The sequence below is a fragment of the Hyphomicrobium sp. genome, from assembly GCF_019753045.1.
Lineage (GTDB): Bacteria > Pseudomonadota > Alphaproteobacteria > Rhizobiales > Hyphomicrobiaceae > Hyphomicrobium_B.
On sequence record NZ_JAIELN010000012.1, the window covers coordinates 114,981 to 172,073 of the forward strand.

The 57,093-nt window shown below is 60.3% G+C and carries 52 protein-coding genes and 1 pseudogene (1 of these 53 cut by a window edge); 26 read left to right on the top strand and 27 right to left on the bottom strand.

From position 1 onward, the window contains the following. Together K2Q04_RS22240 and K2Q04_RS14630 are read right to left on the bottom strand one after the other, a co-directional pair. Positions 1-54, bottom strand: the 5' portion of a protein-coding gene (locus K2Q04_RS22240; protein WP_366935757.1) for a DUF971 domain-containing protein. 297 nt of this gene lie to the left of the window's left edge; the window shows 54 of its 351 coding nt (coding positions 1-54); its start codon is at positions 52-54; its stop codon lies beyond the left edge, outside the window. Between the two features lie 3 nt (positions 55-57). Then, positions 58-1,266: pseudogene (locus K2Q04_RS14630) on the bottom strand (Mrp/NBP35 family ATP-binding protein); the annotation flags it as partial. Between the two features lie 156 nt (positions 1,267-1,422). On the opposite strand from K2Q04_RS14630, the gene mobA reads away from it, so the two are divergent. Next, positions 1,423-2,055 carry a molybdenum cofactor guanylyltransferase MobA gene (gene mobA / locus K2Q04_RS14635; protein ID WP_291165215.1) on the top strand — a complete coding sequence of 211 codons (633 nt, stop codon included), beginning with the start codon at positions 1,423-1,425 and terminating at the stop codon, positions 2,053-2,055. Between the two features lie 6 nt (positions 2,056-2,061). After that, positions 2,062-2,613 carry a molybdopterin-guanine dinucleotide biosynthesis protein B gene (gene mobB, locus K2Q04_RS14640; RefSeq protein WP_291165218.1) on the top strand — a complete coding sequence of 184 codons (552 nt, stop codon included), beginning with the start codon at positions 2,062-2,064 and terminating at the stop codon, positions 2,611-2,613. A gap of 10 nt (positions 2,614-2,623) precedes the next feature. On the opposite strand, the gene K2Q04_RS14645 is transcribed toward mobB, so the two are convergent. Next, positions 2,624-2,749: a hypothetical protein gene (locus K2Q04_RS14645; protein ID WP_291165221.1), complete on the bottom strand. Its 126-nt coding sequence runs from the start codon at positions 2,747-2,749 to the stop codon at positions 2,624-2,626. A 121-nt stretch (positions 2,750-2,870) separates the two neighbouring features. Between K2Q04_RS14645 and moaA the strand changes: the two genes are divergently transcribed. Next, positions 2,871-3,896, top strand: coding sequence for a GTP 3',8-cyclase MoaA (gene moaA / locus K2Q04_RS14650; protein ID WP_291165223.1), 1,026 nt, complete (start codon positions 2,871-2,873; stop codon positions 3,894-3,896). A 16-nt stretch (positions 3,897-3,912) separates the two neighbouring features. Here the strand turns inward: moaA and K2Q04_RS14655 are convergent, their stop codons facing one another. After that, on the bottom strand, positions 3,913-4,275 hold the full coding sequence (locus K2Q04_RS14655; RefSeq protein WP_092868316.1) for a response regulator: 363 nt from the start codon (positions 4,273-4,275) through the stop codon (positions 3,913-3,915). Positions 4,276-4,480: 205 nt separating this feature from the next. Continuing rightward, positions 4,481-5,023 (bottom strand): hypoxanthine phosphoribosyltransferase, encoded by a 543-nt coding sequence (gene hpt / locus K2Q04_RS14660; protein ID WP_291165227.1) that lies wholly within the window; start codon positions 5,021-5,023, stop codon positions 4,481-4,483. Between the two features lie 168 nt (positions 5,024-5,191). Between hpt and ftsE the strand changes: the two genes are divergently transcribed. The 7 genes from ftsE (at position 5,192) to K2Q04_RS14695 (ending at position 12,331) form a co-directional block, all read left to right on the top strand. Beyond that, a complete protein-coding gene (gene ftsE / locus K2Q04_RS14665; RefSeq protein WP_045835142.1) occupies positions 5,192-5,848 on the top strand; it encodes a cell division ATP-binding protein FtsE in 657 nt (218 codons plus the stop codon). Further along, entirely contained in the window at positions 5,832-6,944 is a 1,113-nt protein-coding gene (locus K2Q04_RS14670; RefSeq protein WP_291165230.1) for an ABC transporter permease, read from the top strand. The genes ftsE and K2Q04_RS14670 overlap by 17 nt, the downstream gene beginning before the upstream one ends. A 184-nt stretch (positions 6,945-7,128) precedes the next feature. Beyond that, positions 7,129-7,773, top strand: a complete 645-nt coding sequence (locus K2Q04_RS14675; protein ID WP_291165232.1) for a YdcF family protein — start codon at positions 7,129-7,131, stop codon at positions 7,771-7,773. Beyond that, a complete protein-coding gene (locus K2Q04_RS14680; RefSeq protein WP_291165234.1) occupies positions 7,766-8,566 on the top strand; it encodes a lysophospholipid acyltransferase family protein in 801 nt (266 codons plus the stop codon). Before K2Q04_RS14675 ends, K2Q04_RS14680 begins: the two co-directional genes overlap by 8 nt. Positions 8,567-8,732: 166 nt before the next feature. Next, positions 8,733-9,035, top strand: coding sequence for a hypothetical protein (locus tag K2Q04_RS14685; RefSeq protein ID WP_291165236.1), 303 nt, complete (start codon positions 8,733-8,735; stop codon positions 9,033-9,035). A 168-nt stretch (positions 9,036-9,203) separates the two neighbouring features. After that, positions 9,204-11,618 (top strand): adenosylcobalamin-dependent ribonucleoside-diphosphate reductase, encoded by a 2,415-nt coding sequence (locus K2Q04_RS14690; protein WP_291165238.1) that lies wholly within the window; start codon positions 9,204-9,206, stop codon positions 11,616-11,618. A 290-nt stretch (positions 11,619-11,908) separates the two neighbouring features. After that, complete coding sequence (locus K2Q04_RS14695) at positions 11,909-12,331, top strand: hypothetical protein (RefSeq protein WP_291165239.1); 423 nt, start codon at positions 11,909-11,911, stop codon at positions 12,329-12,331. Positions 12,332-12,352: 21 nt separating this feature from the next. Here K2Q04_RS14695 and K2Q04_RS14700 read toward each other — a convergent pair whose 3' ends face one another. Together K2Q04_RS14700 and hisC are read right to left on the bottom strand one after the other, a co-directional pair. Next, entirely contained in the window at positions 12,353-13,333 is a 981-nt protein-coding gene (locus K2Q04_RS14700; RefSeq protein WP_291165242.1) for a prephenate/arogenate dehydrogenase family protein, read from the bottom strand. After that, entirely contained in the window at positions 13,333-14,436 is a 1,104-nt protein-coding gene (gene hisC / locus K2Q04_RS14705; RefSeq protein WP_291165245.1) for a histidinol-phosphate transaminase, read from the bottom strand. The genes K2Q04_RS14700 and hisC overlap by 1 nt, the downstream gene beginning before the upstream one ends. A 152-nt stretch (positions 14,437-14,588) precedes the next feature. On the opposite strand from hisC, the gene K2Q04_RS14710 reads away from it, so the two are divergent. Both K2Q04_RS14710 and metW read left to right on the top strand, forming a co-directional pair. Then, the gene (locus K2Q04_RS14710) at positions 14,589-15,791 is read left to right on the top strand and encodes a homoserine O-acetyltransferase (RefSeq protein ID WP_291165248.1); all 1,203 of its coding nucleotides are present in this window, start codon (positions 14,589-14,591) and stop codon (positions 15,789-15,791) included. Next, entirely contained in the window at positions 15,788-16,453 is a 666-nt protein-coding gene (metW, locus tag K2Q04_RS14715; protein ID WP_291165251.1) for a methionine biosynthesis protein MetW, read from the top strand. The genes K2Q04_RS14710 and metW overlap by 4 nt, the downstream gene beginning before the upstream one ends. Here the strand turns inward: metW and K2Q04_RS14720 are convergent. Further along, the gene (locus K2Q04_RS14720; protein WP_291165254.1) at positions 16,450-17,190 is read right to left on the bottom strand and encodes a class I SAM-dependent methyltransferase; all 741 of its coding nucleotides are present in this window, start codon (positions 17,188-17,190) and stop codon (positions 16,450-16,452) included. The genes metW and K2Q04_RS14720 overlap by 4 nt on opposite strands. A 157-nt stretch (positions 17,191-17,347) precedes the next feature. Here K2Q04_RS14720 and gloB point away from each other — a divergent pair, with 157 nt between their 5' ends. From gloB to K2Q04_RS14735, 3 genes are all read left to right on the top strand, one after another. Further along, positions 17,348-18,118: a hydroxyacylglutathione hydrolase gene (gene gloB / locus K2Q04_RS14725; protein WP_291165257.1), complete on the top strand. Its 771-nt coding sequence runs from the start codon at positions 17,348-17,350 to the stop codon at positions 18,116-18,118. 20 nt (positions 18,119-18,138) lie between these two features. Beyond that, positions 18,139-18,588, top strand: coding sequence for a cupin domain-containing protein (locus K2Q04_RS14730; protein WP_291165260.1), 450 nt, complete (start codon positions 18,139-18,141; stop codon positions 18,586-18,588). Between the two features lie 208 nt (positions 18,589-18,796). Beyond that, positions 18,797-20,830: an NYN domain-containing protein gene (locus K2Q04_RS14735; RefSeq protein ID WP_291165263.1), complete on the top strand. Its 2,034-nt coding sequence runs from the start codon at positions 18,797-18,799 to the stop codon at positions 20,828-20,830. Between the two features lie 103 nt (positions 20,831-20,933). Here the strand turns inward: K2Q04_RS14735 and phbB are convergent, their stop codons facing one another. Together phbB and K2Q04_RS14745 are read right to left on the bottom strand one after the other, a co-directional pair. Beyond that, positions 20,934-21,659, bottom strand: coding sequence for an acetoacetyl-CoA reductase (phbB, locus tag K2Q04_RS14740; RefSeq protein ID WP_291165266.1), 726 nt, complete (start codon positions 21,657-21,659; stop codon positions 20,934-20,936). 95 nt (positions 21,660-21,754) lie between these two features. Further along, positions 21,755-22,945: an acetyl-CoA C-acetyltransferase gene (locus K2Q04_RS14745; RefSeq protein ID WP_291165269.1), complete on the bottom strand. Its 1,191-nt coding sequence runs from the start codon at positions 22,943-22,945 to the stop codon at positions 21,755-21,757. Positions 22,946-23,222: 277 nt separating this feature from the next. Here K2Q04_RS14745 and phaR point away from each other — a divergent pair, with 277 nt between their 5' ends. Beyond that, the gene (phaR, locus tag K2Q04_RS14750) at positions 23,223-23,876 is read left to right on the top strand and encodes a polyhydroxyalkanoate synthesis repressor PhaR (RefSeq protein WP_291165272.1); all 654 of its coding nucleotides are present in this window, start codon (positions 23,223-23,225) and stop codon (positions 23,874-23,876) included. Between the two features lie 67 nt (positions 23,877-23,943). Here the strand turns inward: phaR and K2Q04_RS14755 are convergent, their stop codons facing one another. The 4 genes from K2Q04_RS14755 to mtgA form a co-directional block, all read right to left on the bottom strand. Then, complete coding sequence (locus K2Q04_RS14755) at positions 23,944-25,716, bottom strand: bifunctional diguanylate cyclase/phosphodiesterase (protein WP_291165275.1); 1,773 nt, start codon at positions 25,714-25,716, stop codon at positions 23,944-23,946. A gap of 175 nt (positions 25,717-25,891) precedes the next feature. Next, the gene (locus tag K2Q04_RS14760; protein ID WP_291165278.1) at positions 25,892-26,296 is read right to left on the bottom strand and encodes a hypothetical protein; all 405 of its coding nucleotides are present in this window, start codon (positions 26,294-26,296) and stop codon (positions 25,892-25,894) included. Positions 26,297-26,463: 167 nt separating this feature from the next. Then, positions 26,464-26,649, bottom strand: coding sequence for a 50S ribosomal protein L32 (rpmF, locus tag K2Q04_RS14765; RefSeq protein ID WP_092868335.1), 186 nt, complete (start codon positions 26,647-26,649; stop codon positions 26,464-26,466). A 182-nt stretch (positions 26,650-26,831) separates the two neighbouring features. Beyond that, positions 26,832-28,217 carry a monofunctional biosynthetic peptidoglycan transglycosylase gene (gene mtgA / locus K2Q04_RS14770; protein WP_291165282.1) on the bottom strand — a complete coding sequence of 462 codons (1,386 nt, stop codon included), beginning with the start codon at positions 28,215-28,217 and terminating at the stop codon, positions 26,832-26,834. A 100-nt stretch (positions 28,218-28,317) separates the two neighbouring features. On the opposite strand from mtgA, the gene K2Q04_RS14775 reads away from it, so the two are divergent. Beyond that, on the top strand, positions 28,318-29,223 hold the full coding sequence (locus K2Q04_RS14775; RefSeq protein WP_291165285.1) for a farnesyl diphosphate synthase: 906 nt from the start codon (positions 28,318-28,320) through the stop codon (positions 29,221-29,223). A gap of 25 nt (positions 29,224-29,248) precedes the next feature. Here the strand turns inward: K2Q04_RS14775 and K2Q04_RS14780 are convergent, their stop codons facing one another. From K2Q04_RS14780 to K2Q04_RS14805, 6 genes are all read right to left on the bottom strand, one after another. Beyond that, complete coding sequence (locus K2Q04_RS14780) at positions 29,249-29,896, bottom strand: porin family protein (RefSeq protein ID WP_291165288.1); 648 nt, start codon at positions 29,894-29,896, stop codon at positions 29,249-29,251. 118 nt (positions 29,897-30,014) lie between these two features. Then, positions 30,015-31,379: an NAD(P)-binding domain-containing protein gene (locus K2Q04_RS14785; RefSeq protein ID WP_291165291.1), complete on the bottom strand. Its 1,365-nt coding sequence runs from the start codon at positions 31,377-31,379 to the stop codon at positions 30,015-30,017. Positions 31,380-31,612: 233 nt separating this feature from the next. Then, positions 31,613-32,878 carry a flavodoxin-dependent (E)-4-hydroxy-3-methylbut-2-enyl-diphosphate synthase gene (gene ispG / locus K2Q04_RS14790; RefSeq protein WP_291165294.1) on the bottom strand — a complete coding sequence of 422 codons (1,266 nt, stop codon included), beginning with the start codon at positions 32,876-32,878 and terminating at the stop codon, positions 31,613-31,615. Between the two features lie 36 nt (positions 32,879-32,914). Further along, complete coding sequence (locus K2Q04_RS14795; protein WP_291165297.1) at positions 32,915-33,718, bottom strand: metal ABC transporter permease; 804 nt, start codon at positions 33,716-33,718, stop codon at positions 32,915-32,917. Continuing rightward, positions 33,719-34,621 carry a metal ABC transporter ATP-binding protein gene (locus tag K2Q04_RS14800; RefSeq protein WP_291165300.1) on the bottom strand — a complete coding sequence of 301 codons (903 nt, stop codon included), beginning with the start codon at positions 34,619-34,621 and terminating at the stop codon, positions 33,719-33,721. A gap of 60 nt (positions 34,622-34,681) precedes the next feature. Further along, complete coding sequence (locus tag K2Q04_RS14805) at positions 34,682-35,173, bottom strand: Fur family transcriptional regulator (protein ID WP_291165303.1); 492 nt, start codon at positions 35,171-35,173, stop codon at positions 34,682-34,684. Positions 35,174-35,469: 296 nt separating this feature from the next. Between K2Q04_RS14805 and K2Q04_RS14810 the strand changes: the two genes are divergently transcribed. Beyond that, entirely contained in the window at positions 35,470-38,817 is a 3,348-nt protein-coding gene (locus K2Q04_RS14810; RefSeq protein ID WP_291165305.1) for a hypothetical protein, read from the top strand. A 2-nt stretch (positions 38,818-38,819) separates the two neighbouring features. On the opposite strand, the gene K2Q04_RS14815 is transcribed toward K2Q04_RS14810, so the two are convergent. Then, positions 38,820-39,668, bottom strand: a complete 849-nt coding sequence (locus tag K2Q04_RS14815; RefSeq protein ID WP_291165308.1) for a fumarylacetoacetate hydrolase family protein — start codon at positions 39,666-39,668, stop codon at positions 38,820-38,822. Positions 39,669-39,915: 247 nt separating this feature from the next. On the opposite strand from K2Q04_RS14815, the gene K2Q04_RS14820 reads away from it, so the two are divergent. Further along, positions 39,916-40,458: a PRC-barrel domain-containing protein gene (locus K2Q04_RS14820; protein WP_291165310.1), complete on the top strand. Its 543-nt coding sequence runs from the start codon at positions 39,916-39,918 to the stop codon at positions 40,456-40,458. A gap of 53 nt (positions 40,459-40,511) precedes the next feature. Continuing rightward, positions 40,512-41,762, top strand: a complete 1,251-nt coding sequence (locus K2Q04_RS14825; RefSeq protein WP_291165314.1) for an MFS transporter — start codon at positions 40,512-40,514, stop codon at positions 41,760-41,762. Here K2Q04_RS14825 and K2Q04_RS14830 read toward each other — a convergent pair. The 5 genes from K2Q04_RS14830 to K2Q04_RS14850 form a co-directional block, all read right to left on the bottom strand. Continuing rightward, entirely contained in the window at positions 41,759-44,935 is a 3,177-nt protein-coding gene (locus K2Q04_RS14830; RefSeq protein ID WP_291165317.1) for an efflux RND transporter permease subunit, read from the bottom strand. The two genes, K2Q04_RS14825 and K2Q04_RS14830, sit on opposite strands and share 4 nt — an antisense overlap. A 1-nt stretch (position 44,936) precedes the next feature. Next, a complete protein-coding gene (locus K2Q04_RS14835; RefSeq protein WP_291165320.1) occupies positions 44,937-46,145 on the bottom strand; it encodes an efflux RND transporter periplasmic adaptor subunit in 1,209 nt (402 codons plus the stop codon). 494 nt (positions 46,146-46,639) lie between these two features. Further along, positions 46,640-47,299, bottom strand: coding sequence for an adenylyl-sulfate kinase (cysC, locus tag K2Q04_RS14840; protein ID WP_291165323.1), 660 nt, complete (start codon positions 47,297-47,299; stop codon positions 46,640-46,642). A gap of 216 nt (positions 47,300-47,515) precedes the next feature. Then, positions 47,516-48,232, bottom strand: a complete 717-nt coding sequence (locus tag K2Q04_RS14845; protein ID WP_291165326.1) for a sulfotransferase family 2 domain-containing protein — start codon at positions 48,230-48,232, stop codon at positions 47,516-47,518. Positions 48,233-48,411: 179 nt separating this feature from the next. Beyond that, positions 48,412-49,731 (bottom strand): divalent metal cation transporter, encoded by a 1,320-nt coding sequence (locus tag K2Q04_RS14850; RefSeq protein ID WP_291165330.1) that lies wholly within the window; start codon positions 49,729-49,731, stop codon positions 48,412-48,414. 322 nt (positions 49,732-50,053) lie between these two features. Here K2Q04_RS14850 and K2Q04_RS14855 point away from each other — a divergent pair, with 322 nt between their 5' ends. The 6 genes from K2Q04_RS14855 to K2Q04_RS14880 all read left to right on the top strand — a co-directional run bounded on the left by K2Q04_RS14855 (position 50,054) and on the right by K2Q04_RS14880 (position 56,252). Next, a complete protein-coding gene (locus K2Q04_RS14855; RefSeq protein ID WP_291165332.1) occupies positions 50,054-50,338 on the top strand; it encodes a hypothetical protein in 285 nt (94 codons plus the stop codon). A 420-nt stretch (positions 50,339-50,758) separates the two neighbouring features. Further along, positions 50,759-51,742 carry a helix-turn-helix domain-containing protein gene (locus tag K2Q04_RS14860; RefSeq protein ID WP_291165335.1) on the top strand — a complete coding sequence of 328 codons (984 nt, stop codon included), beginning with the start codon at positions 50,759-50,761 and terminating at the stop codon, positions 51,740-51,742. A gap of 348 nt (positions 51,743-52,090) precedes the next feature. Next, on the top strand, positions 52,091-53,161 hold the full coding sequence (locus K2Q04_RS14865) for a putative urea ABC transporter substrate-binding protein (protein ID WP_291165337.1): 1,071 nt from the start codon (positions 52,091-52,093) through the stop codon (positions 53,159-53,161). 1 nt (position 53,162) lies between these two features. Next, positions 53,163-53,978, top strand: a complete 816-nt coding sequence (locus K2Q04_RS14870) for an ABC transporter permease (RefSeq protein ID WP_291165340.1) — start codon at positions 53,163-53,165, stop codon at positions 53,976-53,978. Beyond that, entirely contained in the window at positions 53,978-54,790 is an 813-nt protein-coding gene (locus tag K2Q04_RS14875) for an ABC transporter ATP-binding protein (protein ID WP_291165342.1), read from the top strand. The genes K2Q04_RS14870 and K2Q04_RS14875 overlap by 1 nt, the downstream gene beginning before the upstream one ends. 145 nt (positions 54,791-54,935) lie before the next feature. Next, positions 54,936-56,252 carry an NtaA/DmoA family FMN-dependent monooxygenase gene (locus K2Q04_RS14880; RefSeq protein ID WP_291165344.1) on the top strand — a complete coding sequence of 439 codons (1,317 nt, stop codon included), beginning with the start codon at positions 54,936-54,938 and terminating at the stop codon, positions 56,250-56,252. Positions 56,253-56,360: 108 nt separating this feature from the next. On the opposite strand, the gene ssuE is transcribed toward K2Q04_RS14880, so the two are convergent. After that, the gene (ssuE, locus tag K2Q04_RS14885) at positions 56,361-56,903 is read right to left on the bottom strand and encodes an NADPH-dependent FMN reductase (RefSeq protein WP_291165346.1); all 543 of its coding nucleotides are present in this window, start codon (positions 56,901-56,903) and stop codon (positions 56,361-56,363) included. Between the last annotated feature and the right edge of the window lie 190 nt (positions 56,904-57,093).

Sequence of the window (57,093 nt, forward strand, 5' to 3'; positions counted from 1 at the left end):
TGCCTTCAGCGTTTTTCCGCCGTCGATCAGTTCGAGTAGTGGCGGCGGCGTCAGCGTGCCTTTGGCGCGCTCGACTTCCGTCCACGCGCGTGCAGCCAATTCGCGGAAAATTCCGGCGTGTACGCTATCGGGCGCTGCGACCGTCACGGGCTTGCCGCTATCCGACATCTCACGGATATCCATATGCAGCGGCACTTCGCCGAGGAACGGCACGCCGAACTTTGCCGCTTCCTCGCGCGCGCCGCCGTGGCCGAACACATCCGAGCGCTCTCCGCACTTCGGGCAGAGGAAGTAGCTCATGTTTTCGATGATGCCGAGGATCGGCACCTCGACGCGCTTGAACATCGCGATGCCTTTGCGGGCGTCGATCAGCGCGAGGTCTTGCGGTGTCGAGACGATCACGGCGCCGGATAGCGGAACGCTCTGCGAGATCGTCAACTGCACGTCGCCGGTGCCGGGCGGCATATCGATAACCAGGACGTCGAGATCGCCGGTGGTACCTGCCCAATCGGTATCTCGCAGCATCTGTCCCAGCGCCGACACGACCATCGGCCCGCGCCAGACGACGGGCGTTCCTTCGTCGACGAGAAATCCCATCGACATGACTTTCAGGCCCCAGCCTTCAAGAGGCTTGATGACCTTGCCGTTGCTGACCGTCGGTTTCCCGGTGATGCCGAGCAAGCGCGGTTGTGAAGGTCCATAGATATCGGCGTCGACGATGCCGACTTTCAATCCGATCGCCTGGAAGCCGAGCGCAAGATTGACCGCGACCGTCGATTTGCCGACGCCGCCCTTGCCCGAGGCGACCGCGATGACATGCTTGACGCCAGGAATGGCTTGCGTTTTCGCGGCGGCGCTTGCTCCGGCCGCAGCTTGGCGCGGACCTGCCGCATCGCCGGTCGCGCCTTTGGCGCGCGCCTCTTGCACGCGTGGGTGCTCGGGACGGGGGCCCGACATGGCTTTGATCCCACCAGCCGGCGCTCGCGGCGGCGGCGGAGCCTGTCGCGATTGTCCGCCCTGGGCCTCGGCGGTCAGAACTGCCGTCACGCCGGTGACGCCTGCGATATCAGCCACGACCTTCTCGGCGGCGAGGCGCAGCTGCTCGAGCTCCTCGGCGCGGCTCGCCGGAATCGTGATCGAGAAATAGGGGTGGTCGTCCTTGATGAAGATCTCGGACACGAGACCAAGATCAACGATGTTGCTTTCGAGGTCTGGACCTTTGACCCGACGCAGGGCGGCAAGCACCTGTGTCTTATCGACTGGCATGAGCGTCTCCCGGGGCGCCGAAGCAGCGCCAATTTCTATCCGCGCGATATAAGTCCGGGCGGCAACGGTGGAAAGGTACAATGTGGCGGCTAAACCGCCCGAGCCCAAATATTCCCGCGACTTGCGCGCTCCCAGCCAGAACCCTAATCGTTGCGCATGCCTAATTCCGACCAGATCCTCGGCGTCATTCTTGCGGGAGGCCGCTCCCGACGTTTCGGCGGCGGCGACAAGGGGCTTGCCGATCTCGGGGGGCTGCCGATCCTTGCACACGTCATCGCGCGGTTTCGCCCCCAGGTTGGCCGGCTTGTCCTCAACGTCAACGGCGACCCGAAGCGGTTCGCTGCTTATGGGCTCGAAACGATTTCGGATGAAGAAAATCCGGAGCTTGGTCCCCTCAGCGGACTTCTCGCGGCTATGGATTGGGCGACGCGGCATGCGCCTCAGTACGTTGCGATCGCTACCGTTTCTGCCGACGTTCCGTTCCTGCCGGACGATCTCGTGGCGCGGCTCGACGCAAGCCGGGGTGACGGTGTCGCGATTGCGACGTCCGGAGACCGCCGTCATCCGACGATCGCCGTTTGGCCGACGAGTCTCAGGCAAACAATTGCGGAAGCTCTCGACAAGCGTGCTTTGAGCGTCGACAGGCTCGCGGCGCATCTCAATGCTGTTGCGGTCGCCTTTCCGATGGGCAACATTCAGCATGCGAACGTCGACCCTTTTTTCAACATCAATACGCCTGACGATCTTTCAACAGCCCGCGCACTCCTCGCCGGATCCACAGAAGGATAAAAAGCCTTGGGCAAAGAATTTCGATTTTCTCATTCATTGCCGCTGTTCGGCGTTGCGGGCTGGTCGAATTCGGGCAAGACGACGTTGATCGAAAAGCTGACGAGGCATTTTGCGGGTCAAGGACTTCGCGTCGCGACGATCAAGCATACGCATCACAAGTTCGATATCGACGCGCCAGGAAGCGATACGGCCCGGCATCGCGCTGCGGGCGCGGCTGAGACGGCGATCGTCTCGGGGTCGCGCGTTGCTGTGATCGAGGAAATCGAATCCGCCGGCGAGCCCGCACTCGAAGCCGTGGCGGCGCGGCTCAATCCTTCGGACATCATTCTCGTCGAGGGCTACAAGTCAGCGAACATCCCGAAGATCGAAGTCCGGCGGGCGGCCGTCGCACCCGAAAAGCTGTTGGCGCCGACGGATCCGCTCGTTCTCGCCATTGCGGCCGATTACGAGGTCGATGCGCACGGCAAGCCCGTGTTCGATCTCAACGACATCGATGGCATCGCCGCGCTGATCGTCAGGACGCTCGGCCCATTCAATCGCGTCCAGCAACGGGCTTAAGTGAGCCGGCTCACGAATGGCCGCTGAAGCTCGAAAAGGTCCGGAGCAGCTCGCTATTCAGGAAGGTCAAAACGAGCAGCCAGATCACGGATGCCGTGATGAACCCGAGCACGAAGTAAGCCGCCGGACTTTTCATATTTTTTCCTCCCGTAGGGACCTTAATACGGTTTAAGACAACCTGACGCGAGTGCCGAGCTTGCCCTTGGCGCTCGAAGGTACGATATGGAAGCGACATGGCCTCTTCCGGAGATGCTTTGATGCCGGGCGACGTTGCCCAAACCGCCGATACGCCTCTGATCGATCCCTATGGCAGGAGCATCGAGTATTTGCGCGTGTCCGTGACGGATCGGTGCGATTTCCGCTGCGTCTACTGCATGACCGAGCACATGACGTTTCTGCCGAAACGGGATCTTCTGTCGCTTGAGGAACTCGACCGGTTGTGCGGGGCATTCATCCGGCGCGGCGTCAAGAAGTTGCGTATCACAGGCGGCGAGCCGCTTGTGCGCCGCAACATACTTTGGCTGTTCCGGGCGCTCGGCCGCCACCTCGAAACGGGTGCGCTCGAAGAGCTGACGCTGACGACGAACGCGAGCCAGCTCGAAAAATATGCGAGCGAACTTTATTCCGCAGGCGTGCGGCGGATCAACGTCTCCCTCGACACGCTCGATCCGGTCAAGTTCAAGGCAGTGACCCGCTGGGGCGATCTCGGGACCGTGCTTCGCGGCGTCGACGCTGCGGAGGCTGCCGGTATACACGTCAAATTCAACGCCGTGGCGCTCAAGGGGATCAACGAAGACGAGATCGAGAGCCTCGTTCGGTTCGCGCATGGCCGCGGCGCCGATTTGACCCTCATCGAGACTATGCCGCTCGGCGATATCGGCGAAGACCGGACGGACCAATACCTGCCGCTGTCGATCGTGCGCGCGCGGCTCATGGATCGGCTAACGTTAGAAGACAATCCCTATCGAACGGGCGGCCCTGCGCGCTACGTGACCGTCAAGGAGACGGGCGGTCGTCTCGGCTTCATTACCCCGCTCACACATAATTTCTGCGAAAGCTGCAACCGCGTGCGCGTGACGTGCACGGGTCAGCTCTACATGTGCCTCGGCCAGGAAGACGACGCGGACTTGCGCGCGCCGCTCAGGGCTTCTCCCGACGACGCGGCACTCGACGCCGCCATCGTCGAAGCCATCTCGCGCAAGCCCAAGGGCCACGACTTCATTATCGACCGGCGCACCAAGAAGCCTTCGGTCCGTCGCCATATGAGCGTGACCGGCGGTTGATCCGCTGCATATCCAATCAGGCAAGCACGCTTTTCACGACCTGCTTGATCTGATCGAGCGTGAAGGGCTTCGAGATCGACAGCAGCCGGCGGACTCGGAGGCGCGCCGCGCGCTCGAGCTGGTCCGTAAAGCCCGACATCAATACGACCGCGAGCGCGGGCTTCATGGCGAGCGCCTTTTCGGCCAGCGAAATGCCGTCAAGCTGGGGCATATCCACGTCAGTGATGAGGATGTCGTAGACGGCACCGTTGGCGCCGAGCGACTCAAGTGCTTCGACGCCGTCCTGGGTGACATGAACCGTGTGGCCGTCGGAACTTAATGCCCGTCGCACGAGGTCGCGGATCGCGGCATCGTCGTCTGCGAGCAGGATCGTCGCCATCTACCGCCCCCCTCTTTCTAGTTTGCGCATGACGACTCGCGTTCCGCGAGCCGGCCGTCATGCGCGGAAAGAACCCTAGTTTGCGCATGGCGACCCGTGTTCCGCGAGCCGGCCGTCATGCGCGGTAAGAACCCTAGTTTGCGCATGGCGACCCGTGTTCCGCGAGCCGGCCGTCATGCGCGGAAAGAAACCCCTCATTCCAATTCTAGTCGACGAGGCGGCCCACGAAAGGCAGCTCCCTGTAGCGGTGCGCGACGTCCATGCCATAGCCCACGACAAACACGTTCGGGCATTCGAAAGCACAATAGTCCGGTTCAATCGATACGGCGCGCGGGGCCTTCTTGTCGAGCAATACGCACGTTTCTATGCGGGTTGCCCCGCGGGCCGAAATCAAATCCTTGGCGAAAGCCAGCGTGCGGCCCGAGTCAAGGACATCGTCGATCAGGATGACGTGGCGGTTCTGAACGTCGAGATCCAGGTCGCGCAGGATCGACACCTGGCCCAAAGATTCCCGGCTTTTCCGATAGCTCGAAAGTGTCAGGAAATCGACTTCGGGGGCGAGGCCCGCAGCGTAGAGCGCCCTCAACAAATCGGCCGCGAAGACGAAGCTGCCCTTCAGAACGGGTACAACCAGAAGATTTTCAGGCGCCTTGGCGGTGATTTCGGCGGCAAGCACCCGGAGGCGGGCCTGAATATCCTCAGCGGAAAAGATCGTTTCGATGGTTTGTTTCGCGTTTGAATCGGGCATTTATTTATTCCTAGTCGTTCAGAGCGACCGGGTATCCGGAACCCTGAAGGATCTTGTGTACACGACTGCGCCACAATCGTAATCGATTGATCATTGTGTCCGCCACGTGTCTATACGCGTCGGGCATTGCAAACTGCTCCGAATATCCACTGCCAAGGCAAATTCCTCTTGATTCGCTTGACGAATGTCGGACTGAAATACGACAGAGGACCCGAGGTGCTGCAGGATGTGACATTCCATCTGCGGCCGGGTTCCTTTCACTTTTTGCATGGCGAATCCGGAGCGGGAAAATCATCGCTGCTCCGGCTGATGTTCATGTCGCTCCATCCCAACCGCGGCGAAATCCGCATGTTCGGCGAAGACGTCACGAAGGTCAGGCCGCAAAAGCGCGCCCAGATGCGGCGGCGCATCGGCATCGTGTTCCAAGATTTCAGACTGCTGGACCATCTCACCGTTTGGGAAAACGTCGCACTTCCTCTCCAGGTCGTCGGCAAGAAGCCTTCCGACTACCGCGAGGATGTGACGGACCTGTTGCAATGGGTTGGTCTGGGTGACCGGATGTATGTTAATCCGTCCGTTCTTTCGGGCGGCGAGAAGCAGCGGGCGGCCATCGCACGGGCGGTCATCGGCAAGCCGGAAGTGCTGCTCGCCGACGAGCCGACGGGTAACGTCGATCCGCAAATGGCGCGACGCCTGCTCCGGCTTTTCGTCGAGTTGAACAGACTCGGTACCTCCGTCGTGATCGCGACGCACGATCATCAGCTGATGCGGCAGTTCAAGGCGCCGCGCATTGAGGTGCACAAGGGCCATGTCCGGATCATCTAGCCGCTTTCCCGGACGCGTCGAGCCAGCGATGCCGCTGCCGGGGTATGAGTCTTACGACGACCCGACCACGGGCGTGACCGCGCGCACCGCAGGCTATCCTCCGCAATATGGAGACACCGAACCCGCGGTGACAGCGGACGATCCGCAACGCAGTCTCAAACCTCCCGCACGTGACCGCGACAGCGCGCGCAAAATGAAGGTGACGGCTCCGGTCGTGCCGCCGGGCTCGGTCACCGGCCGATCACTGACGCTCGTCATCGGGATCATGTGCTTTCTCGCCTGCCTGACGTCGGGCGCCGTTTGGATGATCAAGGAATCGTCCGATGCCTGGCTGAACGACATCGCCAGCGAGGTCACCGTGCAGGTCATTCCGCAAGAGAATGGCAATATCGATAAAGCCGTTGCCGATGTCGTCGGCTTTCTGCAAAAGCAGCGCGGCATCGCCAACGTCAAGGCATTGAGCCTCGATCAATCGGCGGAGCTTCTGCAGCCTTGGCTCGGCTCGACGGACGCGTTGAAGTCACTTCCGGTACCCCGCTTAATCGCCGTCGAGGTCAACCGGACCGACCCGCCGGATCTCACCGAGATCGGAACTGCTCTCGGCCGTGATTTCAAAGGCGCTTCGCTCGACGATCACCGCCGTTGGCAGCAGCAGATCCGGGCCGTCACACGATCTTTGGCACTGGGTGGTATCGCGATCCTTGTGCTCGTCGGGGCGGCAACCACAGCAATCATCGTATCGGCGACACGCAGCGCGATGGCCTCGAATCGAGAAATCGTCGAGGTGCTCCATTTCGTCGGCGCCACCGACAAATTCATTGCCCGAGAATTCGAGAAACATTTCTTGAGACTCGGGATAAAGGCAGGGATCGTCGGCGCAAGTTGCGCAATGCTTGTTTTCATTTGCATGCCGGCGATAACCGAGATGCTGGGGGGCGGCGCCGTCAGTGCCGTGGAAATGCAACGCCTGATCGGTACCGGGGCGCTCGACTCGCTCGGTTACATCATTCTGGGACTTGTCGTCGTAACCATAGCCGGCCTTTGCATGGTGACATCCCGCGTCGGCGTTTATCGCATCCTGAATGGACAGCACTAACGGCGAGCACGGCAAAACGTAGATCTCGACCGCGTGCTAAGCCGCCCGATTTCGTGTAGGGCAAAGCCCGGCCGGAGCCGCGAGGTGGCTGCGTGGGACGTCCAAATCGGTTACACTTCGACGGTGAGCGACGGCAGATAGACAGGCGATCCGAACAGGCGACACGAACAAGTACATTCCGCAAATGAAAATGTTCTCACACGCAATCATTGTCCTGCTGGCGCTCGGCGCGGCCGCGCTGGCATTTGGATTCGTGCTGTTTGCGGTTTCGGTCACCCGGGATGATGCTGCCGATTTGGACAAGGCCGATGGCATCGTCGTGCTGACCGGCGGCGACAACCGGATCGAGGCTGGTGCCAAGCTTATGAGCGAAGGGCGTGCCAAGCGCATGCTCATTTCTGGCGTCAATCGCAAGGTCAGTCGCGAAGAGATGCAGCGGATCGTGCGAATCGACAACAAGGTTTTCAATTGCTGCGTCGATCTCGGATACGAAGCGCTCGACACGGTCGGCAATGCCGACGAGACGAGGACCTGGGCCAATACGAACGGCTACACGAAGCTGATCGTCGTGACCTCGCGCTATCACATGCCGCGCAGTCTTGCGGAGCTGGCTCTCGTCATGCCGGGTGTCACGCTACTGCCATATGCGGTCACTCCGAAGCGCTTCCCTGAGACAGCGTGGTGGCTGCACGTCGCGACGACGAGAGTGCTGCTATCCGAATATCTGAAATTTCTCCCGGCCGTCGCTCGCCTCACGGCGCAGCGCGTCATCGATTGGCGCGACGGGCAATCGGTCGCGATCATGCCACAGAAGCGCGCCGATGGCTGAGCAACCGCTGCCTGGGCCCGGCGCATTGGTCGTCGTGCGTTCGCTCATTTACTTCGTCGTCTTTTACGTCGTCACGGCGCTTTATCTGGTGCTCGGCTCGTGGCTGCTCATCGGGCCGCGGTCCTGGGCGATGAAGGGGCTCGAGGTTCACGGGCGGACGTGCGTCTGGTTGCTGCGCCTGATTTGCGGAACCAAGCTCGAGGTTCGAGGCCGCGAAAATTTGCCGAAGACCGGCTGCCTCGTCATCTCCAAGCATCAGTCGGCCTGGGACACCTTCGGCCTCATTTCGCTGTTCCGCGATCCGGCGATCGTCCTCAAGGACGAGCTGAAATGGATCCCCTTCTACGGCTGGTTCTGCGTGAAGTTCGAGCACATTCTCGTCAAACGCGAAAAGGCTTCGGCGGCACTCAAATCGATGATCCGCGATGCGAAACAACGCATCAGCATCAACCGCGAGGTCGTCATTTTTCCGGAAGGCACCCGAACGATACCGGGTTCGCCTCCCGACTATAAACCTGGCTACGTCGCGCTCTACGAAGCGCTTGGCGTCGTGACCGTGCCGCTAGCGCTCAACTCCGGACTGTTCTGGCCGCGCCGCAGCCTCTGGCGCTATCCAGGGACGATCGTCGTCGAGTTTCTTCCGGCGCTACCGCCGGGATTGCCGCGCGCCGAATTTCGCTCCCGCATCGAATCCGCGATCGAGGCGGCGAGCACGCGGCTCATCGAGGAAGCTGCGAGGAGCCCTTCCCCGCCGCCGCTCGCACTGGCCTACAGGCGCACACACGCCGGTTGACGTTATCCACAGGCCTGCGAAGCAAGCACGGCCCGTCTAAATCGCATGATGTGCGGATGCCGCAATGCGGAGGAAATCGTCGTTCCCGGATGGTTTGTTATGCACGGATGCCTCTTCGATATGGCACGGTCGAGCCCTCATCGTTTTCCATTCATGGAGACATCCAATGCGCACTGCCGCCCGAATGATGTGGGCCGTAATCGCCGTCGCAGGCGCTGCCATGGCAGCTGCGCCGGCTGAGGCCAAAAGCTGTTTCAAGAAAGCCGCCGAAGGCGTCGCCCTCACCGAGCAGCTCGCCCATTTCCAGGTCGATGCAGCCCTGCTGCAGGCGACCGACTGGAGCATCTATTTCACCTGGGTCTCCGGCAACGGGACGCCCGGCTATTCGTTCGGTCCGCGCCGCTATAAGTGCAGCGCCGGAGGGATCGGCTGGCAGTGCAAGGGCGAAGCGACGCTCTGCAAACTATAAGAGCGAAGGTTTTCGACCGATCTACAAAGCCGTCGGCCCGTTGATCCGGGCTGGCGGTTTTTTTTGTGTGGAGGGAGGCAGATCAAACCGTTTGACAGCAGGGGTCCGAGAACATATAGTGAACAATAATTGAAGACGGGCTTTTGATACCCATATTCCGGGGACCTGATGAGCGCGATTTTTTCAGATCTTCCGGCCATTTCCGACGCCATTTGGCGGCGCAAGTATCGTTTTGCCGGTTCGCCTGCGGTCGCCGCCGACAAGACGATCGAAGACACGTTCCAGCGGATCGCGGCGGCTGCGGCTTCGGTCGAGAAGCCTGCCAACCAAAAGAAGTGGGCTAGCGCCTTCTACGATGCGATGTCGGACTTCGGCTTTCAGCCGGCCGGGCGCATCATCGCGGGCGCCGGCACCGACCGGAACGTCACGCTCTTCAACTGCTTCGTGCTCGGCCGGATCGGCGACGACCTTTCGAGCATTTTCGACAACGTCAAAGACGCGGCGCTGACGATGCAGGCGGGCGGCGGCATCGGTCATGATTTCTCGACGCTTCGCCCGCAGGGCGCGCCGGTCAAAAGCATCGGGGCGGACGCCTCGGGCCCTGTCAGCTTCATGGATGTCTGGGACGCGATGTGCCGGACGATCATGTCGGCCGGGCAACGCCGCGGAGCGATGATGGCGACGCTTCGCTGCGACCATCCGGATATCGAAACGTTCATCGCGGCGAAAGCGGATTCGCAGCGGCTACGGAATTTCAACCTTTCAGTTCTGGTGACCGATGCGTTCATGGACGCCGTGAAGCGCGGCGCATCATGGGACCTCGTTTTCGAGGGCAAGGTCTACAAGACGGTCGAAGCGCGCGGGCTGTGGGACAAGGTCATGCGCGCGACGTATGATTATGCGGAACCCGGCGTCATCTTCATCGACCGGGTGAATGCCGCGAACAATCTCGAATATTGCGAAACGATCTCGGCAACGAACCCGTGCGGAGAGCAACCGCTCCCTCCTTATGGCGCCTGCCTTTTGGGATCGATCAATCTCGCGCGCCTTGTCGAACATCCGTTCACGCCCGCCGCAGACATCGACCGCGCGAAACTCGAAGCGCGTGTCGCGACGGCGGTTCGCTTTCTGGACAACGTTATAGATATCTCGCGCTATCCGCTCGAAGCGCAGGCCGCGGAAGCCCGTGCCAAGCGGCGCATCGGCCTCGGCATTACGGGCCTCGCGGATGCGTTGATTTTTCTTGGGCTTCCTTACGGCAGCCCGGCGGCGCGAGAAAAGGCGGCCGAATGGATGGCCGCAATCCAGAACGCCGCCTATCGAGCGAGCGCGGCTCTTGCCGCCGAGAAAGGCGCGTTTCCGCTTTACGATGCAAAAGCATTCCAGTCGCGTCCGAACGTGTTGCGGCTCGACGCCGATGTGCGCCAGGCGATTTCTGCAAGCGGCGTTCGCAACGGCTGCATCACGTCGATCGCTCCGACGGGTACGATTTCTCTTCTCGCCGGCAACGTGTCGAGCGGCATCGAACCCGTGTTCGATTTCGTCTACCAGCGCCGCGTGCTGGGAGACGGACAGACGGCCACGGAAGAGACTGTCGAGGATTACGCTTACCGGAAGTTTCGCGCCGCATCGGGAGACGACGCGACGCTGCCCGAAGCATTCGTCACAGCGGATACACTATCGCCTGCCGAGCACATCGCGATGCAAGCGGCGCTGCAGCCCTATGTCGATAGCGCCATTTCGAAAACGATCAATTGCCCTGAGGATATTTCCTTCGAGCAGTTCGAACACATCTATGCCGAGGCGTTCGATCTCGGACTGAAGGGGTGCACGACCTATCGGCCGAACGCGATAACGGGCGCTGTTCTCTCGCGCGCCGCGCCGGTCCGCACAGACGAGGAGCCGCTCGATGAGATTTCGGCTTCCGCGATTTCCGCTCAGCGCGCGCCCGGGCTTAGAGCCGTCGAAGATCCGGCGAAGGCGGGCGATGTCGTTTACATGACGAAGCCGCTCGAGCGCGATGCGGCGCTTGAAGGCGTAACGTACAAAATCAAATGGCCGGCGAGCGCGCACGCGCTTTACGTGACGATCAACGACATCGTTCGCGACGGGCGGCGTCGGCCCTTCGAAATCTTCATCAACACGAAGAACCTCGAACATTATGCCTGGACGGTCGCTCTGACACGGATGATCAGCGCCGTCTTCCGCCGCGGCGGCGACGTCACATTCGTTGCCGAAGAATTAAAGGCCGTCTTTGATCCCGAGGGCGGCCGGTGGATGGGCGGGCGTTATGTGCCGAGCCTGTTGGCTGCCATCGGGGACGTCATCGAGCAGCATATGATCCACATCGGATTTCTCGTGCGTGACGATGCTCTCCCGGAGATCACTCCGAAACGCCAGCCGATCGCGGCCGTTCAGCGAATTGTTGCGGATGGGGCTACGGAGCACCGTCGAGACGACACTCAGCCTCACGGCTTTCCCGTGGCATCGGCGCGTATTTGCCCGAAATGCGGAGAGCGGGCGCTGAGGCATATCGAAGGCTGCTGGACCTGCGCGAATTGCGATTATTCGCGGTGCGGATAAGCCCCGGCGATTAACACTACCATCGGCCGGTTATCGCGACTCGCGGCTTTACCCGAGGCTTTTCGGGCCTTGAATGCTAATGCGCGTTGACGTTTGCGGCGATTTCGCCCGCGGGCTCGCGCCGAGTGTTTTTAATCCAAGCCGTTCTCAACACTTCGTTGACCATCGAGGCGCGGATGAGGCAATCGCGTCAAATTTTCGAACCAAAGTTCACCATTCCTCACAGTCCGGCGGGTATCACGGTTTCAAAGAAGAATTCGGTGTGTGTTTGCCGATAAGGGGTGTGCGTTATGAGTGCCGAGATTATCCAGCTTTCCGCGTTCCGGGCTCGCCAGCAGACGGTCGAAGCCGCGCCGCAGGCAAGCGTCGGAACGATGGCTCCAGAAGCGCCGCCGAGATTTCATTTCTGGACCGGAGCTTCGGGCAAGCGCTACGTGCACACGGTCTACAGCCTCTTCGACTGCCCGACACTGGAAGACGCCAATTACATTCTGGTCCGCCGCACGGACCGTTCACGGCGCACGGTGCTCGCCATCGGCCGGCTTTCCAACCGCTGCCCGACGCAGAACCTCGCAGAAATCCGCCAGCACTCCGCAGTGCTCGGCGCCGATGAAGTTCACGTGCACTTGCTCGCTTCTTCATCGCAGGAAGCGGAAGCCGTCGAGAACGATCTCATCACCGCGCAGTTTCTGATGGAGCCGCACTCGGCTTAATGGTGCCCGTACGGCGCGAGGTTACTTCCCGCCGTCTTTCGTGCGTGCCGGGCTCCGGCCGAAATCAGGCTGCGTCGTATCCTGGCCGGCCTGAATGATGCCGCGGCGGATCGCGCGCGCTTCCGTGAAGAGACGCTCCAGCGTCGCGCCGTCGCCAAAGCGGATGGCGCGTTGAAGCGCGATGAGGTCTTCAGAAAAACGGCCGAGCATCTCGAGAACCGCGTCCTTGTTGTTCAGAAAAACGTCGCGCCACATCACCGGATCGGATGCCGCGATGCGCGTGAAATCGCGGAAGCCGCCGGCCGAGAACTTGATGACTTCGCTATCTGTCACGCGCTCGAGATGGGCTGCGGTGTTGACGATGTTGTAGGCGATCAAGTGCGGGACATGGCTCGTGATCGCGAGCACCATGTCGTGATGCTCGGGCGACATGATCTCGACGTTAGAGCCGAGCTTCTGCCAAAATTCTTCGAGTTTCGCGAGCGCGGCAGGGTCTGCATCTGCCGCGGGCGTCAGGATGCACCAGCGTCCGTCGAAGAGTTCGGCGAAGCCTGCGTCGGGGCCTGACTGTTCGGTTCCGGCGATCGGATGCCCGGCGATAAAGTGAACGCTCTCGGGAATATGGGGAGCGATGTCCTGGACGGGTGCGGCCTTTACCGATCCGACGTCCGAGACGATTGCGCCCGGCTCGAGATGCGGACCGATGGCTTCGGCGATTTTTTTGTACGCGCCGACCGGCGTGCAGAGGATGACGAGATCAGCGCCTCTCACGGCGTCTGCCGGATCGGCATAGGCTTTTCTGACGAGGCCGAGTTCTTCGGCCCTCGCGCGTGTTTCGGGTGCTACCGCGCAACCGACGATGTCGCCGACAAGCCCAGCGCGGCGCGCGGCATGGCTGATCGATGAGCCGATGAGGCCTATTCCGATAAGGGACAGGCGCTTGAACATCGGCTTCGTCGCACTTGCGGGTGCGCTTTCAGTTGCGGTTTCGCTTTGGGCCATCAGGCCGCGCCCTTCAAGTAGCGAGCGAGCGCATCGATGACTCGCTTGTTGTCGCTCTCAGATCCGATCGTCATGCGCAGCGCGTTCGGAAACCCATAAGCGCCGACCTTGCGCAGAATGATGCCCTGCGATTTCAAGAACTCATCCGCTTCCGACGCCGTCTTGCCTTTGACGCCGTCGAAGTGGAAGAGGACGAAGTTCGCAACGCTCGGCGTGACGGCGAGACCGAGCTTTTTCAGTTCGCATTCGACCCACGGCAGCCATTTGTCGTTGTGAAGCTTGGCGCGCTCCAGGTGCGCGAGATCGTCCATCGCGGCTGCCCCGCTGGCGATTGCGGGCGCCGACAGATTGAAGGGTCCGCGAATACGATTGAGCACGTCGACGATCTCCGGCGGGCAATAGGCCCAGCCGATGCGGAGTGCAGCCAGTCCGTAAATTTTCGAGAACGTTCGCGTCATGACCGTGTTCGAGGTCGTGGCGACGAGTTCAAGCCCGGCTTCGTAATCGTTCTTGCTCACGTATTCTGAATAGGCGGCGTCGAGCACGAGCAGGATATCGCCGCGCAGACCGGCGCGCAGGCGGCGCACTTCCTCGATCGGGATGTATGTGCCCGTCGGGTTATTTGGGTTGGCGATAAAAACCATGCGGGTTCGCGGCGTCACGGCTGCGAGGATCGCATCGATATCGGTTTTGAGGTCGCGCTCCGGCGCGACGACCGGCGTCGCGCCATTCGTCAGGATCGCGATCCGGTAAACGAGAAAGCCGTGGGCGGTGTAGATCGCCTCGTCTCCGGGGCCCAGGTAGCCGCGGGCCAAGAGGCCCAGCAGCTCGTCGGAGCCCGATCCGCAGACGATGCGGCGCGCATCGAGCCCGTAACGGCGGGCGATGGCTTCGCGAAGCTGCGTCGCCTGGCCGTCCGGATAGCGCTCAAGTTCGCCCGCTGCCGCCTTGAATGCCGCGATTGCCGCAGGGCTCGGTCCAAGCGGGGTCTCGTTGGACGATAGCTTAACAGGGGGCAAGCCGCCGCCGGCCTTGCTTTCGCCGGGCACATAGGCCGCAATGTCCAGGATGCCAGGACGTGGAATTGGTGCGGTAACCACCATATATTATCTCGAATTCTTGAACGGTATTGACGATTTCGCGCGCATTGATAGGGGCATCATCACTTGAAATCAAAGTTTAAAGTTGACTTTGTCTGCGGCAAGCCTAGCAAGCCCGCCCTACCGCTTAGCCCTTGGGATATCGAACAAATACGATGACTGGCGCATCGCCCAATCTTGTTGCCTCGGTTTCACGGCGGCATCCCGAGGTGGATACGCCGACGAGCCCGGTCGTGCATTTCGACACCGGTGCGCCGCTGCACCTTGCCTGCCAGCAGGATCTCGCTCCCTTTTCCATAGCTTACGAGACCTATGGCGAACTCAACGCGGCGAAGTCCAATGCCATCCTGATCTGTCACGCGCTGACCGCCGATCAGTATGTCGCGAGCCGTCACCCCATCACCGGCAAGCCGGGGTGGTGGGATAATATGGTCGGTCCGGGCAAACCTATCGACACGGACCGTTTCTTCGTCATCTGCTCGAACGTCGTGGGCGGCTGCATGGGATCGACGGGTCCGGCTTCGATCAATCCGAAGACCGGCGCTCCCTATGTCCTCACCTTTCCGGTCATCACCGTTGGCGACATGGTCGAAGCGCAGGCGCGCCTCATCGATTATCTCGGCATCGATCAGCTGTTCGCGGTGATCGGCGGCTCGATGGGCGGCATGCAGGTTCTCGAGTGGGCGTCGCGCTACAAGGATCGCGTGTTCGCGGCCGTGCCGATCGCGACGGCTGCCTGGCATTCCTCGCAGAACATCGCATTTCACGAAGTCGGCCGGCAAGCCGTCATGGCCGATCCCGAATGGTCGGGCGGCAACTATTATGCTGCCGGAACGGTGCCGAAGAACGGCCTCGCCGTCGCGCGCATGGCTGCACACATCACGTACCTTTCGGAAGAAGCCCTGCACCGGAAATTCGGCCGCAACTTGCAGGACCGGTCGTCGTTGTCGTTCACGTTCAACGCCGAGTTCCAGGTCGAAAGCTATTTGAGGCATCAGGGGTCGACGTTCGTCGATCGCTTCGATGCCAACAGCTATCTCTACATCACGCGTGCTCTCGACTACTTCGACATGCGCGAAAGCGCCGGCGGTGTGCTCGCGAATGCCTTTCGTGGGACGAAGACGCGCTTCTGCGTGGTGTCGTTTACCTCCGACTGGCTTTATCCGACGCGCGAGAGCCGCGAAATCGTACAGGCGCTCAACGCGGTTGCCGCCAACGTTTCGTTCGTCGAGATCGAGAGCGACAAGGGCCACGATGCGTTTCTTCTCGAAGAGCCGACGTTTTTCGCGACGATCCGCGGCTTTCTCAATGCCGCCGCGATGAAGCGCGGGCTCGGCTCACCGGAGGCGCGGAAATGAACGCTCCCGATATCGGAAAAATCGCCGGGCAACCGAAAGCCCCGCGTGTCGACCATTTGCTCATCGCCGAGATGGTGGAAGCGGGCTCGCGCGTTCTCGACGTCGGATGCGGCGACGGCGAGCTTTTGCAGCTTCTGTCCGAGCGCAAGGGCGTCGACGGGCGCGGGGTCGAACTGCAGCGTGAGAAGGTCAACGCCTGCGTGGCGCACGGCCTTTCCGTCATCCAGGGCGACGCCGACCGGGACCTCGACAATTACCCCGATCAGGCATTCGACTACGCCATTCTATCGCTGACGATCCAGGCGACGCGGCAGCCAAAAAACGTGCTCGAGAATTTGCTCAGGATCGGACGGCGCGCCATCGTCTCGTTCCCGAACTTCGGCCACTGGCAGGTGCGCACGAAGCTGCTTTTCTCAGGCCGCATGCCGATCAACGATAATCTGCCGGATGAGTGGTATCTGACGCCCAACGCGCATTTGTGCACGATTCGGGATTTCGCCGACTTGTGTGAGCTCGTTCATGCGGACGTCGAGCAGGCCGTCGCGTTCAACGCCTACGGCGCGCGTCTGCCGATCAAGTGGTCGTTGTCGATGCAGAACATGTTCGGGGAAAAAGCCGTGTTTCTCCTGCGCGGCCCCAAGCGGCCCACAGCCGGTGGCTAGAAGCGGCGGATCCCGGTCGTGCTTCGCGTATCGGCCGGTTTCAGAATTGCGGGTTGAGCGACGCGCTTGCCACTGCCAACCGGCGCCATCACTTCCTTCTTTGCCTCGACCAGTATGACGCCGGCGACGCCGATCGACATGCTCGATCCGAAACGTTCGATGGGCCCCGCGATGCGCAGAAGCAGGCGCTGATTGACCGGGGGAAAGTAGAGCGCTTCACCCCAGTCGACAGGCGTGAAGAGCGCGTCGATGAGCTGCGTTTCGAGCTGTCCGCGGCTGAAGGGCAGTCCGTGACCGAATGGCGTTCGGTCCATGCGCGACCAAAGCCCCCGGCGATTTGGCACGACGAACAGCGCCCGGCCGTCCGGCTTCAGGACGCGCCATACCTCGCGGAGCAACGGGCCCGGCCGTTCCGCCTGCTCCAGGCAGTGGACGACCAGAAGTCGATCGACCGAGTTGTCAGGCAGCGGCCATTGGTTTTCCGTGACGAGAACCGAGTGGCAATGCCCTGAGTGCGGCCATACGATCGCGCCCTGGCGTGCCGGCATCAGGCACGCGAGACGCTGAGCTTCGGTGCGGAAAGTGCCGAGGAACGGTGTCGCGAATCCGGCGCCTGCCACCGTCAGTCCGCTAACCCGGCCCCACCGCTCGCGGATGGCGGTCGTGAGCTGGCGCCGAACGACCCGGCCGAGCGGGGTTCTGTAGAAATCTCTCAATGTCTTTGCGTCGAGAGGCATCGTTCGCGCTTACCAGTCATGATAAAATCTATTCTACCGGCATTGTCTCTAAACGATCCGGACCGCCAGAGACAGCCTTGGCTGGCGGTAACCCTCTTATCGCTGCGTCGTATCGTTCCGTTTGACACGGCCGACGCGTCCAACCAAAGTCCCGGCCATGGGAGCACTCGATATCGTTCTTCTGCCGTGCCTGGCAGATAATTACAGCGTTCTTCTGCACGAGCCGGACACGGGCGAAACGGCAGTCATCGACGCGCCGTGCGCTTCTGCGATCAAGGCGGCGCTCGCCGAACGCAGCTGGCGGCTGAACCATCTTTTCATCACGCATCACCACACCGATCACACGGGCGGCATCAACGAGCTCAAGGCCCACTACGGCGCGAGCGTGACGGGTCCGGAAACGGAGGTCGACCGCATTGCCGGATTGACGCGTGTGGTCAAGGCCGGGAGCAAGCTCGAATTCGCGGGCCACCCGATCGAGGTTCTCGAAACGCCCGGGCATACACTCGGGCACCTCACGTATTACTTCCCGGACGACGGCGTGGCGTTCACGGGTGACACGCTGTTTTCGCTCGGCTGCGGAAAAGTTTTCGAAGGCGACCCGCAGATGATGTGGGAGTCCGTTTCGAAGATCGCGGCTTTGCCGGGCGATACAAAGATTTATTGCGGTCATGAGTACACGCTGAACAACGCCCGTTTTGCGGTGTCCGTCGAGCCCGAGAACGATGCCCTGAAAAAGCGGGTGGCCGAGGTCGAAGGCTTGCGCGCGGCGGGTCGGCCGACGCTGCCGACCACGATCGACGTCGAACGCGCGACGAACCCGTTCCTGCGGCCGCAGTCCCGCGCGATCCAGGCGCGCCTCGGGATGCTCGGCGCGCCGGATTGGGAAGTGTTCGCGCGCCTCCGGCAATTGAAGAACAAGGCCTGATCAGCGGCGGAGGATCCACCATGAAGGGCGATCTCTCCGGCGACGACGTGATCGAGATGCTTGGGCTTTCTCCTCACCCCGAGGGCGGGCATTTCCGCGAGACCTTTCGGGATGCAGCGAAACCGGGCGAGCGCGCAGCGTCGACTGCGATCTACTTTCTTCTGAAGGCCGGAGAGCGCTCGCACTGGCATGCGGTGGACGCGGCCGAAGCGTGGCACTTCTATGCGGGCGACCCGATACTTCTGGAGATTTCGCCAACCGGCGGTCCGGTTCAACGCATTCGGCTGGGCCCCGATCTCGCGGGAGGAGAGCGGCCGCAAGCCGTCGTTCCTTCCGGGCATTGGCAACAGGCGCGCAGCCTCGGAAAATGGACTCTGGTTGGCTGCACTGTCGCGCCGGGGTTCATGTTCGAGGGCTTCACGCTGACCGCTCCGGACTTCGTGCCGGATGCGCCTCCGGTCGTCGACTAAGCGGCGAAGCTGCAACAGCAGAAAGCCTTTCGCAAACAATCCACACGCCGTCCCCAACTGCGTTTTTCGGCGGCGTGGCGCGATGGCCTTCCATCCACGGGTTAATTGCCCCTTTCCGACAACAGTGGTGTGGCGCTTCTTGTAGGCGGCGTTCGACTCGTCAACAGTGAACGGCGAATCATGTTCCGATTCACGGGGGTTGCAGTCCATGAAACGCGAGTCCTCAGGACCCGTCCTATCTACGGTGTTTGTCGATTACGACAACATCTACCTATCTTTGAAACGTAAGAACGAAGACGCTGCGAAGCGTTTCGCCAAAGACAGTGCTGTGTGGCTGCAAGGAATTGCGTCCGGCGAACTCATCACGTCCACGAACTCGTACTCATTGCCTGGCGAACGCCGGATTGCGATGAACCGGTGCTACGGCAATCCTGTTCCTCGCCGTAATGCACACGACAATTCGACGGACATGAACTCGTTCCCGTTCATTCGGCACCATTTTCTGCGCTCGGGCTTCGAAGTGATCGATTGCCCGCCCTTGACGGCGCAGCTGAAGAATTCCGCCGACATTCGCATTGTGATGGACGTTCGCGATATCCTCAATCACGACACGTATTTCGACGAATTCATCATTCTGTCGGGCGATGCCGATTTCACGCCGCTGCTTCACCGGCTGCGCGCGCACGCACGGCGGACGGTCGTTTTTGCGAACGACCACACTGCACAGCCCTATACGGCGATCAGCGACGGCGAAATCCGCGAATCCAACCTCATTACGCTGTTGACGAGCGGCAACCGGGCGATTTCGGGCGAAAGCCCGCGCGAGATTGCGGCACCACCTCCGGCGATCGACGTCGAGGCTGCGCGCAAGGCCATTCTCTCCGAGGTCGTGGAATTCGTCCGCGTCGCTCCTCAGGCCGTTCCTCTTGAGACGCTGGCGGACCGCGCGGTGCGCGTCGTCGGCCGCGATAAGACGGTCGGCACGAATTGGGGCGGATACGGATCTTTCCGGGATCTGCTGCTTGCGGATCTTCCGGAAGACATCCACTTGAGCGACACGGCGCCTTACACGGTGTTTGACGGCAACCGGCACATCTCGGCGGCCGGGCTGATCGCTCCGCAGCAGCTGGCGCCACCGGTCGCTGAACCGCGCCGGCCTGAGCCCGCTCGCGCCGAACCGCAGCAGGCTGCTTTGTCGGCTCCTTTGACCGCTCAGGCCCGGGTCACTCAACCGGCCGCGTCCCCTGCAATTCCTCAGAGCACCTATCAGCCATCGGTCCCGCAATCGCGCTACATCGACCGGGTGACACCGGCCGCGCCTCCGGCGCCGCCGATGCCGACGTCGCGCATGCCGGAACTGACGGCCGCCACCCCTGCGGCTCCACAGGCGCTTACGCAGTCTGTCAGCGCTCAGTCTTCGGGGGCAGCGGCATTGCAGCCGCGACGGCAACCCGTGGCTCCGCCGCCGCAGACGAGCTATCAGCCCGAACCGCGCCGGGAACTGGCACGGCCGCAGGGCCAGCAGACGCCCCCTCCTCCCATGAGTGCTCCCATGAGCGGGACGGCCATGGCTGCCGCGCCCCGGGGCGCCGATCAGGCGACGCAGATCCAGCAGTCGATCGCGCGGATCCACGATGCCTGCCAGGCACCGGCGTTGGCTCCGGCCGAATATCGCGTTCTATTCGATGTGATGTCGCAAGAGATCACCTCGAACGGGCTGCAGGGCGCGCAAACGCTCGTCAACATCACCCAGCGCGCTCGGGAGTTCGGCCTCGACATCAAGCGCGACGATCTTCGTTTCATCTACGACGTGGTGAGCGAGAGCGATCCGTGGTTCGAGCAGGGAACGTCGGCGAGCCTTTTTGCCGGCCGCTTCCGCAACTTCGTCGTTGCGCGCTGCCGGAGCCAGGGCCTCAGCCTGTCGGCCGATGAGCTCGATCTGATCGAAGCGTGGTTCTCGGCGCCCCAGCAGCAGGCACGCCAGCAGCATCAGCAGCAGCCGTCGGCGTACAACGCCCGCCCAGCGCCTGGCACGCCTCCGACTCAGCAGCAGCCTCAGGCGTCCATGCCGGCGGTCGCCCCGCCCGCAGGCGAGCGCTGGTGGAGCATCGAAGAGGGACGCCAGCACATGGCTGAGCAGCACCGGGAAGCCGAGCAGCGGACGGCGAATGCCTACGCGCAGAACCAAAGCGAGAGCGAGGACGAGTTTCCGCGCATCGTGAGATCGCGCTTCCGCGGCTGAGCCCGTCGCTTCATCGTCGTCAAACGTAAAAGGCTCTGCCGGAGATTTCCGGCAGAGCCTTTTTCAATTGCGCAATTTGTTGTGGCGATCTCGCGGGCTGGACCTACGCGAGGTACTGTCCGCCGTTGGCGGTAAGCGTCGAACCGGTGATGAAGCCCGAGTCGTCGGAAGCGAGAAACACGACGGCGCGGGCGATCTCGTTCGGTTCGCCGAGGCGGCCGACCGGGATCTGCGGAAGGATGCTCTTCTCGAGAACGTCCTGGGGAACGGCCTTGACCATTTCCGTCGCGATGTAGCCCGGGCAGATGACGTTGACCGTGATACCAGCGCGGGCGCCTTCCTGTGCGAGCGCCTTCGTGAAACCGATGTCGCCTGCTTTCGATGCCGAGTAGTTCACTTGGCCCATCTGGCCTTTTTGGCCGTTGATGGAAGAGATGTTGATGACGCGTCCGAACTTGCGAGCGCGCATACCTTCCCAAACCTGTCGGGTGACGTTGAACAAGCCGTTGAGGTTCGTTCCGATCACTTCATCCCACTGCTGCTTCGTCATCTTATGGAACATGACGTCGCGCGTGATGCCGGCGTTGTTCACCAGCACATCGATGGGGCCAACTTCCTTGGAGATCTGGGCGACTGCCTTCTCGGTCGCATCGTAGTTGCCGACGTCGAACTTGTAGACGGGGATTCCCGTCTCGACCTGGAATGCCTGCGCTGCGGCGTCGTTGCCGGCGTAGCTGGCAGCAACACGGTAGCCGTTGCTCTTAAGTGCGATCGAAATTGCGTGGCCAATGCCGCGCGTGCCTCCCGTGACGAGGGCAACCCGTGCCATATCATTCTCTCCTGAATTTTTTTGTTGCGGCTTTTGGATGGATATAGAGACGCAGCCGTCCAACTCGGAACGGCTGCGTTAGAAATTGAGGGTATTTAGTCTCGCGCGACGCACATGGCGACGCCCATGCCGCCACCAATGCACAATGTCGCGAGGCCCTTCTTGGCGTCGCGGCGCTGCATTTCGAAAAGGAGCGTATTCAGGATACGCGCGCCGGATGCGCCGATCGGGTGGCCGATCGCGATTGCGCCGCCGTTGACGTTGACCTTGTCAACATCCCAGCCGAGACCCTTGTTCACTGCGAGCGCCTGAGCTGCGAAAGCTTCGTTGGCTTCGATCAGATCGAGATCGTTGATCGTCCAGCCGGCTCTCTCGAGCGCCTTCTTAGATGCCGAGATCGGACCGGTACCCATGATCGAGGGATCGACGCCCGTGGTCGCCCACGAGACGATGCGCGCGAGAGGAGTGATGCCACGCTTCTTGGCTTCTTCCGCGGTCATCAGCACGACGACGGCGGCGCCATCGTTGATGCCGGACGCGTTCGCAGCCGTAACCGTGCCCTCTTTCGGATCGAAGGCCGGACGCAGCTTGGCGATGCTTTCGACAGTAACGCCTTCCTTAATGTATTCGTCCTGCTCGACGACGGTGTCGCCCTTCTTGCCCTTGATGGTGACGGGCGTGATCTCGTCCTTGAACTTTCCGGCCTTCCTTGCGGCTTCGGCCTTGTTCTGCGAAGCGGCAGCGAACTTGTCCTGCTCTTCACGCGTGATCTGCCACTGGCGGGCGACGTTCTCGGCCGTCGTGCCCATGTGGTAATTGTTGAAGGCGTCCCAGAGGCCGTCCTTCACCATCGTGTCCGTGAACTTGACGTCGCCCATCTTCGTGCCGTCGCGCATGTGCGCCGCGTGGTTCGATTGGCTCATGCTTTCCTGGCCGCCGGCAACGACGATGGATGCGGCGCCCGTCTGAATTTGCTGCATTCCGAGTGCAACGGCGCGAAGGCCGGAACCGCAGATCTGGTTGACGCTCCAGGCGGGCGCATCGACCGGAACACCGGCGCCGACGGATGCCTGGCGGGCTGGGCCCTGGCCTTGCGCAGCTGTCAGAACCTGTCCGAGAATAACTTCCGATACGTCGCCTGCGGGAACGTTTGCCCGCTGAAGTGCGGCCTTGATGGCGATTTCACCCAGCTTCGAAGCGGGCAGCGATGCCAAGGCGCCGTTGAAGGAACCGACGGGTGTGCGTGCTGCACTCGCAATAACGATTGTCGAAGCGTCCTGGCTCATTGGCGGCCCCTCCCTGGGCACGAAGTTTTGCATGAAGATTTATAGAACGCCCTGCCGTCGCGCCACTTATTACGGCTTCAATCAGCAGACAAAGGCACTTTGCAGCGCGTGGTTACTTTCAGCAATTGCGACCTCTTGCCTAGACTGCCCATCGGCGTTGGTTTCTACCCGCCCAAAAGAGTGACAGAAACGTCTGGCGGTGGGGCCCCAGGGTGTGGTACGCTGCCGCAGTGCAGCAACCTACTCTAAGCCGCCGTTAGTAGAGAACACGAACGCGATGTTGACCAATCCTGATCCTCAGACGCAAGCCCCGAAACGCGAAGCTGTCGTTATTAAAAAGTACGCCAACCGGCGACTTTATAATACCGAGACAAGCACGTACGTAACGCTGGAAGATCTGGCGAAGATGGTGCGTGGCGACCGCGATTTCGTCGTTTACGACGCGAAGAACGGCGACGATCTCACTCACGCAGTTCTGACGCAGATCATAGTTGAGCAGGAAAGCCGTGAAGGCGGGCAGGCGCTTCTGCCAATTCCGTTCCTTCGGCAGCTCATTCGTTTCTACGACGACAGCATCGCCCGCATGGTGCCGAGCTATCTGCAATTCAGTCTCGAGCACTTGGCGAAGGAACAGGTTCGTTTTCGCGAGCAGTTCGCTTCGGCGTTCTCAAACCCTGCGGCTGCGTTCGATTTTTATCAGCAGCAAGCCAGACAGAACATGGCGATGTTCGAGCAGGCCATGTCGATGTGGGCTTCGTTCGGAACGCCTGGCAAGGGCGGCAAGCCCGGAGAGGGCCAAGCCCAAGCCCCGGGCGCAGCTACCGCGCCTGTGCCGGAACAATCCGGTGATCGCGACGAGCTGAGCGAACTCAAGTCGCAGCTCTCAGCGATGCAGCAGAAGATCGAGAAGCTGTCGCAATCGCGGCCCTGATCCAGACCGGCAAACTCACAGAAACGGCGCGTCGACGCAGACGCGTCACTGCGAACGTATTAGCGCGTCAGGCAGCTTTGACGTAGTCGGAGCTGTCGAAGGGCATGCCGTAATAGTAGCCTTGCATGTACGTGACGCCTGCATCCGTCAGATATTTGGCGGAACGCTCATCGCCGACCCATTCGGCGACCGTTTCCATACCGAACGTCTTCGCGAGTTCGATCATGGTCTTTACGAAGATCTGATCGCTCGCGTCGTTGGCGACGTTTTTCACGAACGCGCCGTCGATTTTCACCATGTCGACGTTGAGCAGTTTCAGATTTTTAAATGACGTGTAGCCCGCGCCAAAGTCGTCGATCGCGACGCGGCAGCCGAGCTCTTTCAGTGTGTTTACGAAATTGACGGACTGATCGAGTTCGTGAAGCGCGACGGTTTCCGTAATCTCGACGATCATGCGGCGGAGCACGTCGGGATGGCCCGCCGTCACCCGGCGCAGCGTCGTCAGCCATTCTTTGTCCGAGCACGTGAGGCCTGAGACATTGACGGATAAAATCAACTCCCGGTGCTGCTTCAGCAGTTCGACTGTCAGCTCGAGAGTTCTGCGATCGATCAGGCGAGAAAGGCCAAGCTGCTCGGCGATCGGCACGAATTCGCCAGCCGCAACAACGCTTCCGTCGTGACGCACCATTCGCAGCAAAGCCTCGTACACCTCGGGCTTGCCGGTTTTTGTCGAGACCATAGGCTGCAGCACGAGCCGCATGCGATTTTCATCGAGGGCGTTGACGACGCTTTCCGCGATCGTTTTGTTGCGCAGACGTGCGCCTTCTCCGGAGGGTGACGGCTCGTAGAGGACAAAGCAATCGAAGCGCTTCGATTTGGCGATGTCCAATGTCCGCAAGGCGAAGTTCACCGCGTCATGCACGGAGTTCGCCTGATCGGGAATGATGACGCCGCCGAGTGAGACGGTTGCGGACAACTGAGCGGCAGACGTCTTGATCGTCGTGTCTCGCACGGCGTTGATGAAGCGCTCGGCTGCGGTGTGCACGGCACCGGCGCCGCAGTTCATCAAGACGATACCAAATTTATTGGCCGAGTAGCGTCCGATGACGTCGCCGCCACGCAGCTTGGCGCGAATTCGCCGGCCGACTTCAGCGATCACCTCGTCGCCGACCTCGAGGCCGAACGTTTCGTTGATGACCGCCAAGTTGTTCACGGAGATCATGAGGAAGGCGCAGGATCGTTGTTCCCGTTCGGTGCGCGAGAGCACGGTGCCGAGGGCCTCCGTCAGGCGCATGCGGTTGAGCTGGCCCGTCAGCTCGTCGAGATCGTTCCGTACCAGCCGTCTCTGCTGCTCGAGATAGTGATCATCAACGATGCGAACGACACCGCGCGCCCGCTGAGGATGTCCATCCGGTCCCGGCCACCACCGCCCCTGGTCTTCGAGGCGCACTTCCTTGCCGCTCCGCAGGCCACCGGGCCGCAGACGATATTGAATGCGATACGGAACACCTCGTTCGGGGTCGGCTCCGACGCTGCGCGAAAAGACTTCGAGACGGACGTTCAAATGCTCCGGCGCGATCAACGCATGATATGCGGCGCCCGTCGAGATCTTGCTCAGATCGCTGACGTCGAGAATTTCGGTAGCATTGCTTTCCCAGTCGAGGCGGCCTGTTCGAAGGTCCCAAACGTAAGCGGTTTCCTCAACGGACGACAGAATGCCAACGAGGTCGAGGCCTTCGTTCTCGGTTAGGGGATCATGTTTTTCGGTATCTGGAGATTTCGGGTTCTCCTCAGGCACCGCGGCCTGAGGCCGACCATCAGCGTCATGCGCAGGAACCACGTTTCACCCTCGAGCTGTCTTGCAGCACCCTTGGAATGGCGGGAATGGCAGATGCTTGAATTCAAGGGAAAACGAATTCGGCCGCCTTAACAAGCACCAAAATCGCGCAGCTTCGGTAAGTTTAACGGACTCCGAAAGCCGTGCTCCCGAAGTCCCAATTTTGAACGGTGAAAACTTATTGATCGGCGCCGATGTTCAAGTCGCGGCGGGCGACGCGGATGCCGATCGTGTAGCCACCGATAACGTCGATGAGCGCAGCGATGAGGATCAAGAAGAAGACCGACGTCGCGGCCTGCGGAACCATCAAGAACTCGGCTCCGACTGCGGTGAAGACGACCATCGAAAGAGCGTGATCGATCAACGTCGAGGTCGTCGTGAAAGTCGATTTCACGATCTCTATGAAGAGCAGGATCAGGGTGATGAGCAAAATGAAGTCACCCCAGTTGAATGACCAGTCGCCGCCGCTCAGGAGATGGACTGTGAAAATATCGCTTTTCAGAGCCTCTGGCCCCATCGTCAGGACGATCGCATTGTAAAGAATGAATGCGAGAACCAAGAGCGGAATGGCTCTAACGGACATGAAGCTCTCCTGACATTTCGATTATCCCCCTGGGCGTCGCCTTGGGCGAGCACGCGCTTTTTGGCACGGCGGCCGTGTTTTGCCAAGCAACGGTGGCCGGCAAAAGGCAATAGGCGCCGCTGCGAAAACAACGGCGCCTTGAATTTTCAATGGATCGGCGAAGACGCTTATTCTTCAAGTGCCGGCGGCAGGATCTGCCGGCCACGGTACTTGCCCGACTTCAGGTCGATGTGGTGGGGACGACGGCGCTCGCCGCTGTCCTTGTCCTCGACGTAGGCCGGTGCCGTGAGAGCGTCATGAGAACGACGCTGGCCCCGCTTCATGGGGGACGTCTTTTTGCGCGGAACTGCCATCAGTCTTGCTCCAAATGTAATAACCGTGCCGCCGCCAAAGCGGACGGGCCGCCGAACGAGCGGCGGGAAAGCCTAACCCTATATCGCTGGATAAACCGGCGGCTCCGTTTCCAGGCGCTCGGTCCCTTGGGCGGGGCTTATACGCAAGTTATGCGGGAAATGCCAGTCCCCTGGCGAAACCTTTAAATGCGCCTTTTCGGCAGGACGCAGGCGAGCTGGCTGGAGGGCGCCAGCCGCATCCGGACCTGGATGGCGTTGGCGAGGCGCTGGAGGCCTGGACCCGGCTTTCCGGCGTTGCGCGTCAATGGGTTAGGCAGGGCGACCGCTAGGCGGGCTGCGTCTCGTTCGGAGAGGTTTTTAGCCGATTTGCGGAAATGGTATTCCGAGGCCGCCTCCACTCCGAATATGCCCGGGCCCCACTCGGCGATGTTGAGGTAAACCTCCATGACGCGATGCTTCGGCCAGAGGAGTTCCATCACGTAGGTGAGCGGCAGCTCGATCGCTTTGCGCAAATAACTCTTCGACGGCCAGAGGAACATGTTCTTGACGACCTGCATGGAGATCGTGCTGGCGCCGCGCGCCGCGGCTCCTCCCCCCGCTCTCTCCACAGCATCCTCCAATGCCTCGAAGTCGATGCCGGAATGCTGACAGAAGCGGCCGTCCTCGCTCAACAATACGGCGCGGACGATATTCGGCGACATGTCTTCTATCGCCACCCACTTTTGCGAAATGGATTGGCCGGTGAGCCATTGCTGCAGCATCAAGGCCGAAGCCGGTGGATTGATGAAGCGGTAGGTGACCATCAGCAGCAGCACAATCACGAGCCATCCCAAAGCAATCAGCGATAAAAGCTTCAGGCCCCGTTTGATGAGCGAGCCACGTCCGGCCGAGATCTGCGGTACCGGCGGTTGCTTCTCGACTTCCGCGAGATCTGGCCGCATGGACCGATCAACGGTCAGACCGTCGAAAGCGGGTGGTGGGGGCGGCGCCCATAACTGCGGTTCCAGCATGCGCTGCGGGATCGTTTGGCCGAGAAATTCTTTCGCTGTCTCTGAGCCGTCTGGGAGTGCGACCGCGAAGGGGTCAGCGCTTCCGTTTTCCGCTTTTGAGAACGAGCGCGACGAAACTTCAGCATCTATTGCGGAAAAAACATCTTCGGGCGCGGCCACGGTCGCTTCACCCGTGTCGGTCGGCGGCAATACTGCTGGCGGTTCAGGGGCGGACTGTTCCGGTTCGATCGCAGGCTCAGATGGAAGCACCGGCCGAATGACTTCTCGCGGAGATGTCTCGAAGAAAGCACGCGCGGGAAGCGGCCTTGGAGGGAGCGGTAGCGGCGGCTGCCAGCGATTGGGCGACGTATCTGGAAGCGACGTTTCGAGCGTCGCGCGGTATTCGCTCATCTCGGGGACGGTGGAGGCGCTCAGCGCGTTGGCGAGAGCAAGCGAACGTGCGAGTGCTGCGCCGACTTCAGCGGCCGCAATGGGGCGTGGCGGCGACAGCACGTCATGGTCGCCCAGTGGCGCCAGGGGCGCGGCAGTTGAGCCCGATGTTCCGTCCGGCCGATCCATGCTTTGATTCAATCGCTGATAGTGTGATACCGCCTCGCCATAGCGTCAAACCATGGCCTTGGTTAAGCGGCTGAACGATCCCTGGGGAGAGCATAAGGCAGTGTCACCGTTTCTTGTCCAGCTTGGCAACTCAGCAACACTCGTGGAAGCCTTTTTAGCCTCCGTTCTTGCCGAGCAGGAGGCTGCTGGCACGCCTCCGAGGCTGGCTGAGGCTCTTCGCCACGCGGTTCTAGGGGGCGGCAAGCGTTTTCGGCCGTTTCTCGTTTTCCACAGCGCAGCGCTGTTCGGCGCTGAGAAAGAAGCCGCCCTTCCCGCGGCCGCCGCGCTCGAGTGCATCCACTGCTATTCGCTGGTGCACGACGATCTTCCTGCGATGGATAACGATGAACTCCGCCGCGGCCGCCCGACAGTGTGGAAAGCGTACGACGAGTGGACGGCCATTCTGGTGGGAGACGCGCTTCAGGCTCTCGCGTTCGAACTGATCGCCGGCTCAAAGGGCCGCGGCGATCCGAAGGCGCGGGCGGAGCTCGTCTACCTTCTCGCTGTGGCGTCCGGCGCCAACGGAATGGTCGGCGGACAGGTTCTCGATCTCGAAGCCGGAAAACTCGGCGCGCGACCCGATCCGACCATCACCGACATCATGCGCTTGCAGGCGCTCAAGACCGGGAAGCTGATCACGGCAGCCTGCGAAATGGGGGCAATCGTCGGGGGCGCGAGCTTCGAACAGCGCGCAGCTCTTAAAACGTACGGCGAGCATCTCGGCGCCGCTTTCCAGATCAGCGACGATCTGCTCGATGCGGAAGGCTCAAGCGCGGATGTCGGCAAAGCGACAGGCAAAGACGCTGCCGCGGGCAAAGCGACGTTGATCGGGATGCTTGGAATTGCGGAGGCGCGTCGCTATCTCGACCGCTCCATCGCGTCCGGCATCGACGCCCTTGCGATATTCGGAGACAAAGCAGAGCCCCTCGCTGAAGCTGCGCGACTGATGGGCCGTCGCGAAAGCTAGAGCGGAGCTCTGCTTTAATTCACATTCAGAACTTGTAGTTGAGACCGAGGCGCACGGTCTGGAAGTCGTTGTTTACGCCCAGCGCATCATCGCCCAAGCCGACGTAGAGATACTCGGCTTTGGCGCTCCAGTTCTGAGCGAAGGCCCATTCGATACCGCCGCCGACTGCGTAGCCGGTCTGCGTACCGGAGCTCTTCCATTTATCGCCGTCGCTAAAGCGAACGCGCGTGTCGACGTCTGCGAACGCGACGCCGCCCGTGCCGTAAAGGAGCCAGGGTCCGGTTGCGATACCGACGCGGCCACGTACGGTCGAGAACCAGTTGATGTCAGAGCGGACCTTATCGTCAAACGCCGTGGTGGTCTGGCCGCCGATGTCGCCGCCCTGGAAATCGCCCTCGATACCAAACACCAAACGCCCGCGCTGCCAGTTGTATCCGAGCTGCGCGCCGCCGTAGCCGCCTTCAGGCTTGGTAACGTTCGAATTCGACCAGCCATAGCCGCCGTTGATGCCGACATAGGCACCCTGCCAGATCGAAGGCGCCTCGTAGCGCGCTTCCGGCGGCGGCGTATAAGGCTGGTAGGGACCAAGATCCGCTGCCCAGGCGCCGCCGCTGCTTGCGGTCAGCAGGAACACAGCTCCGCCGAACGCGGATTTGACTGGAAACGATTGCATTTTAAACCCCGTATGACTTCGGCCGTCCGGCCATTCTTGAGCTGGTTAACGTCCTAACGGGATATAGGTTTCCAATTTGGCAACCGGGGCGCGGAAACCGGGAAACTGCTATGCATGATTAATTTGATCTAAATTGAGTATTTCCAGACTCTTTATGCGCGTGCCGTAAGACGGCGTTTGCCGGATTTGAGCCCTTGTTTCCGAGTTTGCGCGCCAATCGGCGATCCCGCAATTTCAGTAGCGGCAGGATCCAATGGGCGAGGCGAATCTCGCGACGCGATTTTTCCGGATCGACCAGGTGCGTCGTCGGCAATCGCTGCGTGAAAGAACTCTCCATGAGAGTTCCGAGAGGAAGCGTAAGTTCGTCCTGCAGCGTGATCATGCGCGCGTAAAGATCCGCCAGCGGCGTGATGAGGCGACCGAAGCCATTTCGGGCCTGAGCCCAGCCGACGATATAAAGTCCGCGAACGCCCGGCGGGAATGCGCCGCCGTAGACCTGCACCACGCCGTCCTTCACCTTCACGAGTCCATCGCGGAGGAATGGAAACGACGTATTGAAACCCGTTGCGGCGACGATCAGATCGTACTCACCCGTCGTGCCATCGACGAACGTCACCGTATTCCCGTCCACACGATCGATCGCCGGCCTCGGGTTGACGCGTCCGAGGCGGATCGCGTTGAGAAGGTCGGTTCCGAATGCCGGGTGGCGATCAAAGATCTTGTGGTTCGGCCTTTGAAGACCGTAGCGCCGATAATCACCAATGCTGACGGCGACCATCGATTTCAGAATTGCGCGCTGAAGAAATATCGGCAGTCCCCAAATCGGGATATCCGTCAGCGGACGACCTAAAAAGGTTTTCGGCAAATACCAATAACCGGTTTGCAGGCTTATATCGCAGTCGCGGCCGAAACGTCCGGCGTCACATGCCATGTCGACGCCGGAATTGCCGCCGCCAATAACAAGGACGCGTTTGTCCAGGAGTTGCTCCGGACCGACGTAATCTTTGGAGTGCAGAATTTCGCCGGCGAAGTTGCCGCGGAATTTCGGATAGCGCTTATCCCAATGATGGCCATTGCAGACGACTACGCCTTTGTATTTGCGTTCCTCGCCATCGGCGAATTTGACGTTCCAGTTGCCGCTACTGTCTGGCGCCGCGAGCGTCACGCTCTTGTTGAATTCGCTCGACGTCAGGAGCCCGCGATCTGCGGCGAAGGCCGTCAAATAGGCGAGCATCTGATCGGCTGACGGGAAATCGGGGTAATCCGCGGGCATCGGATAATCGGTATATTCCGTCGCCTTCTTGGAAGAGACGATGTGCGCGTGCCGATAAACGCCGTGAAGCCAGTTACCACCCACACCGGAAGCGGAATCGACGAGGTCGAAAGGAATACCGTGACGCTTCAATGCCGACGCCATCGCGAGACCGACAGGTCCTGCGCCAATAACAAGATGGCGCTCGAGCGTGCTTATTCCTTCGCTCATTCTACAAATATTCCTTCGTCGATGCTGATGCACACGTTCTTAGCAAACTGCGTTTGAAGCGTGGGGGTCCATTCGAAGAGGTGGTAACTTGTCGAAGAGGTGTTAACCGGGCCTCGATACATCATTAAGGGGGCGCAAGGCGAGCGCAGGATCGTCGCAAAGCGCCGGCGGGAGCTACCACTCCCGCGCTACTATACGAAAAGAACGCGCATTTCTTGGTTACCGGGGCGGGCCTATTCGGCCGCCGCGCCGCCGGCAATGTCTGCAACGCCGAAGCGGCGCTGAATGTAATCTTCGACGATCGCTTTGAAATCGCCCGCTATATTCGGTCCGCGAAGCGTCATCGCCTTTTTGCCGTCTATAAAGACCGGCGCCGCGGGGGACTCGCCGGTGCCCGGAAGCGAGATGCCGACATCGGCGTGCTTGCTTTCGCCAGGGCCGTTCACGATGCATCCCATCACAGCGAAATTGAGCGTCTCGACGCCGGGATACTGCGTTTTCCAATCCGGCATGCGATCGCGGATCATATCCTGGATGTCGCGGGCGAGTTCCTGGAAAACAGTCGATGTCGTGCGGCCGCAGCCGGGGCAAGCGGCAACGACGGGCACGAACGATCGCAATCCCATCGTCTGCAGCAGTTCCTGCGCGGCGCGGACTTCCTGCGCGCGGTCGCCACCGGGTTCCGGCGTCAGCGAATAGCGGATCGTGTCGCCGATGCCCTGCTGCAGGAGAATGCCAAGCGCCGCCGACGAAGCGACGATGCCTTTCGATCCCATGCCCGCTTCGGTGAGGCCGAGGTGGAGCGCGTAACGGCTGCGGTCGGCAAGCATCGCGTAGACGGCAAGGAGATCCTGAACCGACGATACCTTGCCCGACACGATGATCTTGTCGCGTCCGAGTCCCATCTCCTCCGCGCGTTCAGCAGAAAGGAGCGCCGATTGCACCATAGCTTCGTGCATGACGCTGCGAGCCGATTTCGGCTCCGGCGAATTGGCGTTCTCGTCCATCAGATGCGTCAGCAGCTCGGCATCGAGCGAGCCCCAGTTGACGCCGATGCGGACGGGTTTGTCGTGCTTCATCGCCGTCTCGATGATGGCGCCGAACTGACGGTCTTTCTTGTCTTTGAAGCCGACGTTGCCGGGATTGATGCGGTACTTGTCGAGCGCTTCGGCACAGGCAGGGTTATCGCCCAAAAGCTTGTGGCCGATGTAATGGAAATCGCCGATGAGAGGCACGTTGACGCCGCGCTTGCGCAGCTGGTCGCGAATGTGGGGGACGGCCTTGGCAGCCTCATCACGATCGACCGTGATGCGGACGAGTTCGGACCCTGCCCGCGCCAGGTCTGCCACCTGCTTCACGGTCGATGCGACATCTGCCGTATCGGTGTTGGTCATCGATTGGACGACGACCGGCGCACCGCCGCCGACCTGAACACCGCCGACGCTGACCGCAACGGTCTCATGCCGGGCTTTCATCGTGATGCTGCCGCCGTGCGACATCGTGTAGGCCTTTCCGGAACCCTGTGGAGCGAAGTTCTAGCGCCGTCTGAGGCTTCCCGCCAGAAGCGATATGGACGCGATTGTGCACAGCGCTATGACGATGCTGGGGCCGCCCGGGGCATCGCTCGAAAGCGACAGCCAAAGGCCGAGGATAACGCCTAAAATCGCCACCGCCCCAGCGAGCACAGCCATCCGCTCGGGCGTTTCGGATAGTGGCCGCGCGGCAACGGCCGGGACCACAAGAAAAGCCATAACGAGCAAAATGCCGACGATCTTCATCGCGACCGCAATCACCACCGCCAGAAGGAGGTCGAACGCCGCTCGCGGCAGCCGGGGGTTGATGCCTTCAGCGGTCGCCAGATCTTCGTGCAATGAAAGCCGCACGAGAGGCTGCCAGAGATAGAGCGTGATGGCGACGACGACGGCGCCACCGCCGTAGATCCAATAGAGATCGGTCGCAGTCACCGCGAAGACGTCGCCGAAGAGATAGCTCATCAGATCGATGGCCGGGCCTTTGACCAATGCGATTGCCGCGATCCCCAGCGCCAGCGTCGCGTGGTGCATCAGGCCTAGCGCTGAATCGAGCGGCACCATTTTCTGGCGCGAGAGAAGCGTCAGGACGCCCGCCGCGGCGATGGCAGCGAGAATGACCGAAAACGTCAGATCGACGTTGGCCGCGAGGCCCAGCGCGACGCCCAGGAGGCCCGCCTGCGAGAGCGTCTCGCCGACGTAGGACATCCGTCTCCATACGACGATGCAGCCGAGGGGCGCGGCGATGATTGCTAGTCCGACGGCTGCGAATAATGCGCGCCAGACGAACGGCTCGGGCCAATCAAACACTCAGGAGCCTCGCCCTGGCGGTGAGGCGCCGGCGAGAGGCTTGGGTTCGCCTGTCAAATCGTGCCGATGGTCGTGGTGATGACGGTAGACGCCGAGAACGGAGGCGGCCTGCGGTCCAAAGATGCGGGCGTAGGCGGCGTGTTGCGACACGTCCTCGGGCTTGCCCGAGCAACAGACATGCGCGTTCAAGCAAATCACGCGATCGCTGCGCGCCATGACGACGTGAAGATCATGCGACACGAGAAGAACACCGAGGTTATGCTTGTCACGCAGGCGGCCGATCAGATCGTAGAGGTCGGCCTCGCCGGTGAAGTCGACGCCGCTCGCGGGCTCATCGAGAATAAGCAGGTTTGGCTTACGAAGCAGCGCGCGCGCAATCAAGACCCGCTGGGTTTCGCCGCCCGATAATTTCGACAACTGCTGATTGATCGTCTTCGCCGCGCCGGTTTCTTCCAGCGCCGCCTTGATGGCTTTCTGCGTTGTATGCTCACCGAGCGCCAGGAACGACTCGACCGTCATCGGGATCGCCGAATCGACTTCAAAGCGCTGCGGAACGTAGCCAATGCGCGTCGATGCCGGTTTTATGATGCGGCCGCGTTCGGGGTGCTCGATGCCGAGCAGAATTCGGACGAGCGTCGTCTTCCCGGCGCCGTTGGGCCCGATCAGCGTGACGATCTCGCCGCGTCTGACGTCGACGTCGATGTCGGACAGTACCTCGCGGCTGCCGCGCCACATCGTGACGCCGCGGGCGGAAATCAGCGCGCCGGGATCGGGCTCCGCAGCCCGTTTCTCATCGGTTTGCTGATGGCCATGGCTGTGACCGCAGCTGCAAGGCGCGGCCGCGGCGTCAATTGCGCTTTTGCCGTTCGGCGTACCCGTTCCTGGTGCATCACGGGATGACAAATATGTTCTCCATGCGCGAAGGCTCGACGACAATTCGGGTCGCGGTCTTGCTGATATTGCCTATGCCTTGCGGCGCGCCGCGCACTCCTGGCATGTGCCGGAGACTTCGACAAAGCGCACGCGAGGCTCGAAATTGGCGCTTTCGGCCGCGGTATCGATGGCGTGGAAGATATCGTCACCATCGACTTCCTGCACAATCCCGCATTTCTCGCAGCTGAGAAACATCGGACGACGACCGGTTCTCGGCTGATGCAGGCGCCGGCAGGCGAAATAGGCATTCTTGCTTTCAAGCCGATGGACGACGCCCGCTTCAAGAAGCGCGTCCAAGGCCCTGTAGACGGAAATCGGCGCGAGCCTCGTGCCCTTTTTGGCCAGGCGATCCAGGACCTCGTAGGCGCCTACGCTTGCGAGCGTCGAGGCGATTTCCTCGAACACTTTGCGGCGCAGGTCCGTGAACCTGATGTTCTTTTCCGCGAAGATGGCGGTTGCCTGCTCAAGCGACGTTTTTACTCGCTCGCGAGCGCGTTGGTCGTCGGCTGCCGTTGTCACCATAACAGTCCTCTAAACCGGCCAGACAAGCGCTTTGGAAACCCTCAGGCCACTGGACAATATAACATGTCGGGGTTGCCCGCCATTCGGTTCAAGGCGGCGGCGCGATTTTTGTGCGGCGCGGCTAGGCACTTGACCCCATTTGGATTATCGCTCCAACTCCCGAATTCTAAAGGGAAGTTCATGCGATGAGCACATTTCGTCTTAATGTTGCCGCCAATCGGCCAGCTGGGCCGCGCATTTATTAAGGTAAGCAGCGGGCGATTCGCCACAAACGGAAGGCCGGAATCGGGCTCAGGATGGACATCAAGTTTCTGATCGACAGGCTGGCGGAGCACACCCAGCCGATTGGCATCGCAGTTTTCTTGACGTGCAGCCTCATCCTTCTGCTTCGCACACGGGTTGCGAGGCGCCTCCGAGCCGTCATCGAAGACACCGTTTTCACCAATTGGCGGCTCGCTCTGCTCGGTACGACCGGCATCGTCCTGTCGGGCGCCGCGGGCTGGCGAACCTGGGAAGGAATGTACAATTTCACCGGCGAGCCCCTGCTCTCCGGCATGGTGACGTTCGGCATTCAAGGCATCATGCTGATCGTCGCCTGGCTGATCGGCGAAAGCTTTGCGACGGGAATGAACTCGCGGGCGCGCCCGGGCCAATCCTCGCTCGTCAGCTCGGCGGCGCAGCCGTGGATCGGCTCATTCATCGGCTTCCTCCTCTTCGTCACGGGGTTCGTTCTCTTCCTGCAATGGTCGGGACAGAGCGGCACGAAACATCCGGGTGTCGAAGACATCAACTGGTCCGCCGCCAGCGACAAGTTCCTGATGTTCGCTGCGGGACTGCTCCTTTTCGCGCTTTTCGCGCTTTATGCGGCCAGCGATCTGGTGCGGCCCTACGTGCAGGTGATCCGCGTCATCATCCGGAATTCGATGCTCTGGGTGATGTTCCTGGCCTGCATGGCGACGAGCGTCTTCTTCTCGTTCGACAGCTTCTTCACCTCTATCTTCCCGCAGTCGGAGCGTGTGCGCGCCGCCGAACTTCGCGCGCAGAACCAGGTTGCCGGAATCATCACCGACATCGAGCAGGCCATCGCCGCCCGTCGCGCGGTCCTGGCGGAAGAGCTTTTCACGACGGATGCGTGGAAGAGCTATGAGCAGCAGCTCGAACACGTCGCAAAAGCCGCGGCCCAGTCGCAGGGCGTGATCGAGCGCTTCGTCAACGATCAGATCGAAGAGCACCGGCGCTCGGTGAAAGAGCAGCAGGAGCGGATATCGTCGGCACAGGCAGGCCAAGCAGGGTTGGCCAATCGCAAGACGTCGCTGACGGATGAGAAGTCGAATCTTGCCGGGCAGCGGCCAGAGCTTGCAGCCGATTACGCGGCCAAGAAGGCCGAGTACGACGCCAAGCTGCGCGATGTCGACGCCAAGCGCGTCGAGGCGCTTGCCGAGGACAAGGGAGTCGAAGGAAGCGGCAAGGCGGGCCGCGGGCCGCTTTATCGTGAGCGTATGGGCGAGCTGACGCAGCTTCAGGCCGCCGCTCAGATCGCGCAGGAGCGGATGAAGGACGCGCAGAAGCGTCTGGCCGCCGTCGAGTCCCGGCTTTCGGCAGTCGATCGCGAGCTCGCGACGCTCGACGGCGATCTCGCGAAGTACAAAGGCGAAGCGGAGACCGCTGAGCAGCGCATCAAGCTTGCCGAGGGCAGCGCGCAGACCGACACTGGCCCGAAAACCGATCCTGCGCGTATTCTTCCCCTCTTCGATCAGACGAAGGCGGAATTCCGCGCCGACCCGACGGTCGAGCATCTGGGCCAGATCCAGCGGATGTGCGGCGAGATCACCGGCGCCATGCAGGCGACGCCTGAGACCCGCGCGCTCGTTTCGACGGTCGATTGCGATCCGAAGTCGACGGCTGACGCGGCGGCAACGCTGTTCGCACTGCAGGCAGGCACGAAGGTATTCGAGAATTCCTGCGCCGGTGGCGACAAACTCAATGCCAACAAATCGACCGACGATCTCTTCTCATTCGCGCGCGGTTGCCTTGCCGATAGCGCGCTTCCAAGCTCGGACACGGACGCGCTGCGGACGAAGATCAACCACATCGAGCTTTCACGCGATGACAAGGCGCACCGCTTCGTCGTGACGCTCAACGCGTTCCAGGACGGAAACCGGCTCGCGTATCTGGCGCTCGCCATTGCGATCGGCCTCGACGGGTTGATCTTCATGTCGGGCCTGTTCGGCGCCAATGCCGTGCGCTCACCGCTGTCGGATATTCCGAGCTTCAGAGCGCGGTCCGGCGCTCAGCTCGAGGCGACAATCAATGCCGCGCTCGGAGCGCATCCTTATGAGACAGCGTGGCTGACGCTGACGTCGCTCAAACCCATCACCAACCAGGACGGGTTTTCGGCACTTGCTGATTTGAGCAACATGGAGCGATCGCAAGCCGATCGCATCCGCATGGTGCTGACGGCCGGCGCCGATATCGGCGCGGTCGAAAACGTCAGTCTAAATCCGGAGCGCTACCGCGTTCGGAGCGAACTGCGCGAATATCTTTCGTCGGTCTGCGATAAGCAGTTCAAAGCCGATTCCAGCGCCAAGGACCGGGCTAAACTCGAGCAGCTCGTGTCAGCCGCGCTTGCACCACATCCGCGTGAGCATTCCGAAATCGTACTCAACACGCTGGAGCCGATCCGGGAGACCGAAGGCTTCACATCGCGCGTGACGCTGAAAGAGATCGACAACGATTACGATACGCGTGTCGTGCGTCGTGTGATCAATGCCGGCGCCGCCACGAAAGCCGTGGCGCCGGACCGCGACACCGACGATCTCTATTACATTCGACCGGCGCTCTACGAGACGCTTCTCACGATCCGCGCAACAGCTCCCGAGAGCACCGGCTACGGGCGTGATCGGGCGCGATTCGAGGGCGTGCTGGAACGTCCTGCGCTGGATGGCGGCGTGCTTCGCAGTGCGCAGCCGGAATTGCCTTTGCCTACGGGAAGCGTTCCGAAAATCGAGCGCCGGCGGGAGCAGCAGCAGGCGCTACCCGGCGTCCAGCCGCTTTCACAGGAAGAGCGTCAACGGCTCATCGCCTACTACCGCGAACAGTTGCTTGAAGCGGTGAATTTGCGATCCGACATCGTCGATACGCGCTTGAACCTTCCGCAGTCGCGAGATGCGATTTTGGAAGCATGGAAAGCTCTCAACGCACACAGCAAAAAGAATGAGAACCTCGATTTCTTGCTGCGCGAATTTCAGAATGGACAGGATCGCATTCTGAGTGAAGTTTATTCCCGCCTGCGCCGGGAAGCCGGCGGCGACGCGCAAAAACTATCGCTGCTCGATGGCGTCGACGGACGCGTGCGCGACGAGCTGACGCTTTATTTGTTGTTCCCGGAAACCGGGCTCATCAGCACTCTGATCGACGATCTCGAAGCTGCCGCGCAGCCGGACGAGGGCCTTGCCCTCGGTGAGCAGGACCTGAAGGATCAGCTCAAAAACGTTCATGAGGCCATGGGCCGGCTGGACCTCGACAATCCGCGCTCATGGGACGAGATTCGCCAGAAGCTCGCCCTCCGGACCGGAACGGATTTCCGGAGCCTGATGAAGAGGCCGTTGGGTCAGCCTCCTCCTGAAGAAGACGGCGATGCTTGAGGTCAGAGCTTGAATTCAACGACCTTCTGACGCTGCGTGCCGAGGCCCTCGATCTTGAGTTCCATCACGTCGCCCGCCTTCAGGAATTCCTTCGGGTTGCGCGCAGTGCCGACGCCCGGGGGCGTACCCGTCGTGATGATGTCGCCGGGGACCAGAACCATGAATTGCGTCACGTAGGCGAGAAGCTCGGGGATCTTGAAGATCATCGTCGATGTCGAGCCGTTTTGCTTGCGCACGCCATTCACGTCCAAGGACATGGCTAGGTTATCGGTATCGGGCACTTCGTCGGGAGTGACGAGCCATGGACCGATAGGTCCGAACGTCTCTGCCGACTTGCCCTTCACCCACTGACCCGCGCGCTTGCTTTGGAAGACGCGTTCCGACACGTCATTGCAGATGCAGTAGCCGGCGATGTAGTTCGCCCAGTCCTTTGCCTCCACATATCGCGCGCGCGCGCCGATGACGAAGGCGATCTCGCATTCCCAGTCGAGATGCCTGGAATTTCTCGGATACATCACGTCGTCATTGGGGCCGCAGATCGAGGTCGAAGCCTTGTTGAAGAGAATAGGCTCGGCGGGGATTTCCTGACCCGTCTCCTTGGCGTGGTCGGCGTAGTTGAGGCCGATCGCGATGAAGTTGTGCGTGCCCGCCACCGGGGGTCCGAGACGCGCGCCTTCTGGTGCTTTCGGCAGCGACGTCAGATCGAGGCCCCGCAGCCGCGCCAGCGCTGCCGGCGCCAAGTGCTCGCCCGAAAGATCCGGAATGATCCCTGAAAGATCGCGGACGGCGCCTTCGTTATCGAGGATGCCGGGTTTCTCGGCGCCCGGGGCGCCAAAGCGTACGAGTTTCATCTACAGGTATCTCCAGAGGTCGCCGTCGAGCGGGTCGGCGAGCTTCTAAGCAGAAAACGCCAGGGCTGCCAATCGCACGCCCCATGATGGCCCGGGTCGGCCGGCGGCGGCATCCCTCACAAAGATGAAATGCTGCCGGAACTTGCGCCCTCACCGCTGGTTACAACCGCGCTGTCATGTGTTCTCGCGAATGCCAGCGAGCAGCGCAGAAGCGAAGTCCCGCCATATCAGGTCTGAGGATCGATCGATGCGAAAGAGGTTTGCGGCGGGTCTTCTTCTTCTGGCCATCGCAGTCTCGGCGGGCACCGGACCACGACGGGCAGCCGCCGACACGCCACCAGCCCCCGCGCCAGCTCCCAAAGCGGAAGCACCTTCGCCTGCAAAGGCCGAAGAAAAAATTCCGCCGGTCGCGCCGTCACCCCTCGGGACGCCTGCAATCGTGGTCGACGACAGCACGGTTGAAACCCTACTTGGAAAGGATGTGAAAAGCACGACTGGGGAAAAGCTCGGGCAAGTTACCGATATCATCGTCGGACATTCGGGCGACGTGCGCGCCGCGGTGATCGATTTCGGGGGGTTCCTAGGGGTCGGCTCGCGCAAGATCGCCGTTGCCTGGCCGACACTACGCTTTTCCTCAGGAGGCATCACCCTCGAGATGGGGCGCGACGAGTTGCGCGTGACGCCGGAATATCATCCCGGCGAACCGATCGTCATTGTCGGGTCTGCCGGCGCGCCGCCGCCGCTAACCACGCCTTCGCCTCCCCCGCAATCTCCGGCGTCAACCAAATGACGGCGGCGCATTCGTCCGCCGCAGCCGCTTTTTCCTGCGCCGCGGATTGAGCCATGCGCGGCTTCAAAGCGCCGTTGGTGCAAGCGCCCTCCAAAAGAAGCCAAATCGGCGTCGACTGGTTTGCATTCTTCCTGGCCGACGCACAGGTTGGCTTTGGCCCATTCCTTACCGTTTATCTGACCACCGAAAAATGGACGAACGCCGACATAGGGCTCGTACTGACGGTCGGTAGCGTCATTGCGCTGCTCGGCCAGCTGCCGGGGGGCGCGCTGGTCGACGCGGTCGGACGCGAACGAACGCTTGCTGCGGCTTGCACCCTTGTTGTCGGAGCCACGGCGCTGTCTATTGCGATCTGGCCAACGTTCTACGCTGTCTTTTTAGCGCAAGTGATTCACTCGGTTGCGAGCGTTGTGATCGGGCCTGCGCTTGCCGCGATCAGCCTTGGACTCGTGGGTCATAATCTCATCGGGGAACGTCTCGGGCGAAATGCCCGCTTTTCTTCGCTCGGCAGCATGTTCGCGGCCGCGACCATGGGGGCCATCGGCTATTACTTGTCGAGCCAAGCGGTGTTCTTCGTTTCGGCAGCGATGACGGTTCCGGCCGTGATGGCACTCTACCTGATCATACCGGCGGACTTTCACCGCGAAGAGCTCGAGCCGAAACCGGAACCCGAATATCACTTCGTCCACGCAGCGAAGACTCTTCTGGGCATACGGCCGCTGCTCATCCTGGCGGGGTCCGTCGCTCTCTTCCATCTTTCCAACGCCGCCGTGCTGCCGCTCGCCGCGAACCTGATCACGTTGCGCTCGACCCAGTCGGCGACCGTCCTCGTTGCGCTTTGCATTATCGTTCCTCAATTCATCGTCGCCCTGATTTCCCCATGGTTTGGCCGATACGGCGACCGGCACGGCCGGCGTCCTCTTCTGTTGTTGGGATTTGCGGCGCTCCCGGTTCGTGCGGCCTTGCTGTCGTTCAGCTCCGATCCGACGACCATGGTCAGCATCCAATTGCTCGACGGCATATCGGCGGCGGCGCTTGGCGTCCTCGTTTCCGGCGCCGTCGCCGACGTGACGCGTGATACCGGAAACTTCAATCTCGCGCTTGCATTCGTCGGGGTTGCGATGGGCGTCGGCGCGTCGATCAGCACGACGCTCGCGGGCGAAATCGCGGCCCACTTCGGTACTTCGGCAGCGTTTCTGACGCTCGCCATGATCGGATTGTTCGCGTTTCTTCTCATAACGCTGGCGTTGCCCGAGACGAGGATTGTCGAAGAGCCAACCGAACCAGCCGCCGAGCCTGCTTAGGTTTCCGCGGCCTTCGCTCCTTGTGGCGGCGCATGCGGCTCGGCATGCCCGGTTTTGCCCGGCACCGGCGCTGCGGACTTTTCACGCGGGGTGCGCGTCACCCAGTCGGACAGGCGATCCATGTAGAGGAAGATGACCGGCGTCGTGAACAGCGTCAGAACCTGACTAATGGCCAAGCCGCCGACCATCGCGTAGCCCAAGGGCTGACGAATTTCAGCACCTGTTCCCGTTCCCAGCATCAACGGGACACCGCCGAGAAGCGCTGCGAGCGTCGTCATCATGATCGGCCGGAAGCGCAACAGCGAGGCCTTGCGGATCGCTTCGCGGGCCGAGAGATGCTCGTTTCGTTCGGCATGAATGGCGAAGTCGACGAGCATGATGCCGTTCTTCTTCACGATGCCGATCAGCAGAATGATGCCGATCATCGCCACCAGGTTGAAATCGTATCCAAAGATCATCAGCGTCGCCAGCGCGCCTGCACCGGCCGACGGCAGCGTGGAGAGAATCGTGATCGGGTGAATGTAGCTTTCGTAGAGGATGCCGAGGATCAGATAGACCACGAACAGCGCGGCCGCGATCAGCAGCGGAATTGTCGTCAGCGATTGCTGGAAAGCTTGAGCGTTGCCTTGGAATGTCGTCTGCATCGACGCGGGAAGACGAAGATCGCGTTCGGCCGCCTTGATCGCGTTCGTTGCAGTACCGAGGGACACATCCGGCGCCAGGTTGAAGCTGATCGTGACCGCGGGGAACTGCCCTTGGTGCGAGATCGATAGCGGCGCGGTTGGGCGCGTTGTCCAACTCGCGAAGGTCGCGAGCGGAACGAGGCCGCCGGTCGTCGGAGATCGAATATAGACATCGTCGAGGCTTCCCACGTCGCCCTGGATGGATGGCAGCACCTCCATGACGACGTGGTAGCTGTTCTGCTGCGTGTAATACTGAGCGATTTGGCGCTGGCCGAATGCATCGTAAAGCGTCGCATCGATCGCATCGGGAGTTAGCCCGTAGCGCGAGGCTTCGTCGCGGTTGATGTCGATGGTGAGCGTCGTTCCGGCGAGCTGCTGATCTGTCGCTACGTCGCGAAGCTCGGGCAAGGTTTTCAGCTTATCGAGAACCTTCGGGGCCCAGGTGTTCAGCTCATTCACGTTCGCATCCTGCAGCGTATACTGGAACTGCGTTCGCGAGGCGCGGCCGCCGACAGTCACGTCCTGCGCTGCTTGCATGAAGAGACGCACGCCTTCGACTTTTGCAAGCTTCGGCTGAAGCCGGCGAATGATTTCAAATGCCGAAGAATCGCGCTGGCCCTTTGGCTTCAAGGTTATGTAGACGCGGCCGCTGTTGAGCGCGGAGGTTGGGCCTCCGGCTCCGATGGCCATGGCGACGGTTGCGACCGCTGGATCGCTTGCGACCACGTCACCAATCTTCTCCTGGCGGCTCAGCATGGCCTGGAAGGAAATGTCCTGGGCTGCTTCGGAAATGCCCGTAATGAGGCCGGCATCCTGTTGAGGGAAGAAGCCCTTCGGTATCTCGATGAAGAGATAGGCTGTGAGCGCGAGCGTCGCGAAAAATGTCATCAGCGTAAAGAACTGATGGCGGAGTACAAAGTCGAGGCCGTGGGTATAGCCATTGAGCATCGCCGTGAAACCGCGTTCGCTCAGATTGTAAAGCCGGCCATGCTTGACGTCCTTCTCGCTCTTTAAAAAGCGTGATGCCATCATCGGTGTCAGCGTCAACGAAACGAAGGCGGAGACCGCTATCGTCATCGTAACGGTGACGGCAAACTCCCGAAAGATGCGGCCGATGATGCCGCTCATGAGCAACAGCGGAATGAAGACGGCAACAAGCGAAACGCTGATCGATATGACGGTGAAGCCGATTTCCTCGGCGCCTTTCATCGCCGCATCAAAGGGTTTGTCGCCGTACTCGACGTAGCGGACGATGTTTTCCAGAACGACGATGGCGTCGTCGACGACGAAGCCGACGGAAATCGTCAGCGCCATGAGCGAAAGATTATCGAGGCTGTAGCCCATGACGTACATCAGGGCGCAGGCGCCGAACAGCGCAAGCGGAACGGTGACGCTCGGAATGACGGTCGCCCACAAGCTTCGCAAAAACACGAAGATAACCGCAACGACAAGCGCCACCGATAGGAGAAGCGTGTATTCCACGTCGGCAATGGACGCGCGGATCGTTTCCGTCCTATCGCTCAGAATTTCGATTTGAATCGCCTTCGGCATCGATGCCTTAAGGCGCGGCAGTTCGGCTTTGATGCGGTCCACGGTTTCGATGACGTTCGCACCGGGTTGCTTGAATACGATGAGAAACACGCCACGCTTGCCGTTCGTCCACGCCGCCTTTTTCGCGTCCTCGGGACCGCGGATTGCCTTACCCACATCGCGAACGCGGATCGGACTGCCATTGCGGTAGGCAAGGATTACATCATCCCATGACTTCGCATCCGTCAGCTGGTCGTTGGTGTAGATCGTGTAGCCGCGATTGGTGCTGTCGAGCGATCCCTTGGGGCTGTTGACCGTTGTGATCGACAGCGGGATGCGGACCTCTTCGAGAGTAAGGTTGCGCGCGTAGAGCTTCGCGGGATCCAATTGAATGCGGATCGCCGGCTTCTGCTCGCCACCGATCGTCACCTGTCCGACGCCACTGATCTGGCTGATCTGCTGCGCGAGCTTGGTGTCGGCGTTGTCGTCGACCGTCGTCAGGGGCATTTCTTCGGACGACGCCGACATGATCAAAATGGGGCTGTCTGCCGGATTGACCTTCCGATAGATCGGCGGCTGAGGCAGATTTTGCGGCAGCTGGCCGCTGGCGGCGTTGATGGCCGCCTGGATGTCGTTGGCGGCACCATCGATATCGCGATTGAGGTCGAACTGCACGACGACAGTTGTGACGCCGAGGCCGCTGGTCGACGTCGTCTGAGTGACGCCGGGTATCTGCGCAAACTGACGCTCAAGTGGTTGCGCCACGTTCGACGCCATCGTTTCAGGGCTGGCGCCGGGAAGCGTGGCCGAAACCTGGATTGTCGGGAAGTCGATCTGCGGCAGCGGCGCGACTGGCAGGTTCAGGAACGAGACGACGCCGACGAACAGAATGCCCACCATGATGAGCGAGGTGCCGATCGGATAACGGATAAATATGCCAGATACGCCGCCGGTCGCCATGTCACTCGGCCTCCAGCACCGTGTGCTTGGATTCGGACACCGGGGAGCCCGGAGGCGTTGCCTTCTGTTTCTGTTCCTCCTTTTTCCGATCATCCGGCAGTTCGACGGCCGAACCGGGTTCCAGGCGATAGTATCCGGCGGTGACGACCTGCTCTCCGGCCTTCACGCCACTCTTGATGACTGCCTGGCCATCTTGGATTTCGCCGACGACGAGATCGCGCCGTTCAGCTTTTCGGTCGGGCCCGACGACATAGGCGAACATTTTATCGGGTCCGCGCTGGACGGCGGCATCGGGAATAACGACGACATTCTTTTCCGTCGTGATCAGCAGTCGCGTCGCGACGGTCAGGCCGGGCCAAAGAGTCATTTCGGTGTTCGGGAATCTCCCCTTCAGCTTGATCGAGCCGGTGGTCGTGTCGACTTGGTTATCGACGAGCGAAAGCTCGCCCTTGGCGAGTTCCTGTTTGCGGTCCGACGTGAATGCGGTGACGGACAACGGTCCGTGCTTCAGCTCATCGAGGATGCGCGGGAGACGTTCTTCCGGCTCCGTGAAGATCACGGCGATCGGCTGAATTTGCGCGATGGTCACGACGCCGCCCGTGTCTCCTGCGTGGATGATGTTGCCCTGATCGACGAGACGAAAACCGACGCGGCCGGAGATTGGGGCCTTGATAGTCGTGTAGACGACCTGAACCTCCGTATTTGCGATCGCTCCGGCATCGGCCTTGAGGAGCGATTCCTGCTGCGCGATGTTCGACCGTTGCGTGTCGATCTGTTGTTGCGTGGTTGCTAGCGTGCCGACTTTTTCGAAACGCTCGAGATCGCGCTTAAGGTTGGCGAGGTTGGCCTCGTCCTGCGCCTTCTTGGCGACGGCCTGATCGAGAGCGGCCTGATACGGCCTCGGGTCAATCTGGATCAAAAGATCGCCGGCCTTGACGAATTGGCCCTCCTCGAAGGCGACCTTGGTGATCTCGCCGTCGACGCGCGAGCGAACCGTCACCGTATTCCAGGCTTGCACTGTACCGAGGCTGTCCAAATAAACCGGGAAGTTCTTGGCGACAGCGTCCACGGCCGTGACGGGCACGCGCTCGTCCGGATTTTTTTCCACTGTTCTTGTTTCGGCGCGGTGATGCTGCCAGACCCAATAGCCACCGCCAGCCAAGCCGGCCAAGAAAACCAACCAGATAAATGTCTTAACCAGCGACCTCAACACGACTGCTCCATGCGTGGCAGCGGAGAAGTTGTGAGGCGGACAGCCCGCCTCGAATAAACGACGGTTCAGGACGGCTGTTCCGTCGGACGTCGTTTCACATTTCCCGTCCGCAACGGCCGAAAAACATTCCGCATCCGGATAAACTTGGGATTTCAGCCGTCGATGTCGACCATGATGGCGTTTATTTAACGCGGCTCTGCCTTGGGATCATCAGTTTGCGGATCGACGGACGCTGTCTTGCGCCTGATGGCGCTCGCCGACTCTCGCATAGTACTCGTGGTTTACCGCGAGCAGCTGCTCCCGCCGTCGCCCAATCTCAATTTGCGTGAGCGTCGCGGTAAACAAAATCCGCGGATTCTAAGCTTCTGAGCATGCCGATCTCTCGCGTGGCATGACGCCCCTCAACGATGAGGCGCGGTCAGCGTTCCGAATGCAGGGAAGGCGTCGATGCCCTTTGCGCAAGTTCTCAAGTTATGACGAGCAGGTAGCGCCTACCAGCGCCGGGCGTTCGGAGCGCTCTCTCCCAAGAACCGCAGAATCCGGTCCACAAGCTCGTCGGGGCAGTTCGAGCCGTTCAGAACAATTTCCGGATTTTTTGGTGGTTCGTATGCGGACGAAATGCCTGTGAAGTTCGGGATGAGACCTTGACGCGCCTTCTTGTACAGACCCTTCGCGTCCCGCTTTTCGCACGTTGCCAAAGGCGTATCGACATAGACCTCTATGAATTCATCCTGATCAAAAATCTGTCTCGCCTTTTGCCTCTGCTCGATGAGAGGCGAGATCAGCGAGACGATCACGATCAGTCCCGCGTCTACCATCAGCTTCGCGACTTCGGAGATTCTGCGGACATTCTCCATCCGGTCTTCGGACGAGAAATCGAGATCGCTGCAGATGCCGTTGCGGCAACAGTCTCCATCCAGCACGAACGTATGGCGGCCGGCGGCGTAGAGCGTCTCATCAAGAAGGTTTGCCACCGTTGTCTTGCCGGCGCCCGATAGGCCGGTGAACCAAATGCAGCACGGCCGTTGTGCCTTCAGATCGGCGCGATGAGCCTTGGTGATGGCAGAATCCTGCCACTGCAGGTCACCCGCTTTGCGTGAGGGGCGTTTTGGCGCTTCAACTTCAAGTATATGAGATTGCGCTCTCTGCATGTGTCCCCCAAGTGCTTGTAGGGACAGGCTAGCTGCAAATCGGTCGTCGCGAACTATTTGAGCGACGGGAAACCGGATATTTCGGTGGCTATGACAGATCAGCCACAACATCCGGTAGGAAAGTGGGAAAATTATTCCCGTCCGCTGGGCAGAGCACGGAAGGGAACGCATGCGGTAGACACGCTCGGAAGAAATTCCCTGAGCGCTGCTAACGCCTCACCACTCATATCCAAAGTAGTCGAGTTCAGCTTTTGCGTGCTTCTCGATATAGGCACGCGCGGCCGGGTTTAGATAATCCCGATGGCTCGCCGTGCGCGGGCGCAACCCCGCCTTGGCGTCGGGCAGCGCGATCGGCTCTTGGATGCCCAATCGATCGAGGGTCGTGCGGAGACCGGACTCAAGCTCCTCGTAGCGAATGAAGTGGTCGACGAGCACATTTTGCCCGGAAGCATACATGAACCAGTTGGTCAGCATGACCGGCGGGATCTTGTGGAGAATGTAGTCGTTGACCCTCTCCTTGGTGTGATCCGACGTTTTCCGGTTGTTCCAGAAATACTGGCTTATCGCCCGGTCGTAGGGATTACGCACGACCGTGAACTTGAAATATTCGTTCCAAACCTTTTTCGACAGCCCGCGCTGAATCCGGAAGGCCGGCATGTGATCATAAAAGGTCATGCGGGGACGATGATGCTTTTCCAGCGGAACGAACGGAGGAATCGGCAGAGACACATAGGCAGCCCGGTGAAGCGGGATTCGCAAATTGCGCGGCCTGCGAGATTCCAAGAATTGCGCGTATTTTGGATCCTTCGCTTCCATGCCTGGCGTGACGATGTCCTCGGGTCCGCAAAAAAGGGACAGCTGCATTTCCACGCTGGATCCGCCCGTCTTGCCCGTTTTGACAAAAATGAACTTGTGACGGTGCGAGACGATCATTTCCAACCCTGAGTGCTTATGAAGTGCCGCGAGGCGGTTGCCGCCTGATGAGACGGCAATCGCATGACTCGCGGGATCATAATGTACTTATTTTCCCTCATCCACGGGGTTGTTCGAGGATGAGGTGAAATTTGCCGCCGACGAGCGCAGGGGCACGCCCCTTCGTTTTCGATGCGGCGTCAGATCAACAGGAACACCAGTGTTGCGACCGCCATTGCGACGGTGGCGATCCAGCCGATCACGAGCAACGGGCGCGGGAGCGTTAGCCGCCCCATGATGTGAGGATTCATCGCCATCACCATCATCACGGCCATGAGCGGCGCTGCCAATATTCCATTGACCACTGCGGTCCAGTACAGCGCCTTGATGGGATCGATGGACGTGAAATTGAGCAACACCCCGCCGAGCGTCGCGACCGCTATCGTCGCATAGAACGCCTTTGCTTCTTGTAGCTTGTAATTGAGACCTTGCCTCCAGGAGAAAAGTTCGCTCACGCCGTAGGCCGCCGAGCCGGCCAGTACCGGTACGGCCAGCATGCCAGTAGAGATGATCCCGATCGCGAAGAGCGCAAACGTGAATGCCCCCGCAACGGGTCGCAGAGCTTCTGCCGCTTGCGAAGAGGTTTGGATATCGGTCACGCCGGTGGCGTTCAACGTCGCCGCCGTCGCGAAGATGATGAACAGAGCGATGACGTTCGACACGCCCATTCCAACCATCGTGTCGATGCGAATGCGCGAAAGCTCCGGACCCGCATCTCGCGGCGTGACGCATAGGGGTTTGACGTGACGCCGATGCAGCTCTTCCACTTCCTGCCCGGCCTGCCAGAAAAACAGATATGGGCTGATCGTCGTACCGAGAACAGCGACGAGCGCCATGGCATGGGGACCATCAAATTCGAAATGCGGAACAAACGTTCCGAGAAGGGCCGTTCCCCACGGCACATGCGCCGTGAAAGCGACGCCCACATACGTGAATAAGCAGAGCGTGGCCCATTTGAGCACGGCCGCATACCTGGCATAGCTGACGAACGTCTCGAGTAGAATGCACACGATGCCGAACAACACGGTGTAGACGCGTTCCTGGCCGCCGATCAGCAAACCTAATGCAGCACCCATGGCGCCAAGGTCGGCACCGAGATTGATCACGTTCGCCACGAGCAGGAGAAAGACAACGGCACGGAGCAACCACGGCGAATAGTGGCGTCGCAAATTGTGCGCGATGCCGTGACCGGTTACGCAGCCGATCCTTGCGGCGATTGCCTGGATGGCGGTCATCAGTGGAAAGCTGAAGAGCATGGTCCATGCGAGGCCATAGCCGAATTGCGCCCCGACCTGGCTGTAAGTCGCGATCCCGCTTGGATCATCATCGGCGGCGCCCGTGACCAACCCGGGTCCCAGTCTTGCGAAGAATCCCGTCGAAGATGGCGACCCAGCCGCGACCCCATTGGGAGGATTGACGATATCAGCAGTCGTTTCAGTCGCGTTCGGATCCGTAGACATACCCTTCCTGCGCAGGTTTGACGTCGATTTAGCCAGTTCGACAGGCAAGCTTAAGAGGCTGGCGAACGTCGTTTGTGCGCTGAATACTCAAGGTGCGCAATTTGCGGCTCTTCTACAGCAACGGTGCGCTGTTGTGAATGTTCGACGCGGTCCGCCCAGCCAGGACACCATCCAAACACGCGGTTTCTAGCCAGACAGTAAGTACCAACTGGCTAGGTCAAGAAGTCTATTTGCGGGCGCGGCTCCATCCACATTTCTAGACCTTGGGTGGCCTCGGATGCAGTGCCGGGCTCGTGCGCTGCAAGTTCAATGGAGTTGACCCATGAAAATCGCTTCAAAACATATCGCCGCCGCGGTCGGTTCTCTTGCGCTCCTCGCCGTAGCTGCACCAATCGCGAATGCAAACTATTTGGGCTTGGCTGATGGCAACCCTGGACCTGCCGATATCTGGGCTGCAACGCATCCGGAGTTCGGCAAAGTTGTGCATTCCCATCAGACAACGATGGGCTTCCGAGCTTCGAGAGATTGCGCGAGCTTGCGCGAAGCCGCATTGGATACCGGATCGCGGCGCATGTGGCATCGCTATCAGGTTTGCAGGGGTGGATGAACTACCCTCGCGGTCCGCTAAAATGACCGCGCGATGAATTTCGTTTCATGCATTGCCTCGCATCTCTATCAAAGGGGTGGGAGGCAATCGCGCTAGGCCGGCAATCCTGGCGAGCGCGCGAGGGCGGCATCTGGGGGATTGAGGAATTCCTCGACTACGATTTTTCGCTTGAAGACGTTTAGCCATCAAATTCACACGCGACGCACACACTTTGACCTGTGCGGCGCGCGTGCGGCGTGGATTGCGAAAGCGCGAAATTCTCGCGATCCGCTAAAATTTCGAGCAGTCGAAGAGATTAGGCATCCACTGATATGACGAGGCCACGTCAGAAAGCGCCTGATTCACGCCGGTTTCTGACGTTTCCCAATCTGGCACCGAAGTTGCAGCTCCTCCATCGAAGCTCATTTCGCAAGATGCCGGATGTATCGCGAATTCTCAGTCCAAACCACGCCTCTGCCGCAACGGGCCCGGTCATGGCAGGAGGCGGTATCTCAAATTATCTTGCCGTTCGAAGCCTCGTTTCGGCATCCAGATAGCTTTAACGCAATCTTGAGAAGTTGGGACCTTGGGACCGCGTCGCTGACGTGGATGCGTACAGACGCGGTCCGTTACATTAGAAGAGTCGGACACGTCCAAGGCGATCACGAAGAGAATATTCTGGTTTCCTTCTCATCGCATTCCGACGTCTGCTTCGAGCAAGACGGCATTCGGCTTCAATGCCCGAAGAAGCAGTTCTTCATCGAAAAGGGCCGAGAACCCTCGGATTTTCTGCAAACCGACAGCAACGAAATTTGGGTGCTCAAGATACCTCTGGCATCCGTCAAAAGGCACATCCGATCCATCGACCCCTTCTATGGCAGACTATTCGATGGGGATTCAGGCGTCGGCGGCCTCTTGTTCGACATGGTGCAGCAGGTGCCTCGCCGGTTCGGATCTTCGAACGATCGCTCGGCGGAAGGGGTCGGCAATACTTTCATCGAGCTTCTCGTCCTTGCGATCGAGTCTCACAATCGCGCGGTGAATAGCTCCCAATCTTCGGTGCAGCGCGCGCACCTCAGCCGCGTCGAGCGCTTCGTGAAGCAAAACATCGGCAACCCCAACCTTTCGCTCGAGATGATTGCGGGTGCCTGCAATATCTCCGTGCGCTACCTGCACACGCTTTTTCAAGGCAGCGGGACTTCGATAGCGCATTGGATCCGGGACATGCGGCTGGAGGCTTGCCGGGCGCAACTGTCGGAAACAAATCGACGGGAGCGCATAAGCGAGATTGCATATCGGTGGGGCTTCAGCGATCAAGCTCAATTCAGCCGGCACTTCAAATCTCGTTATGGAATGACGCCTCGAGAAATGCGCGCGACCGCAGAACGAGACACTCTGAACAAGTGCTCACCAATCATCACTTAGCACCGCAAAAATCTGTCCGATCGAGTGCTCGGCCGCTATCGGTTCGCGAGCTTACCGATGCCACGCGTTCATTCTCATGTGGCATCCCGGCCGGGACGCTCGTGTGGAAAATTCAAAACTCTGCGGTGCACTATCGCGCAATGGTTTGTGCACTCATTGGCAAGTTGACGCCGGTCAGACTGCTATCGTGTCAGTCAAGTCGACCGGCACCTGAGACCGTGGTCTCGCCAATCGGACAAAGCACACCACGACTTCCCAAACACCCGAGCCATCGTGGCTGTTCGGCATCGCCGGCGGCTTGCTGGACATGTGTATCAATTCTCGATTGAGGCAACCCAGGAAACATCGATGCACAAGCGCTTCCTCACGACCGTCGTCGCTCTCACGGCATGCTTGGCCTTCTCCTTGACGCCCGCGCGGGCCGAAAAGAAGGATCATTTTCGGGTCGCCTGGTCGATCTATGCAGGATGGATGCCGTGGGGTTATCTAAAAGACCAGGGCATTTTGAAGAAGTGGGCGGACAAGTACAACATCACCATCGAACTCGTCCAACTCAACGACTACATCGAGTCCATCAACCAATACACAGCCGGCAAGTTTGACGGATGCGGCATGGCTACCATGGACACGCTGACGATCCCGGCTGCGGGCGGCGTCGACACGACCATCCTCGTCATGGGTGATTACTCAAACGGCAACGACGGCATGGTTATGAAAACCGGCAAATCCGTAGCCGACCTCAAGGGACAGAAAGTCAATCTCGTCGAATTCTCCGTGTCGCATTATCTGCTTGCCCGCGCGTTGAACAGCGTCGGCCTGACCGAGCGCGATGTGACGACCGTCAACACATCCGAAAGCGACTCGGTCGCTGCATTCACCGGCTCAAACGAAATTCAGAACATCGTGAGCTGGAACCCGATGCTCAGCGACATCAAGAAAGTGCCCGGCGCTAAGTCCGTTTTCGATAGCTCCCAGATTCCTGGCGAGATCATGGACGTGATGGCCGTGAACTCGGAAACGCTGAAAGACAATCCAGCCCTCGGCAAAGCGCTGACAGGCGCATGGTATGAAATGTTGACCTTGATGAATTCCGGTACGCCGGAAGCGGAAAAAGCCATCGCCTCAATGGCGGCAGCGTCTGGCACGGATGCCGCCGGATTCAAGGCGCAGCTCGCCACGACTTACATGTTCTACACGCCGGCTGATGCACTCAAGTTCCAGGATTCCGCTTCTTTGAAGAAGACGATGGAACTGGTCCGCACCTTCTCATTCGATCACGGACTGCTGGGTCAAAACGCAAAGTCGAAGGACGTCGTCGGAATCCAATTTCCAGATGGGTCGACGATCGGCGACGCGAACAACATCAAGTTCCGCTTCAACACGACCTTCACAGCGATGGCTGCAGAAGGAAAGCTGTGAGTTGACTCGCGTCATAAACAGAAGGCCCAACCCGAGGATCGCTCGCCTCCTCGGGTTGGTGCCATTCGGCGCAGTCCTCATCCTGTATGTCATTTGCTCGGACATACGACTGCACGAAAATCCCAATGACAAGCTCCTGCCTTCCTTCGGCTCGATGTGGTCGGCAATCGGCCAACTTGCCTTCACCCCCGACGTCCGCACTGGCAACTACCTGTTCTGGGCCGACACTCTTTCCAGCCTGAAGAGACTCGCGTGGGGAATGGGCGCTTCCTTCGTGATTGCGATCGTCTTTGGTATTGCTTTGGGACTGATCCCCTACGCTGCAGCTCTGGCTAATCCATTCGTCGCCGCACTGTCATTGGTGCCACCCCTTGCCCTTCTCCCAATCCTATTCATTGCCTTAGGGCTCGACGAGCTTTCCAAGATTGTCCTCATCATCTTGGGCGTGGCGCCATATCTCATTCGCGAGCTGGCATTGCGCATTGAGCAGATGCCATACGAGCTTTTGGTGAAGGCTCAAACGATGGGAGCATCGACGTTTCAAATCATCGCGCGGATCATTCTGCCGCAAATGCTTCCGCGTGTGCTTGATGGGCTTCGCTTTTCGATCGGGCCGGCGTGGCTGTTTCTGATCGCCGCCGAGGCCATCGCATCGACGGACGGTCTTGGCTACCGCATTTTTCTCGTCCGAAGATATCTGGCGATGGACATCATCATCCCGTACGTCGCGTGGATTGCGGCACTCGCATTCCTCATGGATTTGGGACTTAGAGTTCTGAGCCAGCGATTGTTCCCGTGGGCAAGGGCATCGACTTGATGAGCCAAATATCGATCAAGAATGTCTGGAAGGAATATGGCGCCGTCACCGTGCTGGAGCGGTTGGACTTCGAAATCCAGAGCGGCGAGTTTTGCGTTCTTGTTGGACCATCGGGTTGCGGGAAGACGACTTTCCTCCGTCTACTCCTTTCGATGGAACCTATCACTCGCGGTGAAATTCTCATCGATGGAGTCAAGATCGCGTCGGAGCCAGCAAGGGATCGCGGAATCGTCTTCCAGCGGTATTCCGTCTTCCCTCACCTGACGGTTCTCGGCAATGCGATGCTCGGGGTGGAGCTCGCCGAAGCGAAGTTCGGCGGACATCTCTTTGGTCGGAAACGTGGTCGCGCTCGAAACGCCGCAACCGACATCTTGGGCCGCGTTGGCCTCGGTCATGTCCTGAACCACTATCCCGCTCAATTGTCCGGCGGCATGCAGCAGCGTTTGGCAATCGCACAAGCTCTCCTCTGCCAACCCAAGATTCTGCTTCTTGATGAAGCTTTCGGCGCGTTGGATCCTCCAACCAAAACCCAAATTCATTTGTTGATGCTGGAACTTTGGAAGGACCGGGGCATGACCGTATTCATGGTCACGCACGATTTGGACGAAGGTTTCTCATTGGGCACGCGCGTCATCGAATTCGGGAAAGTGAGACGCGATCCTCAGGCACCGGACGCGTTCGGCGCGACGCTTGTTCGCGATGTGGATTTGAGGGGCCAAACAGACAAGGAACGGAGCCTGTCTCTCGCATCATGGGAGCGCAACACGAAGAGTCCGCCCGTCGTCGACATGTTTCAGCGCGGGCGAAGTTAGCGCGCATTTTTTGAAGCGAGAATGATCTTTTGTCGATTAGCGTAGAGTGCGCAGAATCTCATTGGGACGATCCGCCAGTAGCTCTAATCCTGCTCGATCAGAGGCGAGCTATTCGACGGCAGCGTCGCAAGGGAGATACTGATAAATGCCCGCAAAGCCCTTCCATCTAGGCTGGTTCACGAACTTTACGTCCGATGAGTGGAACGGACCATTCTCCAACGGCGGTGCACCTTGGGACGGCAAGTTCTACGTTGAAATGGCGCAGTCGCTGGAGCGCGCGTGCTTCGACTACATCATGTTCGAAGACAAACTCGCGATTTCAGAATCCTACGGTGGGACAGCCGAAATCTCTCTGAAGCATGCACTCGGCTTTTCCCCGAAGCATGACCCCGTCCCGCTTGCAGCAATGATCAGCGCAGCTACGAGACATATCGGCGTCGTCGCAACGATGTCGACGTTGTCGTATCCTCCGTTTTTGCTGGCGCGTCTCGCGTCGACTGTCGACAGCATCGCCGGCGGCCGCTTCGGCTGGAACATCGTCACATCGGCGGAGAACGCCGCTGCGCAGAATTTCGGAATGGACGCGCTCCCGCCACGCGAGCTTCGCTACGACATGGCGGATGAGTATATGGACGTTTGTTATAAGCTCTGGAATTCCTGGGAGCCCGATGCGGTCGTTCGCGATCGCGCAACCGGCACCTATGCCGATTTCAAAAAGGTTCACACGGTCAACTTCGAAGGAAAGTTTTTCAAGTGCCGTGGGCCGCTCAACACCGTTCGGTCACCGCAGGGTGTTCCGGCACTCGTGCAAGCCGGCGGTTCACCAAAGGGGCGCGACTTCGCTGCGAAGCATGCGAATGCCATCGTCGCGGTTGCACCGGGCGTTGAGAAAATGAAGGAATATCGCGACGACATACGGGCGCGCGCAAAGGCCCACGGACGTAACCCGGACGACATCAAGGTGCTCTTCCTGATCGCTCCCGTCCTCGCCGAGACGGAAGAAGAAGCGTTTGCCAAGGCCAAGCGAAAGTCTTCCGATCCCGTATTTCTGGAACAGTGCCTGGCCCTCATATCGGCAATTACCGATATCGACTTCAAAAAGTACGAGCTCGATAAGCCATTGCCTGAAAAGCTCCGCACGAACGGCGAGCAAGGCTCACTCGATATGTTCCAGCAGTGGGGATCGAACAAAACCCTCCGTGAGCTTGTCGTGGAAGCCTCCGGTGGCATTGTCGCTTCGGTGGAACTCATCGGCACACCCGAGCAGGTCGCGGATAAGATGGCTGACACCATGGCGCAAGTCGGCGGTGACGGGTTCCTCATCACGACGCCCGTACAATCCACCAACCGCCGCACGGTCATCGAGGTGTGCGACGGGCTCGTGCCCGCCCTGCAGCGCAAGGGATTGGTCCGCACCGAATACACGGGCAAGACGCTCAAAGAGAACCTTTTGGCGTTCTAAGACGGGGGCACTAAACGGCGGAGGCGAAGCGTCAACCCTCCGCCGCGTTCTCAATACTGTTTGCTATACTTCAAGGACACATTATCGAGCTGGCGGCTCTTAAGCCGCCTATGCCGCCTTCCTGGCGTAATTGACCGCGCCATCGAACTGGCCGATCACCTCTGTAAGCATGTCTCCATAACGTTTGTCTGTGATCAGCTCGGAAGAGGCCGGATCAATCACGCTTTCTATGACGAAGTGACCCTGAACGCAGTGACGCGCGCCCAGCGAATGAAGAACAGGCCGCAAAGCGTAATCAAGCATCAGTGCATGCGCTAACGTTCCCCCGGTTGCCAATGGAAGTATGGCTTTGCCGGCGAGCGCGTATTGGGGAAGCAGATCGAGAAACACCTTCAACAGGCCAGAGTAAGACGCCTTATACGTTGGCGTGACCAGCACGACGCCGTCGGCATATTTCACAAGCGCCGCAGCCTCGGCAACAGCCGGATCGCTCGTATCGGCCCGGACGAGAGCTGCCGGTGGCAAATCCCGCAATCGCAGGTGCCGAGCATCCATAGCAATCGACGACAAATGGTCTGTCACATACTGCGCCAAGGCCGCGGTTTTCGACTTCTCGGAAGGGCTGGAAGAAACGACAAGGACGGTTGGCATCGAAATCTCGCAAACTTGCTGGGTTGGCCTGTTATCTCATAACGACGATAAATGTTGCCTTAAGCAGATCTTGCGGCTGAACGCATAAGGTGTTGCCGTTCAGCGCACGCCGAAGCCGTGGGCTAAGTCGACGCTTGAACTCGCGAGCGTTTCTCAAGAAACTTGGACTTCGGCGCACGAGATACTGGAT

Coding starts and splice junctions, on each gene's coding strand:
- K2Q04_RS14875 (WP_291165342.1), top strand. CDS start 53,978: ATGAGCCAAATATCGATCAAGAATGTCTGGAAGGAATATGGCGCCGTC.
- K2Q04_RS14675 (WP_291165232.1), top strand. CDS start 7,129: ATGAAAATGTTCTCACACGCAATCATTGTCCTGCTGGCGCTCGGCGCG.
- ssuE (WP_291165346.1), bottom strand. CDS start 56,903: ATGCCAACCGTCCTTGTCGTTTCTTCCAGCCCTTCCGAGAAGTCGAAA.
- K2Q04_RS14680 (WP_291165234.1), top strand. CDS start 7,766: ATGGCTGAGCAACCGCTGCCTGGGCCCGGCGCATTGGTCGTCGTGCGT.
- K2Q04_RS14695 (WP_291165239.1), top strand. CDS start 11,909: ATGAGTGCCGAGATTATCCAGCTTTCCGCGTTCCGGGCTCGCCAGCAG.
- K2Q04_RS14825 (WP_291165314.1), top strand. CDS start 40,512: ATGCGCGGCTTCAAAGCGCCGTTGGTGCAAGCGCCCTCCAAAAGAAGC.
- K2Q04_RS14850 (WP_291165330.1), bottom strand. CDS start 49,731: ATGTCTACGGATCCGAACGCGACTGAAACGACTGCTGATATCGTCAAT.
- K2Q04_RS14735 (WP_291165263.1), top strand. CDS start 18,797: ATGAAACGCGAGTCCTCAGGACCCGTCCTATCTACGGTGTTTGTCGAT.
- K2Q04_RS14820 (WP_291165310.1), top strand. CDS start 39,916: ATGCGAAAGAGGTTTGCGGCGGGTCTTCTTCTTCTGGCCATCGCAGTC.
- moaA (WP_291165223.1), top strand. CDS start 2,871: ATGCCGGGCGACGTTGCCCAAACCGCCGATACGCCTCTGATCGATCCC.
- K2Q04_RS14700 (WP_291165242.1), bottom strand. CDS start 13,333: ATGGCCCAAAGCGAAACCGCAACTGAAAGCGCACCCGCAAGTGCGACG.
- K2Q04_RS14745 (WP_291165269.1), bottom strand. CDS start 22,945: ATGAGCCAGGACGCTTCGACAATCGTTATTGCGAGTGCAGCACGCACA.
- K2Q04_RS14670 (WP_291165230.1), top strand. CDS start 5,832: ATGTCCGGATCATCTAGCCGCTTTCCCGGACGCGTCGAGCCAGCGATG.
- K2Q04_RS14855 (WP_291165332.1), top strand. CDS start 50,054: ATGAAAATCGCTTCAAAACATATCGCCGCCGCGGTCGGTTCTCTTGCG.
- ispG (WP_291165294.1), bottom strand. CDS start 32,878: ATGTCGCACGGCGGCAGCATCACGATGAAAGCCCGGCATGAGACCGTT.
- cysC (WP_291165323.1), bottom strand. CDS start 47,299: ATGCAGAGAGCGCAATCTCATATACTTGAAGTTGAAGCGCCAAAACGC.
- K2Q04_RS14780 (WP_291165288.1), bottom strand. CDS start 29,896: ATGCAATCGTTTCCAGTCAAATCCGCGTTCGGCGGAGCTGTGTTCCTG.
- K2Q04_RS14810 (WP_291165305.1), top strand. CDS start 35,470: ATGGACATCAAGTTTCTGATCGACAGGCTGGCGGAGCACACCCAGCCG.
- K2Q04_RS14805 (WP_291165303.1), bottom strand. CDS start 35,173: ATGGTGACAACGGCAGCCGACGACCAACGCGCTCGCGAGCGAGTAAAA.
- rpmF (WP_092868335.1), bottom strand. CDS start 26,649: ATGGCAGTTCCGCGCAAAAAGACGTCCCCCATGAAGCGGGGCCAGCGT.
- mobA (WP_291165215.1), top strand. CDS start 1,423: ATGCCTAATTCCGACCAGATCCTCGGCGTCATTCTTGCGGGAGGCCGC.
- K2Q04_RS14845 (WP_291165326.1), bottom strand. CDS start 48,232: ATGATCGTCTCGCACCGTCACAAGTTCATTTTTGTCAAAACGGGCAAG.
- gloB (WP_291165257.1), top strand. CDS start 17,348: ATGGGAGCACTCGATATCGTTCTTCTGCCGTGCCTGGCAGATAATTAC.
- K2Q04_RS14720 (WP_291165254.1), bottom strand. CDS start 17,190: ATGCCTCTCGACGCAAAGACATTGAGAGATTTCTACAGAACCCCGCTC.
- mtgA (WP_291165282.1), bottom strand. CDS start 28,217: ATGGATCGGCCGGACGGAACATCGGGCTCAACTGCCGCGCCCCTGGCG.
- phaR (WP_291165272.1), top strand. CDS start 23,223: ATGTTGACCAATCCTGATCCTCAGACGCAAGCCCCGAAACGCGAAGCT.
- K2Q04_RS14645 (WP_291165221.1), bottom strand. CDS start 2,749: ATGAAAAGTCCGGCGGCTTACTTCGTGCTCGGGTTCATCACGGCATCC.
- K2Q04_RS14685 (WP_291165236.1), top strand. CDS start 8,733: ATGCGCACTGCCGCCCGAATGATGTGGGCCGTAATCGCCGTCGCAGGC.
- K2Q04_RS14860 (WP_291165335.1), top strand. CDS start 50,759: ATGTATCGCGAATTCTCAGTCCAAACCACGCCTCTGCCGCAACGGGCC.
- hisC (WP_291165245.1), bottom strand. CDS start 14,436: ATGGTGGTTACCGCACCAATTCCACGTCCTGGCATCCTGGACATTGCG.
- K2Q04_RS14655 (WP_092868316.1), bottom strand. CDS start 4,275: ATGGCGACGATCCTGCTCGCAGACGACGATGCCGCGATCCGCGACCTC.
- K2Q04_RS14710 (WP_291165248.1), top strand. CDS start 14,589: ATGACTGGCGCATCGCCCAATCTTGTTGCCTCGGTTTCACGGCGGCAT.
- K2Q04_RS14815 (WP_291165308.1), bottom strand. CDS start 39,668: ATGAAACTCGTACGCTTTGGCGCCCCGGGCGCCGAGAAACCCGGCATC.
- K2Q04_RS14730 (WP_291165260.1), top strand. CDS start 18,139: ATGAAGGGCGATCTCTCCGGCGACGACGTGATCGAGATGCTTGGGCTT.
- K2Q04_RS14880 (WP_291165344.1), top strand. CDS start 54,936: ATGCCCGCAAAGCCCTTCCATCTAGGCTGGTTCACGAACTTTACGTCC.
- K2Q04_RS14830 (WP_291165317.1), bottom strand. CDS start 44,935: ATGGCGACCGGCGGCGTATCTGGCATATTTATCCGTTATCCGATCGGC.
- metW (WP_291165251.1), top strand. CDS start 15,788: ATGAACGCTCCCGATATCGGAAAAATCGCCGGGCAACCGAAAGCCCCG.
- K2Q04_RS14690 (WP_291165238.1), top strand. CDS start 9,204: ATGAGCGCGATTTTTTCAGATCTTCCGGCCATTTCCGACGCCATTTGG.
- hpt (WP_291165227.1), bottom strand. CDS start 5,023: ATGCCCGATTCAAACGCGAAACAAACCATCGAAACGATCTTTTCCGCT.
- K2Q04_RS14760 (WP_291165278.1), bottom strand. CDS start 26,296: ATGTCCGTTAGAGCCATTCCGCTCTTGGTTCTCGCATTCATTCTTTAC.
- K2Q04_RS14785 (WP_291165291.1), bottom strand. CDS start 31,379: ATGAGCGAAGGAATAAGCACGCTCGAGCGCCATCTTGTTATTGGCGCA.
- K2Q04_RS14865 (WP_291165337.1), top strand. CDS start 52,091: ATGCACAAGCGCTTCCTCACGACCGTCGTCGCTCTCACGGCATGCTTG.
- phbB (WP_291165266.1), bottom strand. CDS start 21,659: ATGGCACGGGTTGCCCTCGTCACGGGAGGCACGCGCGGCATTGGCCAC.